This window comes from Intestinimonas sp. HCP28S3_D6 (genome assembly GCF_052065695.1).
GTDB lineage: Bacteria > Bacillota > Clostridia > Oscillospirales > Oscillospiraceae > Intestinimonas.
Genome location: NZ_JBQHTM010000017.1, coordinates 1 through 54,527, shown reverse-complemented (window position 1 = coordinate 54,527; position 54,527 = coordinate 1). Strand labels below are relative to the sequence as shown.

Annotated in this window: 58 protein-coding genes, 2 tRNA genes, 1 rRNA gene and 1 other annotated feature (1 of these 62 running past the window's edge); of the genes, 32 read left to right on the top strand and 29 right to left on the bottom strand. The window is 62.4% G+C overall.

Annotated elements, in window-relative coordinates; translation table 11 throughout:
* On the top strand, positions 1-535 hold the 3' portion of the coding sequence (locus ACTNBK_RS07655; protein ID WP_441145040.1) for an HAD family hydrolase. It extends 89 nt beyond the left edge of the window; the window shows 535 of its 624 coding nt (coding positions 90-624); its start codon lies off the left edge, out of view; the stop codon is at positions 533-535.
* A 114-nt stretch (positions 536-649) separates the two neighbouring features.
* Here the strand turns inward: ACTNBK_RS07655 and ACTNBK_RS07650 are convergent, their stop codons facing one another.
* The 6 genes from ACTNBK_RS07650 to ACTNBK_RS07625 all read right to left on the bottom strand — a co-directional run bounded on the left by ACTNBK_RS07650 (position 650) and on the right by ACTNBK_RS07625 (position 7,793).
* Positions 650-3,127 (bottom strand): ATP-dependent helicase, encoded by a 2,478-nt coding sequence (locus ACTNBK_RS07650; RefSeq protein ID WP_441145038.1) that lies wholly within the window; start codon positions 3,125-3,127, stop codon positions 650-652.
* Between the two features lie 143 nt (positions 3,128-3,270).
* Entirely contained in the window at positions 3,271-4,131 is an 861-nt protein-coding gene (ispE, locus tag ACTNBK_RS07645; protein WP_441145036.1) for a 4-(cytidine 5'-diphospho)-2-C-methyl-D-erythritol kinase, read from the bottom strand.
* 37 nt (positions 4,132-4,168) lie between these two features.
* On the bottom strand, positions 4,169-5,446 hold the full coding sequence (locus tag ACTNBK_RS07640) for a DUF1015 domain-containing protein (protein WP_441145034.1): 1,278 nt from the start codon (positions 5,444-5,446) through the stop codon (positions 4,169-4,171).
* Between the two features lie 41 nt (positions 5,447-5,487).
* Positions 5,488-6,087, bottom strand: coding sequence for a bifunctional phosphoserine phosphatase/homoserine phosphotransferase ThrH (gene thrH, locus ACTNBK_RS07635; protein WP_441145032.1), 600 nt, complete (start codon positions 6,085-6,087; stop codon positions 5,488-5,490).
* A gap of 30 nt (positions 6,088-6,117) precedes the next feature.
* On the bottom strand, positions 6,118-7,308 hold the full coding sequence (locus ACTNBK_RS07630; RefSeq protein ID WP_441145030.1) for an aminotransferase class I/II-fold pyridoxal phosphate-dependent enzyme: 1,191 nt from the start codon (positions 7,306-7,308) through the stop codon (positions 6,118-6,120).
* The gene (locus tag ACTNBK_RS07625; protein WP_130850454.1) at positions 7,305-7,793 is read right to left on the bottom strand and encodes an Lrp/AsnC family transcriptional regulator; all 489 of its coding nucleotides are present in this window, start codon (positions 7,791-7,793) and stop codon (positions 7,305-7,307) included. Before ACTNBK_RS07625 ends, ACTNBK_RS07630 begins: the two co-directional genes overlap by 4 nt.
* 152 nt (positions 7,794-7,945) lie before the next feature.
* Between ACTNBK_RS07625 and ACTNBK_RS07620 the strand changes: the two genes are divergently transcribed.
* The 5 genes from ACTNBK_RS07620 to asnA all read left to right on the top strand — a co-directional run bounded on the left by ACTNBK_RS07620 (position 7,946) and on the right by asnA (position 10,555).
* The gene (locus ACTNBK_RS07620) at positions 7,946-8,257 is read left to right on the top strand and encodes a DUF2089 family protein (RefSeq protein ID WP_227605572.1); all 312 of its coding nucleotides are present in this window, start codon (positions 7,946-7,948) and stop codon (positions 8,255-8,257) included.
* Positions 8,245-8,589, top strand: coding sequence for a hypothetical protein (locus ACTNBK_RS07615; RefSeq protein WP_441145028.1), 345 nt, complete (start codon positions 8,245-8,247; stop codon positions 8,587-8,589). The genes ACTNBK_RS07620 and ACTNBK_RS07615 overlap by 13 nt, the downstream gene beginning before the upstream one ends.
* Before the next feature lie 78 nt (positions 8,590-8,667).
* On the top strand, positions 8,668-9,039 hold the full coding sequence (locus ACTNBK_RS07610) for a hypothetical protein (RefSeq protein ID WP_441145027.1): 372 nt from the start codon (positions 8,668-8,670) through the stop codon (positions 9,037-9,039).
* An 80-nt stretch (positions 9,040-9,119) separates the two neighbouring features.
* Positions 9,120-9,461: a hypothetical protein gene (locus ACTNBK_RS07605; protein WP_441145025.1), complete on the top strand. Its 342-nt coding sequence runs from the start codon at positions 9,120-9,122 to the stop codon at positions 9,459-9,461.
* 80 nt (positions 9,462-9,541) lie between these two features.
* Complete coding sequence (asnA, locus tag ACTNBK_RS07600) at positions 9,542-10,555, top strand: aspartate--ammonia ligase (RefSeq protein ID WP_441145023.1); 1,014 nt, start codon at positions 9,542-9,544, stop codon at positions 10,553-10,555.
* A gap of 75 nt (positions 10,556-10,630) precedes the next feature.
* Here the strand turns inward: asnA and ACTNBK_RS07595 are convergent, their stop codons facing one another.
* Positions 10,631-10,942: a YbjQ family protein gene (locus ACTNBK_RS07595; protein WP_441145021.1), complete on the bottom strand. Its 312-nt coding sequence runs from the start codon at positions 10,940-10,942 to the stop codon at positions 10,631-10,633.
* Entirely contained in the window at positions 10,923-11,147 is a 225-nt protein-coding gene (locus ACTNBK_RS07590) for a hypothetical protein (RefSeq protein ID WP_441145019.1), read from the bottom strand. The genes ACTNBK_RS07595 and ACTNBK_RS07590 overlap by 20 nt, the downstream gene beginning before the upstream one ends.
* A gap of 300 nt (positions 11,148-11,447) precedes the next feature.
* Here ACTNBK_RS07590 and infC point away from each other — a divergent pair, with 300 nt between their 5' ends.
* From infC to ACTNBK_RS07570, 4 genes are all read left to right on the top strand, one after another.
* Entirely contained in the window at positions 11,448-11,978 is a 531-nt protein-coding gene (infC, locus tag ACTNBK_RS07585; protein WP_294511717.1) for a translation initiation factor IF-3, read from the top strand.
* Between the two features lie 19 nt (positions 11,979-11,997).
* Entirely contained in the window at positions 11,998-12,207 is a 210-nt protein-coding gene (gene rpmI, locus ACTNBK_RS07580) for a 50S ribosomal protein L35 (RefSeq protein WP_130850464.1), read from the top strand.
* Between the two features lie 36 nt (positions 12,208-12,243).
* Complete coding sequence (rplT, locus tag ACTNBK_RS07575) at positions 12,244-12,600, top strand: 50S ribosomal protein L20 (protein WP_441145017.1); 357 nt, start codon at positions 12,244-12,246, stop codon at positions 12,598-12,600.
* Between the two features lie 136 nt (positions 12,601-12,736).
* A complete protein-coding gene (locus ACTNBK_RS07570) occupies positions 12,737-14,020 on the top strand; it encodes an L-cysteine desulfidase family protein (protein WP_441145016.1) in 1,284 nt (427 codons plus the stop codon).
* A 71-nt stretch (positions 14,021-14,091) separates the two neighbouring features.
* Here the strand turns inward: ACTNBK_RS07570 and rnfB are convergent, their stop codons facing one another.
* The 6 genes from rnfB to rsxC are packed head-to-tail and all read right to left on the bottom strand — an operon-like array spanning position 14,092 to position 19,188.
* Positions 14,092-14,982 carry an RnfABCDGE type electron transport complex subunit B gene (gene rnfB / locus ACTNBK_RS07565; RefSeq protein ID WP_441145015.1) on the bottom strand — a complete coding sequence of 297 codons (891 nt, stop codon included), beginning with the start codon at positions 14,980-14,982 and terminating at the stop codon, positions 14,092-14,094.
* Between the two features lie 12 nt (positions 14,983-14,994).
* Complete coding sequence (rsxA, locus tag ACTNBK_RS07560) at positions 14,995-15,606, bottom strand: electron transport complex subunit RsxA (RefSeq protein ID WP_130850467.1); 612 nt, start codon at positions 15,604-15,606, stop codon at positions 14,995-14,997.
* Positions 15,606-16,253 carry an electron transport complex subunit RsxE gene (rsxE, locus tag ACTNBK_RS07555; RefSeq protein WP_130850468.1) on the bottom strand — a complete coding sequence of 216 codons (648 nt, stop codon included), beginning with the start codon at positions 16,251-16,253 and terminating at the stop codon, positions 15,606-15,608. Before rsxE ends, rsxA begins: the two co-directional genes overlap by 1 nt.
* A gap of 12 nt (positions 16,254-16,265) precedes the next feature.
* On the bottom strand, positions 16,266-16,814 hold the full coding sequence (locus ACTNBK_RS07550) for an RnfABCDGE type electron transport complex subunit G (protein WP_441145012.1): 549 nt from the start codon (positions 16,812-16,814) through the stop codon (positions 16,266-16,268).
* Entirely contained in the window at positions 16,811-17,848 is a 1,038-nt protein-coding gene (locus ACTNBK_RS07545; RefSeq protein ID WP_441145010.1) for an RnfABCDGE type electron transport complex subunit D, read from the bottom strand. Before ACTNBK_RS07545 ends, ACTNBK_RS07550 begins: the two co-directional genes overlap by 4 nt.
* Positions 17,845-19,188: an electron transport complex subunit RsxC gene (gene rsxC, locus ACTNBK_RS07540; RefSeq protein ID WP_441145008.1), complete on the bottom strand. Its 1,344-nt coding sequence runs from the start codon at positions 19,186-19,188 to the stop codon at positions 17,845-17,847. The genes ACTNBK_RS07545 and rsxC overlap by 4 nt, the downstream gene beginning before the upstream one ends.
* A gap of 412 nt (positions 19,189-19,600) precedes the next feature.
* Positions 19,601-19,817, top strand: a binding site (T-box leader).
* Positions 19,818-19,916: 99 nt separating this feature from the next.
* Here rsxC and ilvB (ACTNBK_RS07535) point away from each other — a divergent pair.
* The 6 genes from ilvB (ACTNBK_RS07535) (at position 19,917) to ACTNBK_RS07510 (ending at position 27,247) form a co-directional block, all read left to right on the top strand.
* Entirely contained in the window at positions 19,917-21,539 is a 1,623-nt protein-coding gene (ilvB, locus tag ACTNBK_RS07535) for a biosynthetic-type acetolactate synthase large subunit (RefSeq protein WP_441145006.1), read from the top strand.
* A gap of 17 nt (positions 21,540-21,556) precedes the next feature.
* Positions 21,557-22,042: an acetolactate synthase small subunit gene (gene ilvN / locus ACTNBK_RS07530; protein WP_130850473.1), complete on the top strand. Its 486-nt coding sequence runs from the start codon at positions 21,557-21,559 to the stop codon at positions 22,040-22,042.
* A gap of 38 nt (positions 22,043-22,080) precedes the next feature.
* The gene (ilvB, locus tag ACTNBK_RS07525; RefSeq protein WP_441145004.1) at positions 22,081-23,787 is read left to right on the top strand and encodes a biosynthetic-type acetolactate synthase large subunit; all 1,707 of its coding nucleotides are present in this window, start codon (positions 22,081-22,083) and stop codon (positions 23,785-23,787) included.
* Between the two features lie 25 nt (positions 23,788-23,812).
* Positions 23,813-24,361: an acetolactate synthase small subunit gene (ilvN, locus tag ACTNBK_RS07520; protein WP_294511754.1), complete on the top strand. Its 549-nt coding sequence runs from the start codon at positions 23,813-23,815 to the stop codon at positions 24,359-24,361.
* 108 nt (positions 24,362-24,469) lie between these two features.
* Positions 24,470-25,489 (top strand): ketol-acid reductoisomerase, encoded by a 1,020-nt coding sequence (gene ilvC, locus ACTNBK_RS07515; RefSeq protein ID WP_441145003.1) that lies wholly within the window; start codon positions 24,470-24,472, stop codon positions 25,487-25,489.
* Positions 25,490-25,573: 84 nt separating this feature from the next.
* Complete coding sequence (locus ACTNBK_RS07510) at positions 25,574-27,247, top strand: leucine-rich repeat protein (protein WP_441145001.1); 1,674 nt, start codon at positions 25,574-25,576, stop codon at positions 27,245-27,247.
* A gap of 48 nt (positions 27,248-27,295) precedes the next feature.
* On the opposite strand, the gene ftsH is transcribed toward ACTNBK_RS07510, so the two are convergent.
* From ftsH to ACTNBK_RS07485, 5 genes are all read right to left on the bottom strand, one after another.
* The gene (gene ftsH / locus ACTNBK_RS07505) at positions 27,296-29,134 is read right to left on the bottom strand and encodes an ATP-dependent zinc metalloprotease FtsH (protein WP_441144999.1); all 1,839 of its coding nucleotides are present in this window, start codon (positions 29,132-29,134) and stop codon (positions 27,296-27,298) included.
* 154 nt (positions 29,135-29,288) lie between these two features.
* A complete protein-coding gene (locus ACTNBK_RS07500) occupies positions 29,289-29,837 on the bottom strand; it encodes a TetR/AcrR family transcriptional regulator C-terminal domain-containing protein (protein ID WP_441144997.1) in 549 nt (182 codons plus the stop codon).
* Between the two features lie 43 nt (positions 29,838-29,880).
* On the bottom strand, positions 29,881-30,189 hold the full coding sequence (locus tag ACTNBK_RS07495) for a hypothetical protein (protein ID WP_441144995.1): 309 nt from the start codon (positions 30,187-30,189) through the stop codon (positions 29,881-29,883).
* Positions 30,190-30,275: 86 nt separating this feature from the next.
* Positions 30,276-30,536, bottom strand: a complete 261-nt coding sequence (locus tag ACTNBK_RS07490; protein ID WP_441144993.1) for a hypothetical protein — start codon at positions 30,534-30,536, stop codon at positions 30,276-30,278.
* A gap of 63 nt (positions 30,537-30,599) precedes the next feature.
* Positions 30,600-31,289: a FadR/GntR family transcriptional regulator gene (locus tag ACTNBK_RS07485; RefSeq protein ID WP_441144992.1), complete on the bottom strand. Its 690-nt coding sequence runs from the start codon at positions 31,287-31,289 to the stop codon at positions 30,600-30,602.
* Between the two features lie 99 nt (positions 31,290-31,388).
* Between ACTNBK_RS07485 and ilvD the strand changes: the two genes are divergently transcribed.
* The 10 genes from ilvD (at position 31,389) to ACTNBK_RS07435 (ending at position 40,531) form a co-directional block, all read left to right on the top strand.
* Entirely contained in the window at positions 31,389-33,050 is a 1,662-nt protein-coding gene (ilvD, locus tag ACTNBK_RS07480; RefSeq protein ID WP_441144990.1) for a dihydroxy-acid dehydratase, read from the top strand.
* 264 nt (positions 33,051-33,314) lie between these two features.
* The gene (locus tag ACTNBK_RS07475; RefSeq protein ID WP_441144988.1) at positions 33,315-34,244 is read left to right on the top strand and encodes a helix-turn-helix domain-containing protein; all 930 of its coding nucleotides are present in this window, start codon (positions 33,315-33,317) and stop codon (positions 34,242-34,244) included.
* Positions 34,245-34,368: 124 nt separating this feature from the next.
* Complete coding sequence (locus ACTNBK_RS07470; RefSeq protein ID WP_441144986.1) at positions 34,369-34,701, top strand: PadR family transcriptional regulator; 333 nt, start codon at positions 34,369-34,371, stop codon at positions 34,699-34,701.
* Positions 34,688-35,983: a DUF2812 domain-containing protein gene (locus tag ACTNBK_RS07465; RefSeq protein ID WP_441144984.1), complete on the top strand. Its 1,296-nt coding sequence runs from the start codon at positions 34,688-34,690 to the stop codon at positions 35,981-35,983. Before ACTNBK_RS07470 ends, ACTNBK_RS07465 begins: the two co-directional genes overlap by 14 nt.
* Before the next feature lie 4 nt (positions 35,984-35,987).
* On the top strand, positions 35,988-37,133 hold the full coding sequence (locus ACTNBK_RS07460; protein ID WP_441144983.1) for a DUF2812 domain-containing protein: 1,146 nt from the start codon (positions 35,988-35,990) through the stop codon (positions 37,131-37,133).
* Positions 37,134-37,135: 2 nt separating this feature from the next.
* Positions 37,136-38,239 (top strand): hypothetical protein, encoded by a 1,104-nt coding sequence (locus ACTNBK_RS07455; protein ID WP_441144981.1) that lies wholly within the window; start codon positions 37,136-37,138, stop codon positions 38,237-38,239.
* 15 nt (positions 38,240-38,254) lie between these two features.
* Positions 38,255-38,881 carry a DUF2812 domain-containing protein gene (locus tag ACTNBK_RS07450; protein ID WP_441144979.1) on the top strand — a complete coding sequence of 209 codons (627 nt, stop codon included), beginning with the start codon at positions 38,255-38,257 and terminating at the stop codon, positions 38,879-38,881.
* Between the two features lie 19 nt (positions 38,882-38,900).
* Entirely contained in the window at positions 38,901-39,029 is a 129-nt protein-coding gene (locus ACTNBK_RS07445) for a hypothetical protein (protein ID WP_441144977.1), read from the top strand.
* Positions 39,029-39,505 (top strand): NAD(P)H-dependent oxidoreductase, encoded by a 477-nt coding sequence (locus ACTNBK_RS07440; protein WP_441144975.1) that lies wholly within the window; start codon positions 39,029-39,031, stop codon positions 39,503-39,505. The genes ACTNBK_RS07445 and ACTNBK_RS07440 overlap by 1 nt, the downstream gene beginning before the upstream one ends.
* A gap of 24 nt (positions 39,506-39,529) precedes the next feature.
* Positions 39,530-40,531 (top strand): asparaginase, encoded by a 1,002-nt coding sequence (locus ACTNBK_RS07435; RefSeq protein WP_441144973.1) that lies wholly within the window; start codon positions 39,530-39,532, stop codon positions 40,529-40,531.
* Between the two features lie 241 nt (positions 40,532-40,772).
* Here ACTNBK_RS07435 and recR read toward each other — a convergent pair whose 3' ends face one another.
* From recR to ilvA, 3 genes are all read right to left on the bottom strand, one after another.
* The gene (recR, locus tag ACTNBK_RS07430) at positions 40,773-41,384 is read right to left on the bottom strand and encodes a recombination mediator RecR (protein WP_441144971.1); all 612 of its coding nucleotides are present in this window, start codon (positions 41,382-41,384) and stop codon (positions 40,773-40,775) included.
* A 41-nt stretch (positions 41,385-41,425) separates the two neighbouring features.
* Positions 41,426-42,073, bottom strand: coding sequence for a ribulose-phosphate 3-epimerase (gene rpe, locus ACTNBK_RS07425; protein WP_441144969.1), 648 nt, complete (start codon positions 42,071-42,073; stop codon positions 41,426-41,428).
* Between the two features lie 261 nt (positions 42,074-42,334).
* The gene (ilvA, locus tag ACTNBK_RS07420; RefSeq protein WP_441144968.1) at positions 42,335-43,549 is read right to left on the bottom strand and encodes a threonine ammonia-lyase; all 1,215 of its coding nucleotides are present in this window, start codon (positions 43,547-43,549) and stop codon (positions 42,335-42,337) included.
* Between the two features lie 138 nt (positions 43,550-43,687).
* On the opposite strand from ilvA, the gene ACTNBK_RS07415 reads away from it, so the two are divergent.
* The 5 genes from ACTNBK_RS07415 to ACTNBK_RS07395 all read left to right on the top strand — a co-directional run bounded on the left by ACTNBK_RS07415 (position 43,688) and on the right by ACTNBK_RS07395 (position 49,143).
* Positions 43,688-44,368 carry a 5-bromo-4-chloroindolyl phosphate hydrolysis family protein gene (locus ACTNBK_RS07415; protein WP_441144966.1) on the top strand — a complete coding sequence of 227 codons (681 nt, stop codon included), beginning with the start codon at positions 43,688-43,690 and terminating at the stop codon, positions 44,366-44,368.
* 83 nt (positions 44,369-44,451) lie between these two features.
* On the top strand, positions 44,452-45,648 hold the full coding sequence (locus tag ACTNBK_RS07410) for a toxic anion resistance protein (RefSeq protein WP_441144964.1): 1,197 nt from the start codon (positions 44,452-44,454) through the stop codon (positions 45,646-45,648).
* 12 nt (positions 45,649-45,660) lie between these two features.
* Positions 45,661-46,692 carry a TPM domain-containing protein gene (locus tag ACTNBK_RS07405; RefSeq protein ID WP_441144962.1) on the top strand — a complete coding sequence of 344 codons (1,032 nt, stop codon included), beginning with the start codon at positions 45,661-45,663 and terminating at the stop codon, positions 46,690-46,692.
* Between the two features lie 102 nt (positions 46,693-46,794).
* On the top strand, positions 46,795-47,463 hold the full coding sequence (locus tag ACTNBK_RS07400) for a response regulator transcription factor (RefSeq protein ID WP_441144960.1): 669 nt from the start codon (positions 46,795-46,797) through the stop codon (positions 47,461-47,463).
* Positions 47,464-47,487: 24 nt separating this feature from the next.
* Positions 47,488-49,143 (top strand): sensor histidine kinase, encoded by a 1,656-nt coding sequence (locus tag ACTNBK_RS07395; RefSeq protein ID WP_441144958.1) that lies wholly within the window; start codon positions 47,488-47,490, stop codon positions 49,141-49,143.
* A gap of 63 nt (positions 49,144-49,206) precedes the next feature.
* Here the strand turns inward: ACTNBK_RS07395 and ACTNBK_RS07390 are convergent, their stop codons facing one another.
* The 4 genes from ACTNBK_RS07390 to sfsA form a co-directional block, all read right to left on the bottom strand.
* Positions 49,207-49,806, bottom strand: a complete 600-nt coding sequence (locus ACTNBK_RS07390) for an SGNH/GDSL hydrolase family protein (RefSeq protein WP_441144956.1) — start codon at positions 49,804-49,806, stop codon at positions 49,207-49,209.
* Positions 49,803-50,531 (bottom strand): GNAT family N-acetyltransferase, encoded by a 729-nt coding sequence (locus ACTNBK_RS07385; protein ID WP_441144954.1) that lies wholly within the window; start codon positions 50,529-50,531, stop codon positions 49,803-49,805. Before ACTNBK_RS07385 ends, ACTNBK_RS07390 begins: the two co-directional genes overlap by 4 nt.
* A 162-nt stretch (positions 50,532-50,693) precedes the next feature.
* Positions 50,694-52,394: an ammonium transporter gene (locus ACTNBK_RS07380; protein WP_441144952.1), complete on the bottom strand. Its 1,701-nt coding sequence runs from the start codon at positions 52,392-52,394 to the stop codon at positions 50,694-50,696.
* Positions 52,395-52,606: 212 nt separating this feature from the next.
* Positions 52,607-53,293: a DNA/RNA nuclease SfsA gene (sfsA, locus tag ACTNBK_RS07375; RefSeq protein ID WP_441144950.1), complete on the bottom strand. Its 687-nt coding sequence runs from the start codon at positions 53,291-53,293 to the stop codon at positions 52,607-52,609.
* A gap of 71 nt (positions 53,294-53,364) precedes the next feature.
* Here sfsA and ACTNBK_RS07370 point away from each other — a divergent pair, with 71 nt between their 5' ends.
* Complete coding sequence (locus tag ACTNBK_RS07370) at positions 53,365-53,997, top strand: DUF1643 domain-containing protein (RefSeq protein ID WP_441144948.1); 633 nt, start codon at positions 53,365-53,367, stop codon at positions 53,995-53,997.
* Positions 53,998-54,064: 67 nt separating this feature from the next.
* On the opposite strand, the gene rrf is transcribed toward ACTNBK_RS07370, so the two are convergent.
* The 3 genes from rrf to ACTNBK_RS07355 all read right to left on the bottom strand — a co-directional run bounded on the left by rrf (position 54,065) and on the right by ACTNBK_RS07355 (position 54,470).
* A 5S ribosomal RNA gene (gene rrf / locus ACTNBK_RS07365) occupies positions 54,065-54,180 on the bottom strand.
* Between the two features lie 136 nt (positions 54,181-54,316).
* A tRNA-Glu gene (locus ACTNBK_RS07360) sits at positions 54,317-54,391 on the bottom strand.
* Positions 54,392-54,394: 3 nt separating this feature from the next.
* A tRNA-Lys gene (locus ACTNBK_RS07355) sits at positions 54,395-54,470 on the bottom strand.
* Between the last annotated feature and the right edge of the window lie 57 nt (positions 54,471-54,527).

The window sequence follows — 54,527 nt, the reverse complement described above, 5'->3', positions numbered from 1 at the left end:
GGAGATCACGCAGGAATACCTTTATGCCGTAAGTCCCTCTACCGTCCCTCTAGCGGCGGTATTCACCCGGGACTACTTCCACCTGGACATGACCCCTGAGGAGATCGTGGCTGAGTGGATGGATGGTGCCCTAGACGCCTACCGGAACGTAGCACTGAAACCCGGGGTCATGGCCTTTCTAGAGCGCTGCCGGGACCGTGGGGAGCACATGGCCCTGGTCACCGCCTGTGTGCCCGAGCTCTGCCTCACCGCCCTCCAGTGCCACGGTCTGGAATCCTTCTTCCCCGACATCATCTTTGCCCAGGAACTGGGTCTAGAAAAGCGCGATCCGGAGGTCTACCGGCTGACGGCGGAGCGGTTAGGTGTGGCCCCCAAGGACTGCATTTTATACGAGGACGCCCCCCACAACTGCACCGCCGCCCAGAGCGTGGGCATGAAGGCCATTGGGGTCTACGACCAGTTCTATGCCAAATTCCAGGACCAGATGCGCCGCAGCTGCGACGGCTATATCACCAGTTTTCTGGAACTGCTTTGACCCGTGCTCCGGCGCGTCGTCAGGGCAAAGTCCGATTCACTCCGTTTCCGCACTTGCGGCCTGAGCCGTGTTTTTCCACAGTCTGTGCCCCGGCACTTAGCCGGGGCCTTTTTCTTATCCCTTGGTCATGTGCTGGGCCGCCGAGCGGAGCATGAGCCGCTTGGTGCCCACCGAGTCGAAGGCAATCTCGATGAGGGCGTCGCCCCCCATGGGCTGGACCGACAGGACCATGCCCTTGCCGAAGGCCTTGTGGACCACGGCATCCCCCTTCTGGAAGGACGGGAGACTTGCTGCGGGCCGGGCGCCGGGGGCAGGGCGGGCAGCACCGGCCGTCCGGCGGGGCTGAGGCACGGAAGCAGTCCGGCCGGTCCGGGGCTCCGTAGCCCAGGCGGTGCCGTAGCCGCCCCGGTTGAAGGTGCGGGGGGCGGGGGCGCTCTGCCACCGGCCGGCGGCGTCGTCATCGCTCCGACTCAGGGGGCTCCGGCCGCTCTTCTCCACGAACTCCTCCGGAATCTCCCCGGTGAACCGGGAGGGCCGGTTGGCGCTGGTGCGCCCGAAGAGCATCCGCTGGGCGGCGCAGGTCATGTAGAGCCGTTCCTTGGCCCGGGTCATGGCCACGTAGCACAGCCGCCGCTCCTCCTCCATCTCCTCGTCGTCGCCGATGGCGCGGACGCCGGGGAAGATGCCCTCTTCCACGCCCACCACAAAGACCACCGGGAATTCCAGGCCCTTGGCCGAGTGCATGGTCATCATGACCACACAGTCCTCGTTGGGGTCGTGGTTGTCCAGGTCAGTGTAGAGGGCGATCTCATCCAGGAAACCGGAGAGGGAGGGCTCCCCCTCGGCGTTTTCCAGATAGTTGTTGATGGAGGTGAGGAGCTCCCGCACGTTCTCCAGCCGGGTGCGGTCCTCCACCGTGTTCTTGGCCTCCAGAGCCACGGCGTAGCCCGTCCGGGCCAGGACCTCCTCGTAGAAGTCGGGGAGGGACAGCTCCCCGGAGAGCTTCCGCAGTCCGTCCATCAGGTCGGTGAACTGGGCCAGCTTGGCCGCCGCCTTGCCGAGGTCGGGGTAGGCTTTGGCGTGCTTCACCACCTCCCACAGGCTCTTCCCCTCCCGGGCGGCGATGGCCTGGGCGGTGTCCACCGTCTTCTGGCCAATGCCCCGGGCGGGGACGTTGATGATACGGGCCAGGCGCAGGTCGTCGGCGGGGTTGTTGAGGGCGCAGAGGTAGGCCAGCATGTCCTTGACCTCCGCCCGGTCGAAGAAGCGGATGCCCCCGATGATGCGGTAGGGCACGCCGTTGCGCTTGAAGGCCTGCTCGATCTGGTTGGACTGGGCGTTCATCCGGTAGAGGACGGCGTTGTCCCGCCAGGGGCGGCCCTGGCTGTACCCAGCCAGGATCTGGGCGGCCACATACTGGGCCTCGTCGCTCTCGTTCATGGCGGTGTAGACCTGGAGCTTGTCCCCTTTCTCATGGCGGGTCCACAGCTCCTTGCCCTTCCGGCCCTGATTGTGGCGGATGACAGCGTTGGAGGCCTCCAGAATATTGCCGGTGGAGCGGTAGTTCTCCTCCAGGCGGATGACCCTGGCCCCCTTGTACTGGTTCTCAAAGGACAGGATGTTCTCTATGGTGGCCCCCCGGAACCGGTAGATGGACTGGTCGTCGTCGCCCACCACGCAGATATTCTCCCACCGGCCCGCCAGCAGGGCGGAGAGCCGGTACTGGAGCTGGTTGGTGTCCTGGTACTCATCAATGAGTACATAACGGAATTTCCGCTGATAATAATCCCGAACGTCATCATATTCCTGGAGCAGGCGGACGGTATCCAGGATGAGGTCGTCGAAATCCAGGGCGTTGGCCTCCCGGAGACGGCGCTCATATTCCACATAGACCTTGGCCATGCGGGTGAGGCGGTAGTCCCCTTGCTTCTCGCACCGGGCCAGGTAGTCGGGGCCGGAGAGCATCTCGTCCTTGGCCTTGGAGATTTCGGAAAGGATGGACCGGGGCGGGAAGGTCTTGTCGTCCATGTTGAAGTCCTTCAGGATGTTCTTGACCACCCGCTCGGTGTCGGCGGAGTCGTAGATGGTAAAGGACTTGTCAAAGCCCAGCCGGTCGATATCCCGGCGGAGGATGCGCACGCAGGCGGAGTGGAAGGTGGAAGCCCAGATGTCGTTGGCGTCGGGTCCCAGCATCTTCTCCAACCGGGCCTTCAGCTCCCCGGCGGCCTTGTTGGTGAAGGTAATGGCGATGATGGACCAGGGCACGGCGGGGTCCAGGCGGCACAGCCGCTCCGCCTCTTCTCGGCCCTCAGCCACTGGATGGGCGGCGTAGGCCTCCAGGAAGAAGAGATCATCCTCAGTGACCCACTCGGGCACCTGGTCGGAGTCGGACCCCCGACCGTACTTCATCAGATTGGCCACCCGGTTGATGAGCACGGTGGTCTTGCCGCTGCCCGCGCCGGCCAGCACCAGCAGGGGCCCCTCGGTGCTCAGCACCGCCTGGCGCTGCTGGGGGTTCAGGTTCTGGTACTCCCCAGCGATGGCGGCCCGGCGGGCCTTGCAGAATCTCAGTTGTTGCTCATTGTCCAGCATATGTTCACCCATTTTCTCTTTTCGCTGATATTGTATCTGATTTCCGTCCACAGGTCACACGTGGAACTCGCATGGCTGCCCTTCCAAAATGGAATGCCCTCCGGCACAAATACGCCGCGCCTTTTGGCGCGGCGTATTTGATATTATACCGTTTCCGTGAGAAATGCGTCCCGGTAGGTCTGCTTCAACTCCTCCCACGCGCTCCGGGCCTGGTCCAGGTCGTCAAAGAGCCCGAAGACAGTGGGGCCGGTGCCGCTCATGTTGGCGCCTAGAGCGCCGTGCTCCACCAGCACCGACCGGATGCCCCGGACCTCGGCCTGCTGCCGTGGGGGCAGCACGTCCTCAAAGACGTTATACATCCGCCGGGCCACACCCCCCAGGTCCCCCGCCGCCAGGGCGGAGAGGACACCGTCGGTGTCGGGCCGGCACTTGAGCCGCACCCCATCCACCGCCCGGAAGAGCTCCGGGGTAGAGATGGAAAAGGCCGGCTTGCAGATGACCACATGGCACCGGGGCAGGGCGGGCAGCGGGGTGAGGACCTCCCCCCTGCCCTCGGCCAGGGCGGTGCCGCCCAGGACACAGTAGGGCACGTCGGAGCCCACCACCTCCCCGATTCTGGCCAGATCCAGGGGGGCATATTTCGTCCCCAGCATCCCATTCAAGGCCCGCAGCACGGCGGCAGCGTCGGATGAGCCGCCCCCCATACCGGCGCAGACGGGGATGTGCTTTTCGATGGCGATGGCCACGCCCCCCAGGTCCCGGCCCGTCTGGTTCTGAAAAGCCAGGGCGGCGGCGGCGGCCAGATTTTTCTCGTTGTTGGGCAGAAAGCTCAGGTCGGTGCGGACCTTCAGGTCCTCCCCCGTCCCCGTCTCCACCGTGAGAGTGTCGGACAGGTCCACCGACTGCATGACCATCTTCAGGTCGTGGTAGCCGTCGGGCCGTTTGCCCAGCACGTCCAGGGTCAGATTCAGCTTGGCCCGGGCCAGTACCGTCTCCTTGGGCATGTCCGGTCACATCCTTTCTCCGGCCCGCGCCGGGCCGTTATCGGATCTTCCGCCCCTCCAGGTAAAAGCGCTTGTCCTGGGCCTCCCCCATAGAGAAGGTCTTGCGGGGCAGGGCGCCATCGTGGAGGACGGTGGGGAAGAGCTCCTCCTTGCCCATGGCGGGCAGCAGGAAGGCCAGGTTCCCCGGCTGATCGGCCAGGGAACGGGCCACGTCGGCGCCGTGTATGTAGTCGATGCGCCCCTTGTGGATAGAGAGCCACCGGTCCAGGAAGGTCTGAAGGGTGGCCACCGGCAGGGCGGCATCCGGGTGGGGCACGGTGATGGCCCCCGCCCCCTGTTCCCACACGTAGCGCAGCACATGGCCTTCCTCCCCCACGCCCTCATAGGCGCCGGGGTGGGCGTTCTTCAGGTCCTCCAGTAGCTCGGCGGCGTTCACGCCGAAGAGGACCCGGTGGATGGGCTCGAACTCCAGGGTGGGGTCGTGGAGGTTGACCAGCTCCACCAGGGCGTACCGGGCGGGCAGATCCGCCCACTGCTCTGGGAAGAGCCGGGCTTTCTGCCGCTCATAGCAGGCCTTGGCGGTGGCCAGAGAGTGGTTGCCGTCCCCCACGGCGAAGAGGAGGACCTCCCTGGCGCCATACCGGGCGTGGAAGGTATCGGGGTCGGCCAGAGCATGAAGGGCTTGGGCCACCCGGCCGATCTCCTCCTCGTCCAGCAGCCAGCCCCGCAGGTGGCCAGAGTTCTCCATGAGCTCAAAGTCATAGCACTTCTCCAGCCGGTCCTTGGAGGCGGTGAGGGGTTCGATGACGGTGGCCTTTGGGTCATCGGCGAGGAGCATCACGTGGGGCAGCTCCACCGAGGCGTTCTTCCGCACCGCCACCCGGGGCGGGATGCGGCTAAGGATGGTGCCCTCGGTGCAGCGGATGGAGGTGGTGGCTCCCACCTCGTAGTCGTATTCCTCCAAATCCACCATGCCCACCAGGCCCTTGCGGACCTTCCCCGACTCCAGGGTGCGCTCCACATAGATGAGGGCGTTGGGGCAGGTGCGGAAGATCCCCTCCCGGAGGTAGCGGCTCATGGTGTTGGTCACATCCATGATGTCGGTCTCCACGTTGGGGCCGTCCAGAGAGCTCTCCGGCAGGATGAGGTGGAGTGCGGAGGGTTCGCTGCCCACAAACCGCTCCACCCGCTGCCAGTACTCCGGCTGGGAGGTATATTGATCGCAGGCCACCACCGCCCAGCGGGTGAGGTCACAGTTCTGTGGCAGCAGGATGTCAGCCGGCCCGAAGGGCAGGCCTTGGAATCGCTCGTCCATGGCGGATCGCCTCTCTTTTTTGATTTACGAGTCTCCGCCCGTCAAAGGGCGGCCTTGATGGCACGCAGCAGGTCGCCGAACTCCTCATAGGCGGGCAGCTCGGGGTGGTCGGCCTTGATCTGCTCCGTACTCTTGAAGAGGAAGCCGGCCTTACTGGCCTGGATCATCCCCAGGTCGTTGAAGCTATCCCCAGCGGCGATGGTCTCGAAGCCGATGGACTGGAGGGCCTTCACCGTGGTGAGCTTGGACTGCTCGCAGCGCATGCGGAAGCCGGTGATGGTGCCGTCGGGCGCCACCTCCAGGCTGTTGCAGAAGAGGGTGGGCCAGCCCAGCTTCTTCATCAGGGGCTGGGCGAACTGCTCAAAGGTGTCGCTGAGGATGATGACCTGGGTAACGGAGCGCAGCTCGTCCAAAAACTCCTTTGCCCCAGGCAGGGGGTCGATCTTGGCGATGACCGCCTGGATCTCCTTCAGACCCAGGCCGTGCTCCTTCAGGATGTTCAGGCGGAAGTCCATCAGCTTGTTGTAGTCGGGCTCATCCCGGGTGGTGCGCTTGAGCTCCGGGATGCCGCTTGCTTCGGCGAAGGCGATCCAGATCTCCGGGACCAGGACCCCCTCCATGTCCAGACAGACGATGTTCATAAGACGCCTCCTCTTCATGTAACGGGCAGGTCAGCCCTGCTCTCGGGCCTGCTTCTTTTTCAGGTTGGTGAGGAAATTGTCCATACGGGTGAGAGCTTCGGCGATGTCCTTCATGCTGGTGGCGTAGCAGCAGCGGACGAAGCCTTCGCCACCGGGGCCGAAGGCGTTGCCGGCGATGACGGCCACCTTCTCCTCCATGAGGAACCGCTCGCAAAACTCCTCGGAGGAGAGGCCGGTGCCCCGGATGTCGGGGAAAACATAGAAGGCGCCCTTGGGCTCGAAGCAGGGCAGGCCGATGCGGCGCAGGCCCTCCACCAGGTACCGGCGGCGTCCGTCATACTCGTCCCGCATCTTCTCGATATCGGCGTCGCCGTTGCGCATGGCCTCGATGGCGGCGTACTGGCTGGTGGTGGGGGCGGACATGATGCCGAACTGGTGGAGCTTGAGCATCTGCTGGATGAGGGGAGCGGGCCCGCACAGGTAGCCCATGCGCCAGCCGGTCATGGCGTGGCTCTTGGAGAAGCCGTTGACCACGATGGTCCGCTCGTACATGTCGGGGATGTTGGCCAGGGACACGTGGTGCTGGCCGTAGGTGAGCTCGGCGTAGATCTCGTCGGAGATCACCATGATGTCGGTGCCCCGCAGGACCTCGGCGATGGCCTCCAGGTCCTCCCGGCCCATGACACCGCCGGTGGGGTTGTTGGGGAAGGGCAGCACCAGCACTTTGGTCTTGGGGGTGATGGCCGCCCGGAGCTCCTCGGGGGTGAGGCGGAACTCATTCTCCGCCTTGGTCTCCACATACACCGGCACGCCGCCGGCCATGTTGGCCAGGGGGCCGTAGCAGACGAAGGAGGGCACAGGCACGATGACCTCGTCCCCGGGGTTCACCATGCACCGGAGGGCCAGGTCGATGGCCTCGCTGCCGCCCACGGTGACGATGATCTGATTGGCAAAGTCGTACTTGAGCTGGAAGCGGCGCTCCAGGTAGGAGGCGATCTCCCGGCGCAGCCCGGCCATGCCGGCGTTGGAGGTGTACTTGGTAAAGCCCTTCTCCAGGGAGTAGATACCCGCGTCCCGGATGTGCCAGGGGGTGACGAAGTCGGGCTCACCGATGCCGAGAGAGATGGCGTCCTTCATCTCCTCCAGGATATCAAAGAACTTCCGGATGCCGGAGGGCTGCACGTTCTTGATCCGGTCGGACAGGATGGCATCGTAATTCATGTGAAGATCAGCTCCCTCTCCTGCTCTTCACGCTTTTCGAAGATCAGGTGTTTTTCCTTGTACTTCTTGAGGATGAAATGGGTGGCGGTACCGGTGACATCCTCCAGGGTGGCCAGGCGCTGTCCCACGAACTCGGCCACCTCCCGCAGGGTGCGGCCGGAGATGATGACGGTGAGGTCGAAGGCGCCCGACATCAGGTAGACGCTCTCCACCTCGTCGTACTGGTAAATCCGCTCGGCCACCCGGTCGAAGCCCTCCCCCCGCTGGGGGGTCACCTTGACCTCGATGAGGGCGGTGACGCTCTCCCGATCGGTGCGGTCCCAGTCCACGATGGCCTTGTAGCCCAGGACGATCTTCTTCTCCTCGTACTCCTTGATGGCGGCGTTGACTTCTTCCACGGTCATATCGGCCATGGAGGCCAGCTGCTCCCGGGTCAAGGTGCAGTCGTTCTCCAGAAGGCGCAGCAGTTTTGTATCCACGCTCATTCCTCCTCTGAGATTCTTTTTGGATAATTAAATGTATTATAGCACGCTTCAAAACCAAAGGGCAACCCTGGTTTTCTTTCCACTCTTGACTTTCATAAAATTAAAGTTTATAATCAATATTATTAAAAATAAAATTTTAAAAGGAGTGAATGATATTGATCTCCGTGGTGCCTGAGTGGATGGCAGAGCTGGAGGAGGAGGACATGGCCTTCATCCGGCGGTTCCTCCTGGCCTCCGGCTCCCTCAAGGAGGTGGCCGGAGAGTACGGGGTGAGCTACCCCACCGTCCGGCTGCGGCTGGACCGGCTCATCCAGAAGATCCGTCTGGCCGACGACCGGGCCGCCGACCCCTACGTGGCCCTCATCAAGCGTTTGGCCGTCAACGAGAAGATCGACTTTGACGCCGCCAAGCTCCTCATCAGCGAATATCGGAAGGCAAAGGAGGATTCCTCATGCAATACATGACCTCGCTTACCATATTTTTTATGCTTTTCTTTTACTACGCCGTCCCCACCGCCCTGCTGGCCATTCTGGAGTACTTTCTGGCCAAGCTGGAGAGCCCCTGGCCCGGACGGGTACTGCCCATCCTGTCGGTGGTCCATGCCCTGGGCTGGGCGCTGATGTGGCTGATCAACCTGTCCTCCTCCGCCGCAACGGGCCTTCTGCTCCTGGTGCCCCTGGTCCCGCTGGTGGTGTTCAACATCCCCACCCTCATCTTCCTGCTGATTTACAAGAACACCCGCAAAAAGTTTACCGAGCTCCGGGCCATGGACCGAAAGGACATCCAGGACCTGTAGGCCTCCCCCCTTTTCGCCTTGCAATTCTGCTGCCGAGTACCTCATCCGCGCCTAGAAAAAGACAAAGGAGAATGCTCTATGGTCCCAATGAGTACGATGAACGCCGCAAACATGCTGAACACCCTGCTCACGTTCCTTCCCATACTCTGTCTCTCCTATGCCATCCCAACCGCCTTTCTGTGCGTTTTGGAGTACTTCCTGGCACGGATGGAAAGCCCCTGGCCAGGGCGGGTACTGCCCATCCTGTCGGTGGTCCATGCCCTGGGCTGGACGCTGGTCCTGCTGTTCAACATGAGCACCATGCTCCACCCCTCCCTCTATTTTCTCCCCTTGGCCGTGCTGGTGATCTTCAACATCCCCACCGCCCTCTTTCTTCTGATTAACAAGATCACCCGAAAAAGATTCACCGAGCGCCGGGCCATGGACCGAAAGGATCTCCAGGACCTGTGAGCCTCCGCATTTTTCCCGCGCCTTCTCCGCCCCACGCCCTATCCTTCCATCCATAATAAAACAACAAAGGAGACTCCCCCATGAGCACTGTACGCATTTTTATGCTCGTCCCCATCCTCTGCCTCTATCTGGCCCTCCCCACCGCTCTGCTGGCCATCCTGGAATACTTTCTGGCCAGGCTGGAGAGCCCCTGGCCCGGACGGGTGCTGCCCATTCTGTCGGTGGTCAACTCCCTGGGCTGGACGTTGGTCCTGCTGCTCAACATGAGCACCATGCTCCACCCCTCCCTCTACTTCCTCCCCCTAGCCGTGCTGGTGATTTTCAACATGCCCACCCTCATTTTCCTGCTGGTCTATAAGACCACCCGTCGGAGGTTCACCGAGCGCCGGACCATGGACCGGAAGGACATTGAGGACCTGTAAACCTCGCCTTTTGCCTTGCAATTCCGGCGCCGCCATATTATAATGGCTTCACTACTTTACCGTAAAGGAGCCACCATCCTATGGACCAGTCCTACATCCCCGAGGGCTACGCCCCCCGGCTCAACCTCTATGATACCCAGAAAGCCATCGGCCTTCTGAAGCGCCTCTTCGAGGACACCCTGGGCGGCGCTCTCAACCTGCGCCGGGTCTCCGCCCCCCTCTTCGTGGAGGCCAGCACCGGCCTCAACGACGACCTCAATGGCGTGGAGCGCCCTGTCACCTTCGACATCCCCGCCGCCGGCCGGGATGCCCAGGTGGTCCACTCCCTGGCCAAGTGGAAGCGCATGGCCCTCCACCGCTACCAGTTCTCCGTGGGCGAGGGGCTCTACACCGACATGAACGCCATCCGCCGGGACGAGCAGCCCGACAACCTCCACTCCATCTACGTGGACCAGTGGGACTGGGAGAAGGTCATCGCCCCCCGGGACCGCAACGTGGACTACCTCAAGCACACCGTGACCACCATCGTGGAGGCGGTCTGCCAGACCCAGACCACCATCCGCTCCATGTTCCCCCAGCTCATGTCCCTCCCCGAGGTGAGCCGGGACGTGAGCTTCGTCACCACCCAGGAACTGGAGGACCGCTGGCCTGAGTTCTCCCCCAAGGAGCGGGAAAACGCCTGGGTGAAGGACCACCCCACCACCTTCCTCATGCAGATCGGCGGCGCCCTCAAGTCCGGCAAGCCCCACGACGGCCGGGCTCCCGACTACGACGACTGGACCCTCAACGGCGACATTTTGGTGTGGAATGCCGTCCTGGGCAAGGCCCTGGAGCTCTCCTCCATGGGCATCCGGGTGGACCCCGCCGCCATGGACCGCCAGCTCACCATCGCCGGCTGTGACGACCGCCGGAACCTCCCCTTCCACAAGGCTCTGCTGGCCGGGGAGCTCCCCCTCACCATCGGCGGCGGCATCGGCCAGTCCCGGCTGTGCGTCCAGCTGCTGGGCAAGGCCCACATCGGCGAGGTCCAAGCCAGCGTGTGGGACGACGAGACCCTCCGGGTCTGCCAGGAGGCCGGCGTCATTCTGCTGTAAGTTTCCGGTTCATACACAAAAACGGCCCCGGCGTCCATCGGACACCGGGGCCGTTTTCCTGTTTCCTGTTCTGTCTTACTTGAATTTCACAGCGGTGCCATAGGCGATGACCTCCGCCGCCCCCTGCATCACGGCCGCCGAGGCATAGCGCACGCACACCACAGCGTCGGCGCCCAGCTGCTGAGCGTCCTCCACCATGCGCTTGGTGGCCAGAGCCCGGGCCTCGTTCATCATCTCGGTGTAGGCCTTCAGCTCGCCGCCCACCAAGGTCTTGAAGCTCTGGGTGATATCCTTGCCGATGTTTTTGGACTGGATGGTGCTGCCCCGGACCAGGCCCAGGGTCTCCAGCTCCCTGCCGGAAATGGTCTCAGTAGTTGTCAAGATCATCTTCGTCACCGCTCCTTATTTCTTTGATCCGTTGGGCCAATACGTACAGTGATACGCCAATGAGCGCCAGGGGAACCACCGCGCCCAGCAGTTTTGCCCACAGGGACAGGCCGGGCGCAGTCCAGGACAGGACCAGCCAGCTGCCAAACCACAGGCACAACAGCACCGTTACCACGATGGGCGCCACAAGCTTACCTTTTTTCACACCGGTCCCCTCCTTTTCTATGCTCGCCCCCATTATGCCCGATGAGTTCTAGAATGTCAATGTCAGGAGATGGATGAGAGCGCAAAAAAGGGCTTGACAAGTCGGTTAGATGCTGATAGAATACTACCGCAAAACAAAGCAGGAGCGGTACCCCCGTCCTCACCTCCAGCCACCGGCGAAGAGGTCAACATGGAAAAAATTCCGCCGCCTTCGCGGCGTGGTTTTGACTTGTCGATTGCGGGTACCCTTCTAGGGTGTCCGCGTTTTATTTTGATTAGGAGGTGCTTTCGTATCAGCAACATGAGTCATCAGATCAACGACGAGATCCGGGACCGTGAGGTCCGCCTGATCTCCGATACCGGAGAGCAGCTGGGCATCATGTCGGCCCGTGAGGCCCTGGCCAAGGCCGAGGAGGCCAACCTGGACCTGGTGAAGATCTCTCCTACCGCCAATCCTCCCGTGTGCAAGCTTATGGACTACGGCAAGTTCAAGTTCGAGCAGGCCAAGCGGGAGAAGGAGGCCAGGAAGAACCAGCGCGTCGTGGAGATCAAAGAGGTGCGCATGTCTCCCGGCATCGACGTCAACGACTTCAACGTCAAGCTCCGCAATGCTCAGAAGTTCCTGTCCGAGGGCAACCGGGTGAAGGCCACCGTCCGCTTCCGCGGCCGTGAGATGGCCCACACCGACATCGGCAAAAAGCTGCTTCTGAAGTTTGCGGAGGACTGCAGCGAGGTCGCCGTCATGGACAAGGAGCCCAAGCTGGAAGGCCGCCACATGAACATGTTCCTGTCTCCGAAGGTCTCCAAGGACGCCAAGGAAGCCACAAAGTAAAAAAAAGGAGTCAACTGATATGGCTAAGATCAAGCTGAAAACCCACAGCGGCGCGAAGAAGAGATTCAGCCTCACCAAGACCGGCAAGGTCAAGCGCGCCCACGCCTTCAAGTCCCACCTCCTCAACGGCCACGGCAAGGATACCAAGCGCAAGAGAGGCCTCCGCGCCGGCGCTTATGCGGACAAGACCAACGAGCCCGCCATCAAGCGCATGATCCCCTATAAATAAGAACTTTTTTACCATAACATAGGAGGCTAATCGACAATGGCTAGAGTCAAAGGCGCAATGATGACGCGCAAGAGAAGAAATAAGATCCTGAAGCTGGCGAAGGGTTACTGGGGCGCTAAGAGCAAGCACTTCAAGATGGCCAACGAGCAGGTCATGAAGTCCCTGAAGTACGCCTACATCGGCCGCCGACTGAAGAAGCGTGACATCCGCTCTCTGTGGATCACCCGCATCTCCGCCGCCTGCAAGATGAACGGCATGAACTACTCCACCTTCATGAACGGCCTGAAGAAGGCCGGCGTGGCCATCAACCGCAAGATGCTGGCTGAGATGGCTGTCAACGACAAGGCCGCCTTCACCCAGCTCACCGAGCTGGCCAAGGCCAAGCTGGCCTGAGTCCTTTGAGGCATGAAATTCCCCAGTCCAACGGGCTGGGGGATTTTTTTGCCCATTTTTCCCTCTCTCTTGCCAGATTCCAACAAAAGGATTAAAATAGTTTTTATTGAAGACATTGAGTGGGAGGAACCTTTCCGTGAATCAGAACGATCCCCGTTATGCGGCCTATCTCCGCATCCTGGCCGAGGAGCTGGTGCCCGCCATGGGCTGCACCGAGCCCATCTCCATCTCCTTCTGCGCCGCCAAGGCCCGGGAGCTGCTGGGCGCACTCCCCGAGGCCATCACCGTGGCCGCCAGCGGCAATATCATCAAGAACGTCAAGAGTGTGGTGGTGCCCAACACCGGGGGCCGGAAGGGCATTGAGACCGCAGCCGCCGTGGGCGTGGTGGCCGGTGACCCCAACCGTGAGCTGGAGGTCATCGCCTCTGTCACTCCCGAGCAGCGGGAGGCCTTGGGCCGCTACCTGGAGACCACCTCCATCCAGGTCCTCCCCGCCGACACTGACCTGGTACTGGACGTCACCGTCACCGTCCGCTCCGGCGGCCACAGTGCCAGTGTCCGGGTGGCCAATCAGCACACCAACATCGTGTCCATGGTGAAGGACGGCGAGACTCTTTTTGAGGCTCCCGCCGTGGGCTGCGGCACCGCCACCGCCGCCTCCCCTGACCGGGCCCTCATGGACTTCGATGACATCTTTGACTTCGCCGACACGGTGGACATCGAGGATGTAAAGCCCCTGCTGGACCGCCAGATCGCCTATAACACCGCTATTTCCCGGGAAGGGCTCCAGGGGGACTGGGGCGCCAACATCGGCTCCACCCTGCTGAAGATCTACGGCGACGACGTGAAGGTCCGGGCCCGTGCTGCCGCCGCCGCCGGCTCCGACGCCCGCATGAGCGGCTGTGAACTGCCCGTGGTCATCAACTCCGGCAGCGGTAACCAGGGCATGACGGTCTCCCTGCCCGTCATTGAGTACGCCAAGGAGCTGAACAGCCCCCCGGAGCGCCTCTACCGTGCCCTCACCCTGTCCAACCTCACCGCCATCTACCAAAAGGAAGGCATCGGCCGCCTGTCGGCCTACTGCGGCGCCGTCAGTGCCGGGGCCAGCGCCGGGGCGGGCATTGCCTACCTGCTGGGCGGCGGCCGGACGGAGGCCGCCCATACCATCGTCAACGCCCTGGCCATCACCTCCGGCATCATCTGCGACGGCGCCAAGGCCTCCTGCGCCGGCAAGATCGCCGCCGCCGTGGACGCCGGCATCCTGGGCTACTACATGTTCCTCAACGGCCAGGAGTTCCATGGCGGAGACGGTATCATCTCCAAGGGCATCGAGTCCACCCTCCGCAACGTAACCCGCCTGGGCAAGGAGGGCATGAAGGAGACCGATGAGGAGATCATCCGCATTATGACCGGCTGCTGAACTTTATAGACAGAAAAAGGCCTCCCGCCGATGGCGGGAGGTCTTTTTTACGTTGGATGGAAATAGGAGCCTTACTCCTTGGTCTCCGCCTTGGGAGCCTCGGCGGCGGCCTTGGGGGCGGCCGGAGCGGCAGCCTTGGGAGCCGCAGGCTTGACCTCGGGCACCTTGCCGTCCACAGTGATCAGCTTGCGGGGGCACTTCTGGGCGCAGATACCGCAGCCGACGCACTTGTCGTAATCGATGACGGCCAGGTTGTTGACCATAGTGATGGCTTCCTTGGGGCAGGACTTGGCGCACAGAGAGCAGCCAATGCAGCCGTTAGAGCAGACCTTGGTGACGGCAGGACCCTTGTCCTTGGAGGAGCAGGGGATGGTGACGTGCTTCTTGGTCTTGTAGGGCTCCAGGGCAATGATGTGGCGGGGGCAGATGTCCACGCACTGGTTGCAGGCCTTACACTTATCCTCGTCCACCTTGGCCACGCCGTTGACGACATGGATGGCGTCGAAGGGACACACCTTCTCACAGGAGCCCATGCCCAGGCAGCCGTAGTCACAGCTCAGGGGGCCACCGCCGGGGAGGCGGGCAGCCGCCACGCAGTCGTGGACACCGATGTACTCGTACTTCTGGTGGTCCACACCGCAGCCGGTGCAGTGGACGGTGGCCACCATCTTGACGCTGTCACCGGCGGCCACGCCCATGATCTCACCGATCTGGGCAGCCACGGCGGCGCCGCCAGCGGCGCACTTGTTGACGGGCGCCTCGCCCTTCACCACGGCGGCAGCGTAGCCGCCGCAGCCAGCGTAGCCGCAGCCGCCGCAGTTGGCGCCGGGCAGGCAGCCGATGATGGCCTCCTCACGGGGGTCCACCTCAACGGCAAACACCCGGGAAGCGAAGGCCAGCACGGCGCCGAAGATCAGACCCAGTCCACCCAGGACCAGGAACGCAAATAAAACCAGATTCATTTCAGCCCCTCCTTAAAACACGCTCAGGCCGCTGAAGCCCATGAAGGCCAGAGCGATGAGGCCGGCGGTGACCAGAGCGATGGGGAAGCCCTCAAAAGCCTTGGGGCAGTCCATGGTGGCGTCCAGGCGCTCACGGACACTGGCGAAGAGGAAGATGGCCAGCAGGAAGCCCAGGCCGCCGGTGATGCCGTAGACAACGCTCTCGATGAAGTTGTAGTTGTTCTGCACGTTCAGCAGCACCACGCCCAGCACGGCGCAGTTGGTGGTGATGAGGGGCAGATAGATACCGAGAGCCTGATACAGGGAGGGGACGTTCTTCTTCAGGAACATCTCCACGAACTGCACCAGAGAGGCGATGACCAGGATGAAGGCGATGGTCTGCATGAAGGCCAGGTTGGGGCCGTCGCCGAAGATGGCGGGGTTCACCAGCAGGTACTCGTTGATGATCCAGCACACGGCGGAGGCCAGACCCATGACGAAGGTCACGGCCAGGCCCATGCCCAGAGCGGTGTCCACCTTTTTGGAAACGCCCATGAAGGGGCAGATGCCCAGGAACTGGGAGAAGATAAAGTTATTGACCAGGATAGCGCCCAGGGCGATGGAAAAGAGTTGTGTCACGTCCATTACTGAGCCACCTCCTCAGTTTTTTTCTTCTCGGAGCGAGCCAGGGCCCACTGCATGAAGGCGATAAGGCAGGCCAGCACCAGGAAGCCGCCCACGGGGAGGGAGATGCCCAGAGCGCCCACGCCCTCGGGCAGGATACGGATGCCGTTGCTGTCGTTGATGAAGCTCAGGCCACCCAGGATGGTGCCGTTGCCCAGCAGCTCACGGACCAGGCACATGACCACCAGCACCCAGGTGTAGCCGATGCCCTGGAAGATGCCGTCCACAGCGGAGGCGGCCACACCGTTCTTGTAGCAGAAGCCCTCGGCACGGCCCAGGATAATGCAGTTCACCACGATCAGTGGGATAAACACGCCCAAGCTATCCGACAATGCCGGTACGAAGGCTTTGAGCAGCAGATCCACGATGGTCACGAAGGTGGCGATGACCACGATGAAGCAGGCGATACGGATGGAGTTGGGGATAACCTTCCGCAGGGCGGAAATAACGATGTTGGAACAGGTCAGGATGATGAGCACGGACAGGCCCATGCCCACGCCGTTGAAGAACACAGTGGTGATGGCCATGGTGGAGCACATGCCCAGCAGCTGCACCAGCACGGGGTTCTGGGTGACCAGACCTTCCTTGAATTGTTTCTTAATGTCCATGGTCTAACCTCCTTAACCCAGAGTGCCCACGGCGGTGATGGCAGCATTGACGCCGCTGCAGACCGCGCGGGAGGTGATGGTGGCGCCGGTGAGAGCGGCGATCTCGCCGCCGTCCTTGGTGACGGCCACATTGGACTTGCCCACGAACTGGCTCCGGAAGTCCTCCTTGGTGGCGTTGGCGCCCAGACCAGAGGTCTCGGAGTGGCTGATGATGGACACGCCGGAGCAGGTGCCGTCGGTGTTCACGCCCACCATGATGTCCAGTACGCCGCCGAAGCCGGAGGGCGCGACCTGGACCACATAGCCGGCGTCGCCGGCCTGGTAGACCTTTGTAACGAGAGGATCACCGCCGGTGTATGCCACCTCGGTATAGCTGTCAGCGGGAAGCACAGCCTCCATGGCGGCCTGGGTCTTGGCCTGAGTGGCCACCTCGATGGGACCCATGGTGATGTTGTTCACCAGGCCCAGCAGCACGGCGCAGATGGCGCTGATGGCGAACAGGGTGACGATCAGCTGGACCGGACCCGCCTCTTTTTTCTTCATAACAACGGAATCGCTCATTTGGCGGCGCCCTCCTTTGCAGCTTTCTTGGCAGCCTTAGCCTTCTCCTTCATCTCTTTGGTGAAGCCGAAGCGGGCGGGCTTGGTCGCCTGATCGATGAACCACACGCACACGTTCATGATGAGGATGGCGTAGCTGACGCCCTCGGGATAGCCGCCGAAGTAGCGGATAAACACGGTGAGCAGGCCACAGCCGATGCCGAAGACGATCTCACCCTTGGGGCTGGTGGGGCTGGTCACATAGTCGGTGGCCATGAAGAAGGCACCCAGGAACAGGCCGCCGCCCAGCAGCTCATAGAGCATCCAGGTGACGCGGTCGTTGCCGCCCTGGGGGAAGATGAAGGTGAGCACCGCCACGGTGGCAATGAAGGCCACGGGGATGTTGGGACGGATGACGCCCCGGGCGATGAGGTAGATACCGCCGGCCAGAAGCATCACAGCGGAGACCTCGCCGATGCAGCCGCCCACATTGCCCACGAACATGTCCATGATGCTGGCCTCAGGCAGAACACCGGAGTGCATGAAATCCACGGACAGGGGGGTGGCGCCAGTGACGGCGTCGGCAGCGGAGATGAGGCCGGACCACTTGCCAGGCACAGCCCAGGTGGTCATGGCCACCGGGTAGCTGAGCATCAGGAAGGCACGGCCGCCCAGGGCGGGGTTGATGAAGTTCTTGCCCAGGCCGCCGAAGAGCTGCTTGACCACCACGATGGCGAAAAAGTCGCCGATGATCAGCATCCAGTAGGGCAGGGTCACGGGGCAGACAAAGGCCAGCAGCACACCGGTGACGGCGGCAGACAGGTCGCCGCTGGTCTGGGTCTTGTGGAGGAGCTTGCGGTAACCGATCTCGAAGATCTCACAGGCCACCACAGAGATGATGGTGGCGATGAGGGCCCGGGGGCCGAAGAAGTACACAGCCGCGCACAGAGCGGGCACCAGGGCGATCAGCACATCCAGCATCAGGGAGCGGGTGCCGATGGGAGAGGAGACGTGGGGGGAGGAAGCTACCCCCAGCAGCTTATTCTCGTTGCTCATGCTTTGGCCGCCTCCTTCGCTTTCGCTTTCTGCTGGAGACCGCGGATCTCAAACTTGGCCATCCGGAAGGTCTGGACCAGGTGGATCCGGGCGGGGCAGATGTAGTTGCAGGAACCGCACTCCATGCAGTCCATCACGTTGTACTCCTGGACCTTGTCCCAGTCGCGCTTCATGCTGTACATACGCATGTAGAGGGGCATGAGGTGCATGGGGCAGGCGTTGACACACTTGCCGCAGCGGATGCAGGTCTGCTCGGTGTCCTGCACGGCAGCCTCGGCGTCGGTGAGGGCCAGGATACAGTTGGTGCCCTTCATCATGGGGGCGGTGAGATCGTACTGGGGGTTGCCCATCATGGGGCCGCCCATCAGGAGGCGCTGGGGCTGGGTCTGGAACCCGCCGGCCATCTTGATGAGGTGCTCGATGGGGGTGCCGATGGGGGCGTTGACGTTCATGGGCCGGGCCATGGCGCCGCCGGTCAGGGTGACGTTGCGGTGGGTGAGGGGCTTGCCCTCGGTGACCGCGTCGTAAATAGCGGAGGCGGTGGCCACGTTAAACACGGTGCAGCCCACGTCGGCGGGCAGGCCTCCGGGGGGCACCTCACGGCCGGTGATCCGCTGGATGAGCTGCTTCTCAGCGCCCTGGGGGTAGCGGGTCTTCAGGGTCTCGATATGGATGCCGCTGTCGGCGGGGAGCAGGCTCTTCAGGTGCTCCACGGCGTCGAGCTTGTTGCCCTCGATGCCGATGGTGGCCTCCTTCAGGCCAAGGGCCTTCATGATAAAGCCCACGCCGCCCAGAACGGCCTCGCCGCGCTCCAGCATGAGCCGGTGGTCGGCGGTGATGTAGGGCTCACACTCAGCGCCATTGATGAGGATGGCGTCGACTTTGCCCACCGCGCCGGAGAGCTTGACGTGGGTGGGGAAGCCCGCGCCGCCCATACCGGTGATACCGGCTTCCTTGACGATGTCGATGATCTCCTGGGGAGTGAGGACATCCACATTGTCACGGTGCTTGATGGTCTCACAGGGAGTGTCCTGGAAATCGTTCTCGATGACCACGGACATCATTTTGCCTCCGCCGGGATGGGGCCGGGCCTCCACGGCCACGACCTTGCCGGAGACGCTGGCGTGAATGGGAGCGCCCAGACCGGCGATCTCGCCGATCTTCTGGCCAACCTTCACCTCATCCCCCACAGCCACGATGGGCTTGCAGGGAGCGCCCACATGCATGGACATGGGGATCACCACCTGAGCCGGAGCTTCCTCCAGCGGGACAACAGGCTTGCGCTCCGTTGCCTCCTTGTGCTCGGCGGGGTGGACGCCGCCATAAAACTTATGACTCATAGCATCACCTCTGTCATTACTTCAAACCTCTGCTTCCGAATTTAGGCCGCTGAACAAGTGGCTGTCAGAATGCTCAGTCATTTGTTCAGCGGTCCTTCCCGATGGGCAGTCCGTTCTCACCGGCCTGCCTTCTCCCCAATGATCCGACCCCCTGCATAGGGCATGCTCGAATCTTTATTATAATAGTACTACCAATCAAAAATGTCCAGCATTTCCAGCGAAAAAAGCGCCGAAATTAGGGAAAATAAATTTGCCTTTTCCCTCCGTCCGCCTGCGGTTTAAGGCAAGCGCCTGCAATTCTCCGCTTCACTTGTTCGGAATGCGAATTTTTTTGTTTTTTCTAAAAATCCACCGTTGACAAATGGACCTAGCAGTTGTATCATGATGACTAATGTCACATTTTTATATTGCGAAAACAGCAATGACCGGGTAAGTAAATCGGTCTCGCAAGCCCAGAGAGGGAGCGGCAGGTGTGAGCTCCCGTGAGGGGCCGGGAGAAAGTCGCTCGTGAGCTGCGCCCTTGAACTTCCAGTAGGGGGCGACGGTTCCCCCCGTTACCGGGGATGAAAGCGCGCGGGCGTTTGCCTGCGAATTTAGGTGGTACCACGGAGTAAGACTTCGTCCTAGAGAGGACGAAGTCTTTTTGCATATTTGTCCCTTTTCTAGCACAACCCCGCTTCCGGTCACCGGGAGCTTTTCCTATTTTGAAACTCGAGGAGGAATGCTGCATGATCAACGGAGCCCAGGCCCTGATGGAGAGCCTTAAGCGCGAGGGGGTGGAGCGGGTATTCGGCTATGCCGGCGCCACTATCTGCCCCGCTGTGGATGCCCTGGCCGCCACCGACATCGCCTACACCCTGGTCCGCACGGAACAGAACGCCGGTCACATGGCCTCCGGTTACGCCCGCATGATTGGCAAGCCCGGTGTGTGCATGGTGACCTCCGGTCCCGGCGCCACCAACCTCATCACCGGCATCGCCACCGCCTACATGGACTCCATCCCCATGGTGGCCATCACCGGCCAGGTCCAGAGCTACCTGCTGGGCCGGGACATCTTTCAGGAGGTGGACATCACCGGCGCCTGTGCCCCCTTCATCAAGCACAGCTACCTAGTGAAGGACGCCAACGATATTCCCCGCGTCGTCAAGGAGGCCTTCCACATCGCCTCCACCGGTCGGCAGGGCCCCGTGCTCATCGACATCCCCATCGACATCCAGCAGCAGATGATCGACCCCGTCTACCCCGACAGCGTGGACATCCGGGGCTACAAGCCCAGCGTCAAGGGCAACGACAACCAGATCAAGCGGGTGGCCGCCTCCATCTCCGCCGCCCAGAAACCCCTGCTGTGCGTGGGCGGCGGTCTCTTCAGCGCCAAGGCCCAGGAAGAGCTGATCACCCTGTGCGAGAGCGCCCGCATCCCGGTAGTCACCACCATGATGGGCCTGGGGCTGCTGCCCAGGAACCACCCCCTGAACCTGGGCATGATCGGTGCCTTCGGTACCCCCACCGCCAACCGGGCCCTCAACACCACCGACCTGCTCATCATTGCCGGCGCCCGGGCCGCCGACCGGGCGGTGACCTCCCCCAAGGAGATTGCCAGCCGTACCAAGACCGTCCACCTGGATGTGGACCCCGCCGAGATCGGCAAGAACTTCTCCACCACGGTGCCCGTGGTGGGCGACGTGAAGGTCATCCTGGAACAGCTCATCTCCCACCACCCCAAGGCCCAGAGCGAGGCCTGGATTGCCGACCTCCAGGCCCGGCGGCAGGCCGAGCCTCATCCCGCTGCCGCTCCCGGCACCGGCAGCGTCACCCCCTCCTACCTCATGCGCACTCTGGGTGAGCAGCTGGAGGACGACGCCTGCGTCTGCGTGGATGTGGGCCAGAACCAGATCTGGGCGGCCAAACACCTGCCCATGAAGCACGGCCGCTTCCTCACTACTGGCGGCCTGGGCACCATGGGCTACTCCCTCCCCGCCTCTCTCGGCGTCAAGACCGCCGTCCCCGACCGGCAGACCGTGGTGGTCTGTGGCGACGGCAGCTTCCAGATGTTTGAAAACGAGCTGGCCACCCTGAAGGCCATGGGGACCGACGTGAAGATCGTCATGGTCCACAATGGGGTGCTGGGCCTGGTCCACCAGATCCAGTATTCCAGCTACAGCGGCCCCTTCGGCGTGGATCTCACCGGCTCCCCCGACTTTGAAAAGCTGGCCGAAGCCTACGGCATCCCCAGTAAGCGCATCTCCGACGACGGTCAGGTTGACAGCGCCATCCGCGATATGCTCACCGCGTCCGGACCCTATCTACTTATCTGCGACGTGGACCCCATGACCACCACATCCATGACTTAAGAAAGGAGGAAGGCCATATGACCCAGACCATTTCCGTACTGGTGGAAAACCGGGCCGGCGTGCTCAACCGCATCACCGGTCTCTTCGCCCGCCGGGCCTTCAACATCGAGAGCCTGGCCGTGGGCGTCACCGACGACAAGAACATCTCCCGCATCACCATCATTGTGGACTCCGGCAACAATGTGGTGGAGCAGGTGGAAAAGCAGCTCAACAAGCTGGTAGACGTCATCAAAGTCCGCACCCTGGACGAGAAGAAGCTCATCGGCCGAGAGCTCATCATCGTGAAGGTGTCCACCTCCACCAAGACCCGCCAGGATGTGGCGAACCTCTGCCAAATCATGGGCGCCAAGATCGCCGACATCAGCAGCACCAGTATGACCCTAGAACTTTCCGACACCCCCGACCGGGTGGACCTCTTCGAGAGCCTCCTGCGGCCCTTCTCCATCCTGGAGGTGGCCCGGACTGGTGTCATCGCCGTCCAGAAGGGCAGCGGAAAAATCTAAGCCGGCGGTTCGTTCCGCACGGCGTCAGGAGGGACAACGTGAAAATCCGAGCCACTCAAGCCATCATGGAATGCCTGCTGGAGCAGGGCGTGGACACCGTCTTCGGCTACCCCGGCGGCACTATATTAAATGTATATGACGAGCTCTACCGCTATCAGGACAAGATCCGCCACATCCTGACGGCCCATGAGCAGGGCGCCTCCCACGCCGCCGACGGCTATGCCCGTTCCACCGGCAAGGTGGGGGTGTGCTTCGCTACCTCCGGCCCCGGCGCCACCAATTTGACCACCGGTATCGCCACCGCCTACATGGACTCCTCTCCTGTAGTCTTCCTCACCTGCAACGTGGGGGAGAGTACCTTGGGCAAGGACGCCTTCCAGGAGGTGGACATCACCGGCATCGCCATGCCCATCACCAAGGCCACCTACCTGGTCCGGAACCCCAACGACATCCCCGACATCATCCGGGAGGCCTTCGCCGTGGCCGCCATGGGACGGCCCGGCCCGGTGCTCATCGACCTTTTAAAGAATGTCACCGCCCTGGACGTGATGATCGACTATGAGCCTCTCCCCAAGGAGGAGCACCAGTACTACGGCCGTCTGGCCGACCTGCGGAAGCGGGCGGGCTGGGACCTGACGCCCCCCGCCCCCAACAGCGACGACGTGGACAAGCTGGTGGAGCTCATCGCCCAGTCGGAAAAGCCCATGCTCATCTGCGGCGGCGGCGTGGTCCGCAGCCGGGCCCATGAGGAGTTCCGCACCCTGGCCGAGAAGCTGGACGCCCCGGTGGCCATCACCGTCATGGGCGGCGGCGGCTTCCCCGGTGCCCACCCCCTCACCACCGGCATGCTGGGTATGCATGGCTCCCGGAGCTCCAACATCGCCTGCGACAACTGCGACCTGCTCATCGCCGTGGGCTGCCGCTTCTCCGACCGGGTGGCCACCGAGCCCTCCACCTTCGCCAAGCAGGCCAAGATCGTACATATCGACATCGACCGGGCAGAGATCGACAAGAACGTCAAGACCTACCACCACATCATCGGAGACGCCAAGCAGGTCCTCCAGATGGTCAATGACCGCATCCCCGCCTACCAGCACCCGGCGTGGAAGGAGTTCGTCTTCTCCCACCGGCCCGCAGCGCCGGAGGAGAGCGCCGCTCTCACCCCCTACCAGATCATCCGTACGCTCCGGGAGCTGTGCCCCCAGGATTCCATCGTGGCCACCGACGTGGGCCAGCACCAGATGTGGAGCATCCAGCACTTCCACTTCGACTACCCCGGACAGCTCATCACCTCCGGCGGCTTCGGCACCATGGGCTTCGGCCTGGGCGCCGCTATGGGCGCCAAGCTGGGCAACCCGGACAAGACGGTGCTCCACATGACCGGCGACGGCTGTTTCCGCATGAACGGCCAGGAGCTGGCCACCGTCTCCCACTACGACATCCCCATCATCACTGTCATCTTCAACAACCACACCCTGGGCATGGTCCACCAGTGGCAGAACCTCCTCTACGGCGGCCGCTTCTCCGAGACCGACCTCAACTTCGCCCCCGACTTCGTGAAGCTGGCCGAGGCCTACGGCGTCCGGGGCAAGAGAGTCACCACCCGGGCCGAGCTGGCCGACACCGTCCGGGAGGCCCTGGACCTGGGCCACGCCTACGTCATCGAGTGCATCATTGACACCGATGAGACCGTGCGCCCAATGGTCTCCGCCGGCAAGCCCATCACCGAATTCCTGTTGGAGTGAGGATGGAGAAAGGAGCGTGATCGTTATGGAAAGCAAAGAGCATACCCTCTCCATCCTGGTGGAGAACACCCCAGGCGTGCTGAGCCAGGTCTCCCGCCTGTTTTCCAGGAAGGGCTACAACATCGAGTCCATCGCCTCCGGCACCACGGAGGACCCCAAGGTCACCCGCATCACCATCGTCATGAACGGGGACGACGCCACCATCGCCCAGCTGGCCGCCCAGCTGCGGAAGCTGCTGTGCGTCATCTCGGTCAAGGTCCTCTCCACCGAGGACGCCGTCCAGCGTGAGCTGGTGCTGGTGAAGGTGAAGGCCGACACCAAGGACAAGCGGGACGAGGTCCTCCAGATCGTCAGTGTCTTCCGGGCCAGCGTGGTGGACATCAGCCGCGAGACCCTCACCGTCTCCATCCTGGGCGACGAGAACAAGGCCTGCGCCCTCATGGACCTGCTGGCCGACTTCGGCGTCCTGGAGGTGGTCCGCACCGGTATCATCGCCATTGAGCGGGGCATCCGCACCATCTACGAGGACACCAAGGAGTCCGGCGAATTCAACTACGGCAAGAACGTTTTGTAAGCGCGTTTTTTTGCAAAGATTGTATCATAGTTATCATTCTTTTCCACATTGCTGTGGTATTCTATTCATCACTTAGAACCGTCACCACGAAAAAAGGAGTGTATTGTCATGGCAAAGATGTACTACGAGAAGGACTGCGAGCTCAGCTACCTCAACGGGAAGAAGATCGCCATCATCGGCTACGGCTCCCAGGGCCACGCCCACGCCCTCAACCTGAAGGACTCCGGCTGCGACGTCTGCGTCGGTCTCCGTCAGGGCTCCAAGAACTGGGCCGTCGCCGAGAAGGCCGGCCTCACCGTGAAGACCATCCCTGAGGCCGCCAAGTGGGCCGACATCGTCATGATCCTCATCAACGACGAGGGCCAGGCCGACGTCTATAAGAAGGACATCGCCCCCTACCTGGAGGAGGGCAACGCCCTGGCCTTCGCCCACGGCTTCAACATCCGCTACAAGCAGATCATCCCTCCCGCCGGCGTGGACGTCTTCATGGCCGCCCCCAAGGGCCCCGGCCACACCGTCCGTTCCCAGTACCTGGCCGGCAAGGGTGTGCCCTGCCTGGTGGCCGTGGAACAGGATGCCACCGGCAACGCCTATAAGATCGCCCTGGCCTACATCGCCGGCATCGGCGGCGCCCGCGCCGGCGTCATGGAGACCACCTTCCACGACGAGACCGAGACCGACCTCTTCGGTGAGCAGACCGTTCTGTGCGGCGGCGTGGTGGACCTGATGCGCTGCGGCTTCGAGGTGCTGGTGGAGGCCGGTTATGAGCCCGAGAACGCCTACTTCGAGTGCATCCACGAGATGAAGCTCATCATCGACCTCATCAACAAGGGCGGCGTGGCTGCCATGAACTACTCCATCTCCGACACCGCCGAGTACGGCGAGTACGTCTCCGGCCCCCGTGTCATCCCCCACGAGGAGACCAAGGCCCGGATGCGCGCCGTCCTCTCCGACATCCAGGATGGCACCTTCGCCGGCAAGTGGATCGCCGAAAACAAGAACGGCCGCTGCTTCTTCAATTCCAAGCGTGACAACCTCAAGAAGCACCAGATGGAGATCGTGGGCGAGGAGCTCCGCAAGAACATGATCTGGGGCGGCGACAAGGATCTGGACTCCGCTTCCAACTAACCAACCAAATTTCATATTACCATCAGACGGTATCAAGTGGGGACATGAGCGCATCATGTCCCCACTTTTTTGGAGGAATGGAAGATGAAACGAAGACTGACCACCCTTCTCCTGGTACTGGCACTGCTCACCGCTCTGTGTGTCCCCGCTGGTGCCTCCCTGGTGGAGAGCGGTACCTACTGGATCGAGACCCACGGCGCCTCCGACGTCAATGCCCTCATTAAGCGGGGGCAGACTGAGCCCATCCTCATCCTCTACTACTCCCGTCACTGTGGGTACAGCCAGAACTGGATCCCCCAGTTCAAGGACTACGCCGAGCAGGCCGGGATCACCGTCTACGGCATGGATGAGTACGTGGACGGCTCCGACCTGGGCGTCATGAATTTCGGCATCGATGTCTACGGCGAATACCCCATCGCCATCCGCTTCTGGGGCAACGGCGCGCCCCCCGTGGTCACCGACTCCATCCGCTCCCTGGAGGCCTTTGAGGAGCAGCTTTACGCCGAGCCGCCTCAGACGGACGACAGCGGCTTCCAGATCAGTGCCAACGGCACCCTTCTGCGCTATACCGGCTCCGCCGCCGACGTGGTGGTCCCCGCCGGGGTCACCGCCATCGCAGCCAAGGCCTTTGTGGAAAACGATAACCTGCGCAGCGTCACCGTTCCCGAGGGGGTGACCTCCATCGAGGAGTGGGCCTTTCAATTCTGCGAAAACCTGGTCAGCGTCACCCTCCCTGACAGCGTCACCCAGATGGGATACGGCTGCTTTGACCTGTGCACCTCCCTCCGCGAGGTACGTCTGCCGGGCAGGCTCACCGTTCTTCCCTATAGCACCTTCGCCAGCTGCTGGTCTCTCACCCACATCCAGCTGCCCGACTCTCTCACCGAGATTGGGATGCTGGCCTTCCACAACTGCTACGCCCTGCGGGAGATCACCATTCCCGCCGGCGTCACAGTCATAGGAGAAGATGCCTTCGGCTCCTGCTTTGCACTGCACACGGTCCGTTTCCTTGGGTCCAAGCCCCAGATGCCCACCGGAGAGCAGAGTCCCTTCTCCGGCTCCAATGGCGCTGGGATCTGGCCCGCCGGCGATACCTCCTGGGGCACCGCAGTGCAGCTGCTCCAGGAACACCCCGACCTCAACTGGGGCGGCCGGCCGGGGGAAGTCCTGCAAGAGCCCTCCGACTTCTTCCCCTGGAACGACGGCTCCATCTCCGACTGGGCCTTTGATGAGGTGTGGGATACCCACTGCTACAAGCTTTTCCCCCTCCAGACCGGCCGGGACTACGACCAGCCTGTCTCCAGAAAGACCTTCTGCGGCTTTATCATCCAGGTCATCAGCAAGCACACTGGTCTGGACAGCTCCGACATCCTCCAGGGCGACAAGACCAGCCCCTTTACCGATACCGATTCCCTTTGGGTCATCGCCGCCAATCGGTTGGAGCTGGTGAGCGGCCGAGGGGACGGCACCTTCGATCCGGAGGGCAACATCACCCGCCAGGAGGCCGCCGCCATGCTGGCGCGCACCGCCCGGTATCTGGGTATGGAAGGGACCGGCACATCCAGGACCTTCTCCGATCAGGCTGACATCGCCCCCTGGGCCGCCGACAGCGTGTCCTTCGTCACCACCCTCTCCACCCCAGACGGCCGGACCGTCATGGGGAGCACCGGCACCGGCTTCTCCCCCTTGGCCACTTACACCCTTCAGGAGGCCTGCTGTTCCTTCCTGCGGCTCTACCAGTCCCTGGTGGGGATTTGATAAAATGAAAAACAGGCGCTGTGTGCCTTCGCACACAGCGCCTGCTTTTTAATTTTCGTTCTCCCCGTCCTTGTTCAGGATGGCCATGAACTCCTCGCCGGTGATGGTCTCCTTCTGGTAGAGGTAGTCAGACAGCTCGTCCAGCTTCTTACGGTCCTTCTCCAGGATCTCCACAGCCTTCCGGTGCTGGCGCTTGACCAGCTCCACCACCTGCCGATCCACCTCGGTCTGGGTCTCAGCCGAGCAGGCCAGAGAGGCGTCCCCGCCCAGGTACTGGTTCTGTACTGTCTCCAGGGCCACCATATCGAAGTCGGGGCTCATGCCGTAGCGGGTAATCATGGCCCGGGCCAGCTTGGTGGCCTGTTCGATGTCGTTGGAGGCTCCCGTGGTCACCGAACCGAATACCACTTCCTCCGCCGCCCGGCCGCCGGTAAAGGTGGCGATCTTGTTCTCCAGTTCCTCCCGGCTCATGAGGTAGTGGTTGCCCTCCTCTACCTGCATGGTGTAGCCCAGAGCGCCGGAGGTGCGGGGAATGATGGTGATCTTCTGCACCGGCGCCGAATTGGTCTGCCGGGCGGCCACCAGGGCGTGTCCGATCTCGTGGCAGGCCACGATCCGCTTCTCCTTGTCCGTGAGGATGGCGTTCTTCTTCTGGTATCCGGCGATGACCACCTCAATGCTCTCCTCCAGGTCGGCCTGGGTGGCAAAGCGCCGCCCATCCCGGACGGCCCGCAGGGCAGCCTCATTGACGATGTTGGCCAGCTCCGCGCCGGAGGCGCCGGAGGCCATCCGGGCCACCTTCTCCCAGTCCACGTCCTCGGCCACCTTGATCTTCTTGGCGTGGACCTTCAGGATATCCTCCCGGCCCTTCAGGTCGGGGAGCTCCACCGGCACCCGCCGGTCAAACCGGCCGGGCCGGGTGAGGGCGGGGTCCAGGGACTCCGGCCGGTTGGTGGCGGCCAGGATGATGACGCCGTTGTTGCCCTCAAAGCCGTCCATCTCGGTGAGGAGCTGGTTGAGGGTCTGCTCCCGCTCGTCGTTGCCGCCGTAGGCGCCGGAGTTGCGCTTCTGGCCAATGGCATCGATTTCGTCGATGAAGACGATACAGGGGGCCTTCTCCTTGGCCTGCTTGAAGAGGTCCCGGACCTTGGAGGCGCCCATGCCCACGAACATCTCCACAAATTCCGAGCCGGACATGGAGAAGAAGGGGACGTTGGACTCGCCGGCCACGGCCTTGGCCAGCATGGTCTTGCCGGTGCCCGGAGGGCCCACCAGCAGGATGCCCTTGGGCATGGAGGCGCCGATCTCCTTGTACTTTCCGGGGTCGTGGAGGTAGTCCACCACCTCCTGGAGGTTCTCTTTGGCCTCGTCCTCACCGGCTACGTCGGAGAACTTGATGCCCTCAGAGGACTTGACGTAGACCTTGGCGTTGGACTTTCCCATGCCGAACATCATGGAGTTGGGGCCGCCCATTTTGTTCATCATCCGCTTGGAGAGGTACTGCCCCAGAGCCACAAAGATCACGATGGGCAGAATCCAGTTGAGCAGGATGCTCAGCAGCGGGTCGGTCTGCTGGATGATCTCGCCGGAGAATTTGGCGCCGGAGTCAAAGAGGCGCTGTGTGAGGTCGGGGTCGGGCATCATGCCGGTTTTGTAGACGGTGGTCTTATCCTTGTCCGTAAATACGATTAGGTTCTCTGTCTCCTGGACTTCCACCCGGCCGATCTCCTTGTCCTTTGCCATCTGCATGAAGGTGCCGTAGTCCACCTCCTGGATCTGCCGCTGGGCGATCCAGGGCATGGCCAGGAAGTTGAAGAGCAGCAGGATCAGCAGCATGATGACATAGTAGTAGATCAGCGGTTTTTTCGGGGTCTTTACTTCATTCATATCATGTTCCTTCCGTTCTGCGGCTTATTTTTACAAAACTCCACTTTCAGGTTATAACAGGTCTCTCCCCGCTACGCCACTGACACTTTTCGACTTTTGTACAGACAAAAAGACCGGACTGTCCAAAAAAGGGACAGTCCGGTTGCTTTGTTTCCTAAAGCCTTTCTGGAAAGGGGGTAAAGAACCTGCCGGTCAGCATGCGGTAGAGCTGATCTGTGAGCAGCTTTTCGTCCACCTGCTCCTGCTGGCCCACCTGGAACAGGATCCCGGCCAGGCCGTAGGCGCAGAAATCCAGCAGCAGCCCCAGGTCGGTGTGGTCGATGGTATGCCGGGGCGACCGCAGCTGGTAGGCCTTTTGCAGATAGGTCCGAAGGCCCTCCACGATGATCCGCTCAATTTGCTCCCGGTGCTGGGAGTTGAGCAGCCGACGGAGAAACCCTCGGTTTTCCACCATCATGGATACGAAAATCCCCATGGCCTCCCGATCCGAAGACGCCTCCAGGCCCCGTGCCAGGGTTCGTTCCGCCGTTTCCCCCATGCCCCACTCCAGCACGTCCATGATGTCCTTAAAGTGGTAGTAAAAGGTCTGTCGGGAGATCTTGCAGCGCTCCACCAGATCGGTCACCGTGATCTTATCGATGCTCTTCCCTCTGGCCATATTGAAAAAGGTCTCAGCAATCATGGTTTTTGTGTTTGCCGGCATAGTTTGCTCCCCTGTCCTCTGATTTTTTGGCCCGCCGCTACTCTTACCGCTTCCCGGCCACCATGGCGGCGACCAGTACACCCAGGACGGAGATCAGGGGCAGGGTCAGCTCTACGTCCTCCGGAGGCACACCCCAAATTCGGTGGACAGCCCACCATAGGGAGGGAAAGACCGCCATGACGCCCAGCAGCCATCCCCGCATGGCGCTGAGGATATGGGGCCAGTTGCTGTTGTTGACACGCACTCCCGGCAGATTTATACGGAAGGGTCCGTCGCTGTACGCGCTGATCCTGTTCTGGTCATAATAGGCGGGCAGCCGCTCCTTCCTAGCCGGAGGGCGGCCTCCCGTCAACCGACCAGCGGTAGAGTCCCTGGGGCCCAATGCTTTGCGGCGCTTTAAAAAAGCGCGGGTCCGCGCCCCCCCCCCCCCCCGCTCCGTCACCGGATGGGGCTGAGCCCCGTGGCCGCCTGAGCGGCCGGGAGGTCCCGGCGCAGGACATAGATGGTGTACATCCAACGGTGCTCCTGGAACAGAGTGTCGCTCCGCTCCCGGCTCCCCATGCTCAGGCCTGGCGAGGTCCGGTCCCTCGCCTTGACGTGGCAGTCGATCCCCGCCTGCTCCAGGGCGTCGGTGATGGCATTGCACTGCTCCATGTTGAACACGATGGCCAGCTCACTGCGGTTCCACGGTAGGATCATAGGCGTCCCTCCTATCTCACGTCGGATGCTTTCCCTTTATCATGCCAGCTCCCCCACGTTTTGTCAACCGTCCTCCGGCTGCTCCAGCCCCATCTCGTCCATGGCGTGGCGCATGTGGATGGCCATGGCGTGCCCGGCGCCCGCCCCGTCCCGCCGTTGGAAGAACTCCAGCAGCAGGGCGTGGTCCCGGAGGGTGTCCGCGGCCAGCCGCTCTCCGTGCTCCCCCGTCCCCACCGCCGTGTAGACCGCCCGGTGGATGAGGGGCAGTAGCCGCACCATAAACTCGTTGTGAGTGGCCCGGACGATAGCGGCGTGGAAGGCCCCGTCGGCCTCCACCCGGTCCTGCCCCGCCCGGATGCAGTCCTCCACCGCCGCCCCCTTCTCCAGGATATCGGAGAGTTCCTCTTCGGTGGCCCGGAGGCAGGCCAGCCTGGCCGCCTGGGGCTCGAAGATGCTCCGCAGCTCGAAGAGATCCCGGAGCTGTCCCTTCACCCGCTCCAGTCCGCCGAAGCCGAAGTCCTCGATCTCCCCCACCTGCTCCGACACGAAGGTGCCCTTCCCCCGGCGGACCTCCAGCACCCCCTGGGTCACCAGGGACCGGATGGCCTCCCGCAGGGTGGTCCGGCTCACCCCCAGCTCCTGGGAGAGCTCCAGCTCGTTGGGTAGCTTCTCCCCCGGCCCGGGCCGGCCCTCTGCCACGATCCGGGCATACAGCCCCTCCGCCGTCTGCTGGGCCAGGCTCTTTTTCTCCATGCCCCCGCCTCCTTTTTTCCTTGACATTCGCACCTCTATCTTATAATATATTGTCAGATAATGCAAGTGTGATAATACAACGCTGAGGAGGAATGTTTCATGCGCAGTGATAACGTGACCAAAGGGGTGGAACGTGCCCCCAACCGCTCCCTCTTTTACGCTCTGGGCTACACCAAGGAGGAGCTGGAGCGGCCCCTCATCGGCGTGGTCTGCTCCCAGAACGAGATCGTCCCCGGCCACATGAATCTGGACAAGATTGCCGAGGCGGTGAAGGCCGGCATCCGCATGGCCGGCGGCACTCCCATTGAGTTCCCCGCCATCGCCGTGTGCGACGGCATCGCCATGGGCCACATCGGCATGAAGTACTCCCTGGTGACCCGTGAGCTCATCGCCGACTCCACCGAGGCCATGGCCCTGGCCCACCAGTTTGACGGCCTGGTGATGATCCCCAACTGTGACAAGAACGTGCCCGGCCTTCTCATGGCCGCCGCCCGGCTGAACATCCCCACCATCTTCTGCTCCGGCGGGCCCATGCTGGCCGGCCGCCTGAACGACGGCCGCCGCTCCTGTCTCTCCCACATGTTCGAGGCGGTGGGCGCCTACAAGGCCGGCAAGCTGGACGAGGCCGGCGTGGAGGATTATGAGAACAACGCCTGTCCCACCTGCGGCTCCTGCTCCGGCATGTACACCGCCAACTCCATGAACTGCCTCACCGAGGGCATCGGCATGGCCCTCCGGGGCAACGGCACCATCCCCGCCGTCATGTCCGCCCGGCTGCGGCTGGCCAAGCACACCGGCATGCAGATTATGGAGCTGGTGAAGCGTGACATCAAGCCCCGGGATATCATGACCGAGGCCGCTTTCCACAACGCCGAGACCCTGGACATGGCCCTGGGCTGCTCCACCAACTCCATGCTTCACCTGCCCGCCATCGCCCACGAGTGTGGCATCGAGCTCTCCTTCGACATGGCCAACGAGATCAGCCGCAAGACCCCCAACCTCTGCCACCTGGCCCCCGCCGGCAACACCTACATCGAGGATCTGGATCGGGCCGGCGGCGTCTACGCCGTCATGAAGGAGCTCACCAAGAAGGGCCTGCTGGACACCTCCGGCATCACCGTCACCGGCAAGACGGTGGCCGAGAACCTGGAGGGGGTGGAGAACACCGACCCCGAGATCATCCGGCCCATCGAGAATCCCTACTCCCCCTATGGCGGCATTGCCGTCCTCAAGGGCTCCCTGGCCCCCGAGGGCTGCGTGGTCAAGCAGTCCGCCGTGGCCGAGGAGATGATGGTCCACACCGGCCCCGCCCGGGTCTTTGACTCCGAGGACGACGCCATCCAGGCCATCTATGAGGGGAAGATCCAGGCCGGCGACGTGGTGGTCATCCGTTACGAGGGCCCCAAGGGCGGACCCGGCATGCGTGAGATGCTCAACCCCACCTCCGCCATCGCCGGCATGGGTCTGGACAAGTCGGTGGCCCTCATCACCGACGGCCGCTTCTCCGGCGCCACCCGCGGCGCCTCCATCGGCCACGTCTCCCCCGAGGCCGCCCTGGGCGGACCCATCGCCTTCGTGGAGGAGGGCGACACCATCGCCATCGACATCCCCAACTGCAAGATCGACGTGCTGGTGGACGAGGCCACCTTGGCTGAGCGGAAAGCTAAGTGGGTCTGCCCTGAGCCCCGGGTCCAGACCGGCTACCTCCGCCGCTACGCCAAGCTGGTCACCTCCGCCGCCCATGGCGCTGTCCTTGAATGATTTTTCTTGTTCTTTTTCTTGAAAGAAAAAGAACCAAAAAGAACTTTGGGCTTTCATTTTGGACGGCACTGAAACGTCGGTGCACAGCCACCAGAGCAGTGCAGCATGCAGACGCACAACGCGATTTTTCACGGCCGGGCCGGGTCCTATGACCCGGTCCGGCCCTTTTTTTGCCCCGCAACGGATCGTTGCCCCCTGTTTTTGCAGGAATTGCTTTTCAAAATGTGTCGGAAGGCGCTATACTGGCACCAAGGAGGTGCTCCCATGATGAATCAAACTGAATCCTTCGGCGTCCGTCTGGCCCAGCTGCGCCGGGACGCCGGTCTTTCCCAGCAGGGGCTGGCCCAGGCCCTCTCCGTCACCCGCCAGGCCGTCTCCAACTGGGAGCGGGACCAGACCGCTCCCGACCTGGATATGCTCCTCTCCATCGCCGCCGCCTTGGGCACCGACCCCAACACCCTGTGCGGCGTGTCGGCGGTGCCCCGGCAGCGGCCTCGACGGTCCCTTCTGCGCCCCGCCCTGGCCCTCTCCCTCTGCGCCGCCTTCTGTCTGGGCACGGGCCTGGGGCTGTGGTCCGGCCGCGTCACACCGGACCCTGTCCCGGAGGACACTGTCTCTACCGCTCTCTCCAACCACCGGATCAGCTACACCACCCCCAGCGGCATCAAGGTGACCACCGCCGCCGACGGTGCCCTGGAGGTCTCCGACGAGCTGTCCGCCCTGCTGGAGCAAGCCCCCGGCCCGGTGGAGCTCACAGCGCAGCTCAGGGATGATTTCTCCTATTTCGCCCGGCAGTACGTCCTCCGCTTCCTCCCCGACTACCAGGACGGCGCCTTCCTCTCTGACTGGGACGACGTACTGCTGTGGTGCTACCGCTCCGGATGCAGCGGCGGCGACATCATGGAACCCCAGACGGTGGCCGACTACCTGGCCCGTTTCTTCGGCTATGAGGGAGAACTTCCCGCCCAGGGGACGGCACAATTCCCGCTGAAAAACGGGGGCTACTACCCGGAGTGCGGTGCCTTCACCACCTCTGAGGACGTCTACACCCTCAGCAGCCTGGAGCTGCTGGAGGATGGGACCTACCGGGCGCTGCTCCAGGCAAAGCCCTACGGCATGACCCTGGACCTGACCCTCTCACCCGGAGAGGACGGGCTGCACATTCTCTCCGCCCTCAAGACCTACGACTCTTGATTCCCGCTACGCCGCCCGGGCCCTTTTAAAAGGGCTCGGGTTTTTTTCGTTTCTCTATTGACTTATATCGAATATCGTTATACCATGATTATAACGATATTCGATATAGTGGGGAGATGAGGACATGGCCCGGAAAAAGCTGGATACCCTGACGGAGCAGATGTACTATGTCCTCCTCTCCCTGACTAAGGAGCGCCACGGCTACGGCATCATGCAGTATGTATCAGAGCTCACCGGCGGGCGAGTGGCCATCGGGGCGGGGACGCTATACGCTCTGCTGGCCCGGTTTGAAAAGGAGGGGCTTATCCAACTGGCCACCGAGGAGGAGAACCGGAAACGCTACCGCCTCACCGACGAGGGGCGAAGGGTGCTGGAGGAGGAGTTCGACCGGCTCCGCCGGCAGGTGGCCGACGGAGAGCGGGTGCTGAGAGAGGAGGACGACCATGAAAACGGATAGCTGGTCCCTGTTCACCTATCCCGTCATGGACATCAAGGCCGCCGAGGCCCTTCTGAACCGCCGGGCGGCGGAGGGCTGGACCCTGGACCGGGTCTATCTGGGTACCTTTGCCCGGTTCGTCCCCTTTGACACACGGTCGGCCTGGTGCGTGGACTGGAGCCGTCCCGGATACAGTGAGCGGCCCGACTATCTGACCCTCTGCACCGATGCCGGGTGGACACTGGTCCAGAAGGTGGGGGCCTTCAACCTCTACAAAGCGTCTGTCGGCACACCACCTATCCAGACCGACGGCGTGGAGGAGGCCCGCCGTTTCCGGCAGGAGGTACTGAGAGCCACCTTCAAAGGCTGGGGCGTCCTGCTGGGACTGCTCCTGTTCCTGGCCGCTTTGGTGCTGCTGGTGTCGGGCGGCGCCTGGCGGAAAGGCCTTCTCGACCTTCTGCTCACCCAGACCGGTCTTTTCCTGCTTCTCTTTCTCCCCGCCATTCTGGCATGCTGGCTGTTCTGGGCGAGTCGTCTCCTGCTGCGGCTGCAGCAGTGGGACCGGACGTCTGGTGGCCCTCTGCCCGTTCCTGGCCGGACAAGCGCTGGGGTGGCGGCCTGGCTGTGCCTTCTCTGCCGCCTGTGGGGCGTGGCCGTCGTCATCTGTTTCCTGATGGATACCGGACAGCGTATGCGTCTGAGCACCGCCCTGGGCTTGCTGGTGGGTGGCTGTATTGGCCTGTACCTCAACAGGGATCGCAAAGATAAAGAGGGGCGGAAATTGCTCAGTCGCAGAGGAACCGTAGCCATCTACGGTCTCATTCTCCTTTCAGTTACCGTTCTGTCCCCCATCTTCTCCCCTTTGTCCGATGTTCTAATGCCCCCTCCCGTACTGGTGAAGGAGACCGTTCTCCCCGGCGCCGTCCGGGTAGACCGCTCCTTTTCCCGCTCTGTCTCCTACGCCGACACCGATACCTCCTCCATCGGCTCCTTCGGCCTGCGCCATCAGAGCTGGTGGGAGGACCCCAGCGGAGAGCAGCACGATGTGGACTGCTACACCGCCCGCTGGGAATGGCTTTCCCGGCTGGTACAGGCGCTGCTGTGGGAGCCCTGGTATCCGCCTCTGGATGGATACACCGACGTCTGGCTCCAGGAGGCCAGTCTGGGCGGCGGCAAAACCGAATCGCTGCTCCTGCTCCGCTCCGGAAAGACCGTGGTGATGGTGGAAACCCGCTCCGGCCCCATCCCTCGGTCCCAGATCGACCGGCTTCTCTCCCTTTTATCGTCCGACCAGGAGGTGTGACCCCATGCTGCCCTTTGTCTATCTCAACTACTTGGCCCCAGACGCCAAGGCCCTGGAAGCCGTCCTGAACCGCCGGGCGGCGGCGGGCTGGGCCCTCCAGTGGCTCTTCGGCGGACTGGCCTTCTTCCGGCGGACGGAGCGGACCGACCTGCGCTACTGCGTAGAGCTGCGCCCGCCCAAGCGGGACCCCGATGAGCTGGGAGAGTCCGACCAGGACTACCTGGACCTGTGCGAGGACGCCGGGTGGGAGCTGGTGGACCAGACCGCCACCTTCCGTATCTTTGCCTCGAAGGCCGGAGCCGACCCCCTCCCTCTCCAGACCGACTCCGCCCTGGACTATGAGGAGCACTGGAAGGCGGCCCTCCGGGAGGCCCGGGGAAATGCCCTCGGCTTCCCCCTTCTCCTGGCCATCCAGCTCCTGCTGCGGCAGCTCTTCCCCAGAGAGGTGTTCCACTGGTGGGAGATCTTTCTCTCCACCGGCTCCATGGTCCTTCTGTTTCTCCTGGCCGCCGCTTTGGTCTGGGAGCTGGGTTACTTCGCCTTCCTGGGGCGGTTCCGCCGCCTGTGCCGGAGGGCGGCGGAGGCCGGGGAGGACCTGCCCGTCCCACGGCCATGGGCGGCAAGGCTCCGGGGACTGGCGGAAGGGCTGTGGCTGCCCCTGCTGGTGCTGGCCCTGGTCCTCTCCATCCTGCCCGACCTGGGAAATGACCGCATCAACGCCGTCACCTACCCGGGGGATGAATACCCCCTGGTGCGGGCGGAGGACCTGGGCTTTCTCCGCTCCGATAGCGGCTACCTCCTGTGGGAGGGTACCGACCCCCTCCGCCATGGGGAATCCCTCACCTACATGAGAGACGGGATGGTTCGCTCGGTCTACTACGCCTGCCGCTGGGAGTGGCTGGCCGAAGCCGTGGCTGACTCCCTGGTGAAGGAGGAGCAGAACGACAAGGCCATGCACTTCCACGACCCCATCACCCTCTCCCCCACCACGGAGCTGGGCCTAACCCACTGCTGGCTCTACGACGGCGGAGACTGGCAGTCCCTCCTCTTCCGTCTGGGCAACGTGGTGGTCTCGGTGGAAGGGCCCGTTGACTTCACCGATCCCGACATATTGTCCGCCGTCCTGGAGCGCGTCGATCAGGAGGTGTGATCATGAAAAAGGTCAAGTACGCCTTCTTCACCTTTCCCCCCTCTGACTGTGAGGCCGCCCAGCTCTGGCTCACCCGGCTCTATGACCAGGGCTGGGAGCTGGCGCATCTGCCTCATTTTATCCTCCCCGCCAAATTCATTCCCAGAACCCGGGACGACATCAAGTACTGTGTGGACCTGTCCCACGGGGTCCGGGACCCCAACTTCGCCCCCGACGGCTTCGACCAGCTGGTCAAAGAGTCCGGGTGGGCACTGGTGGGAACATCACGGTCTGGCCTGGATGTCTATAAATCCCTCCCCGACCGGGACCCCATCCCCATCCAGACCGACCCGGCCTTGTTCAAAAAGGCGTTTTTCCGCAGAGAACTGCTCCCCACCCTCCTCGTCTTCCTCATCGTGGTGCTGTTCCTGATCCTGCTTGGGTCCACGCTTGGGCTGCGCACCACCCTGCCCACCGAGCTGCTCACCTCCAACTTGGGACTGCTGAATGTGGTCATTGTGCTTTATATGATCGTCTTTGCCTTCGTCACCGTAGGATGGGAACTCCGCTTCTGGCTGCGCTCCTCACCCCCTACCCCCAATCTCCGGCTGGCACGGCTCAAGTCCTTCTGCGGTACGCTCTTCTACCTCTGCTGGCTCTTTTGCCTGATTCTCATCCCCCTGACCCGGGTGATAACCGCTGAACAACCCACGCCGGCACAGGACCCGCAAGCTGTGGCCACCCTCCCACTCCTGCGTCTGGAGGACCTGGACTTGCCTGACAATCCTCTTCCCTGGTTCCGGCGACAGAGCTCCATTCTGGCTTCAGCATTGGAACTTGAGGAGACCACAGACGGCATCTCCCTGACCCAGAATCGCTGGGACTGCCGCTTTGGCTGGGTGGCCGACCAGATCGTGGCGGACACCCTGGCCTCCTATGAGCGGTCCATGCCCTATACCCCCGCCGCCCTGGGCTTCGACCAGGTCTGGACCTATACCGATGACAGCGGCTTCCACTCCCTGCTGCTGCGGCAGGGGAACACCGTGGTCCAGCTCTACGGTAATCTGGACCTCACCACCCCCGACCGGCTGGAAAGGCTCCGGGACGCCCTGGAGCTGGCTTCTTAGACAGGAGGTGTTATCATGACTGAAGAAACCTGGACCCTGTTTCCCTTTCTCACCATGGACTACAAGGCGGCGGAGGGGTGGCTCAACCAGAAGTCCGCCCAGGGCTGGCAGTATACCAGCAAAACCACCCTATGGGGCTATCTGTTCCGCCTCCGTCGGACGGAGCGCACCGATCTCAGATACTGCGTGGACATCTCCGGCGGCAAGAAGGACCAGGATTACCGGAATTTCCTGAATCAGGCGGGCTGGGGCTGGGAGGGCACCGTCCGGGGCGAGGAGGTGGGGCTCGACTACGCCCGCTACGCCATGGACAGCGTCCACACCGGTACTCCTCTGGTAAACCGGTGGGAGTACCTGGAACTGGTGGATTGTGACTCCACCTGGTCCCTCTTCCTGTACACCAGACGTTACCACTGCCTCTGGGAGGGTCTAGCCGTCCGGACCGCCCGGGCCCTCATGGAGGACGAACCCTTCACTCCGGTGGAGCTGGGCTTTGACGAGAGCTGGATCTTCCTGCCTGATCCGCCCGACGACTATTCCGTCCTGGTCCTCCGGGAGGGGAACACCGCCGTCCGGCTGGAAGGACCTCTGGACTGGACAGATGAGGCCGTCCGGGGTATACTGAAGGAGAAATTTGGGTAAACAACGGGAGGTCATTACCATGTCTGAACTGCTGTTTGTCAATGCCTGCGTCCGGGGAGAGCGGTCCCGCACCCTGTCCCTGGCCCGGCATTTTCTCTCCGAATACGTAAAAACCACCCGGAGGTCACCGTCACGGAGCGCAATCTGATGACAGAACGGCTGGAGCCCCAGTACCCGGAAGTGCTGGAGCTCCGGGACGAGCTGTGGGGCGCCGGAAAGCTGGACGACCCCAGCTTTGACGCCGCCTGGCAGTTTGCCAGGGCGGACAAAATCGTCATCGCTGCCCCCTTCTGGGACCTCTCCTACCCCGCCATTCTGAAGATCTACCTGGAGCGCATCTCGGTGTGTGATATCACCTTCGGCTACGACGCTGACGGCAACAGCGTCGGCCTGAGCCGGGCGGAAAAGCTGCTCCTCATCACCACCCGGGGCGGCAACTTCTCCCTTCCGGAGACGGCGTGGATGGAGTCGGGCGCCCATCACCTCAAGGCACTGTGCGCCATGTATGGCATCTCTGACTTCCAGCTGCTGTGTGCCGAAGGGCTGGATGACGTCCGCAACAACAAGGAGGCCATCCTGGCCCAGGCCATGGGGGAGGCCCAGGTCCTGGCCACCCAATTCTGAGCATATAAAGGAGACCAAGCACCATTGAAACACATTCTTCTGCTCACCACGGGAGGGACCATCGCCTCCCGCCCCACCGACGAGGGCCTGGCCCCCGAGATGGACGGTGAGGACCTGGCCCGGCGCATCCCCTTCCTCACCGACAGCTACACCGTCACTGTCCGGGACATTCTTCACCTGGACTCCTCCAACATCCAGCCGGAGGAGTGGCAGCTCATCGCCCGGGCGGTGTACGCTGAGCGGGCGGGCTACGACGGCATCGTGGTCACCCACGGCACCGACACCATGGCCTATACCGCCTCGGTGCTCAGCTTCATGCTCAGGGGCATCCCCATCCCGGTGGTGCTCACCGGCAGCCAGCTGCCCATCGAGCACCCTCTCACCGACGCCCTGGAAAACCTGCGCATCGCCTTCGCCATGGCCTGCTCCGGCGCGGCGGGGGTCTTTGTGGCCTTTGACCGGAAGGTCATTCTGGGCTGTCGGGCAGTCAAGACCCGCACAAAGGACTTTGACGCCTTTGAGAGCGTCAACTGGCCTCTGGTGGGCGACGTGGACGCCGGCGGCCTCCACATCAACGCCGCCGCCCTGCCGCCACGTACCGACGGGGACTGCGTGCTCAGAAGTGAGTTGTGCCGGGACGTCTTTCTCATCAAGCTCACCCCCGGCCTGGACCCGGAGATCTTCGACATGCTCCACCAGATGCACTACCGGGGCGTGGTCATCGAGGCCTTCGGCGCCGGCGGCCTCCACTTCATCCGCCGGGACCTCATCTCCAAGCTCCACGGCGCCGCCCAGGCGGGGATGACGGTGGTGGTGTGCTCCCAGTGCCTCTATGAGAGCAGCGACTTCACCCTCTACCAGGCCGGCCAGAAGGCCCTGGCCCAAGGGGTGCTCCAGGGCTGGGACATGACCACCGAAGCCGCCGTTACCAAGCTCATGTGGGTACTGGGCCAGACCGACGACCCGGCGGAGATCAGGGACTGCTTCAGCCGCAGCCTCTGCGGCGAGGTATCCACTCCGAACTAAAGAAAAAGCGGACGCCCGCTCGGGCGTCCGCTTCTTTTATCCTAATATGTTGGACCACGCCGGTGGCCGTGTGATTGCCTTTCACTCTCAAACCAGTGCAAGAGCGATAATAAAGCTCTCTTTGGTTCTTTTTCTCACCAAAAAGCCCTTCCGCACACGCACCGGGCCGGTGGCCGTGTGATTGCCTTTCACTCTCAAACCAGTGCGAGAGCGATAATAAAGCTCTTTTTGGTTCTTTTTCTCACGAGAAAAAGAACTCCCGGCGGCCCTCCAGAGCGCGCATGAGGGTGGCGTCGTCGGCGTACTCCAGGTGTCCGCCCACAGGGATGCCGTAGGCCAGGCGGGTGATCTTGACGCCGAAGGGGCGTAGGAGCCGAGCCAGATACATGGCGGTGGCTTCCCCCTCGGTGTCTGGGTTGGTGGCCATGATGACCTCCCGCACCTCGCCGGAGGCCACCCGCTGGGTGAGCTCCTTGATGTGCAGGTCGTCGGGCCCCACGTGGTTCATGGGCGAGATGACGCCGTGGAGGACGTGGTAACGGCCGTTGTACTCCCGGGACCGCTCCAGGGCGATGACATCCCGTGGATCGGCCACCACACAGACCAAGCCGGGGTCCCGCTTGTCGCTGCTGCAGATGGCGCAGGGGCCGTCTCCCTGGGTGAAGTTCCCGCAGATGGGACACAGGGAGATGGACTCCTTGGCGGCTACGATGGCGTCTGCAAACTCCTTGGCGTCCTCCTCCGGCAGGCCCAGGATGAAAAAGGCCAGCCGCTGGGCGCTCTTGGCGCCGATGCCCGGCAGACGGGCAAACTGCTCCGTGAGCCGCTCCAGGGCGGGGGGAAAGTATTCCATGGATCGGGTTACCTCCAAACGGAATCGGGATAGTGGACCGCTCAGCCCCGGAGGGCGGCGATCATGGCAGCGGGGTCCTTTGCCCCATACACCGCTGAGCCGGCCACCAGCACGTTGGCGCCGGCCTCGGTCACCAGTCTGGCCGTCTCCAGGTTGACGCCGCCGTCCACCTCCAAGTCGCAACCCGGGCAGTACCGGTCGATATAGCCCCGGATGGCCCGGATCTTGCTGAGCTGATCGGTCATGAACTTCTGGCCGCCGAAGCCAGGCTCTACCGTCATCACCAGCACCATATCCAGCCCCTGCTCCAGGTGGGGGAGCACCGCCTCAGCGGCAGTGATGGGCCGGAGGGCGATGGCCTTTTTCACGCCATTGTCCTCCATGGCATGGAGGGCGTCGTGGATAGCCGGAGGTAGGTCGGCCTCCAGGTGGACGGAAAGCAAGTCGGCCCCCGCCTTGGCGAAGGCCTCAACGTACCGTCCCGGCTTCTCCACCATGAGATGGACGTCCAGAAACATGTCCGTATGTTTCCGAATGGAGGCCACCACCGGCACCCCGATGGTGATGTTGGGCACGAACATACCGTCCATCACATCCACATGGAGCCAGTCGGCGGTGGAGACACGCTTGATCTCCCGGTCCAGGGCGCAAAAGTCAGCGGAAAGAATGGATGGCGCGATCTTTACCATAATTCTTCACTCCTTGTGGAAAAATATCATCGGGACAAGGGCAGGACGTGGTTTTGAAAGATATGCGGACAGGTCCCTTCCGGGCACCCTCAGCCGCCGGGCGGCATAGGATACGGCAAGCGGAACGTGGCCCCGGAACAGCCGCCGGCCTCCCCAGCGCGGCCCCACGCCGCCGCCCGGCACGGCGGCGACGGTCCGGCGCGGCCTGCCGCATGACATATAGCCGCCCGCCGGCCCCGCCGGCGGGCGGCACAGCATTTGTCAGACGCTGGTGGTCATGACCTCTTTGGCGTCGTAGCCCGCCTGGCGCAGGGCAGCCATGATCTCCCCCTTGTGGACAAGCCCGAAGGCCTCCAGGGTGACCCGCAGCTCCACACCGCTCTGGCGGTTGATGTTGACAAACTGGTTGTGGTCGAGCCGGATGATGTTGCCGTTGAGTTCGGCCACCAGCTCGGCCACCCGGACCAGCTCGCCTGGCCGGTCGGGGAGCTGCACCGAGAAAGTGAACACCCGGCCCCGGCTCACCAGGCCGTGCTGGACCAGAGAGGAGACGGTGATGACGTCCATGTTGCCTCCGGAGAGAACACTCACCACGTTCTTCCCCTTGCAGTCCAGGTGATTGAGGGCGGCGATGGAGAGCAGCCCGGCGTTCTCCACAATCATCTTGTGCTTTTCCATCATATCCAGGAAGGCATCCACCAGCTCATGGTCGTCGATGGTGATGATACCGTCCAGGTTCTGTTGGATGTAGGGGAAGATCTTGTCGCCCGGGGTCTTGACCGCCACGCCGTCGGCGATGGTGTCCACCTTGTCCAGGGTGACGATGTGGCCGGCCTCCAGGCTGGCCTTCATGGAGGCGGCACCGGTGGGCTCCACACCGATAACCTTTACGTTGGGGTTGAGCAGCTTGGAGAGGGTAGCCACACCGGAGGCCAGTCCGCCGCCGCCCACGGGCACCAGAATGATGTCCACGTCGGGCAGGTCGGAGAAGATCTCATAGGCGATGGTGCCCTGACCGGTGGCCAGGACGGGGTCGTTGAAGGGGTGGATGTAGGTGTAGCCCTCCGACTCGGAGAGCCGGCTGGCCAGCTCGGCGGCATCGTCAAAGACGGCGCCGTGGAGGATAACCTGTGCACCGTAGTCCTTGGTGTTGTTCACCTTCACCAGGGGGGTGGTGGTGGGCATGACCACGGTGGCCTTTACTCCGGCGGCCTGGGCGGCGTAGGCCACGCCCTGGGCGTGGTTGCCGGCGGAGGCAGTGATAAGTCCCCGCTCCTTCTCCTCCTGGGAGAGGGTGCTAATCTTATAATAGGCGCCCCGAATCTTATAGGCGCCGGTGACCTGCATATTCTCCGGTTTAATGTAGACCTGGTTCCCCGTGGCTTTGGAAAGGGCGGTGGAATGGACCAGATGGGTGTCGGCCAGCACCCCGGCAAGCACGCTCCGTGCGGCCTTGAAATCCTCTAATGTCATCATGGCGCTTCACTTCCTCTTGTTTTACAGCTGTATTCTTTTATCATAATGAGTTTTGCCCTCTCTGTCAATGCCCGGCCATTGACACCCACCCGGCGGGAGGGTACAATAGCCATGTATCCCCTGTTTAAGGAGGCAGTTATGGCGAAAGTAGTGAAACGATCCGTACTCCCCATCTATGCAGTGGCCGTGGTGTGGCTGATCTTCGGCCTGTTCCTGCCCTTCTACCGCCCCCTCCATTATGTGGCCGCCATTCTGGTCTCCCTGGTGGTCTTTCTCATCGCCAAGGCTCTGTGCCCTGACCGGACCTTTGAGACACCGGAGCCGGAAAAGAAGGCCAAGTCTGAGTCCGCTGAGAAGAAGCCCGCCTCCACCGGCGATCCGGAGCTGGACGCCCTCATTCAGGAGCGGGACCGGGCCGTGTCTGAGATGCACCGCCTCAACGACGCCATCGCCGACCCCACCATCTCCGCCCAGATCGATCACCTGGAATCCACCACCAAAAAGATCATCTCCTACGTGGTGGAGCACCCCAAGAAGCTCCCCCAGATCCGAAAATTTCTCAACTACTACCTCCCCACCACCCTCAAGCTCCTCAACGCCTATGACCGCATGGGTGCCACCGGGGTATCCGGGGAGAACATCGACGGCACCATGGGCAAGATCGAGTCTATGATGGACACCGTGGTCCGTGCCTTCGACAAGCAGCTGGACGCTCTCTTCGGAGACGAGGCCCTGGACATCTCCACCGACATCACCGTGCTGGAAAATCTGCTGGCCCAGGAGGGTCTGGCCGGCGAACAGCTGGGCGGTCAGAATTGAATCCCCAGCAAAAGGAATACGGAGGATCGATACCCTCCGCCTCAAAATTTTTTGACTCATGATGAAAGCGAGGGAACCATATTATGCCTGAGAACAATGATTTCACCCCCGAGCTCACCCTGACTCCCGACCTGTCGGCTGGCACCGCCGCCGCCCAGGCGCCTCAGGCTCCGGAGCTCACCCTGACCCCCGACCAGAGCGCTGAGGATGCCGCCGCGGCCCAGAAGGCCCGGGATGAGCACGCCGTGCAGCTGGACGAGAGCCAGCTCACCGAGGCCGAGCGGAAGATGGTGGACGATTTTGCCCAGAAAATCGACATCACCGACTCCAACGTGGTCCTTCAGTACGGCGCCGCCGCTCAGAAGAACATCGCCTCCTTCTCTGAGAACACCCTCAACTCCGTCCGCACCAAGGACCTGGGGGAGATCGGCCAGTCCCTGGCCGGCCTGGTGGGAGAGCTCCAGCACTTCGGACAGGAGGAGAAGAGCGGCATTTTCGGCTTCTTCCAGAAGAAGAAAAACGACCTGGAGGCCATGAAGGCCCAGTACGCCAAGGCCGAGACCAACGTGAACAAGATCGTGGCGGTGCTGGAGGGCCATCAGGTAACCCTGATGAAGGACATCGCCATGCTGGACCAGATGTACGACCTCAACACCAAATACTATAAAGAACTCACCATGTATATCCTGGCCGGCAAGAAGCGGCTCCAGCAGGTCAGGGAGAACGACCTGGAGGCCCTGCGCAAAAAGGCGGCGGAGACCGGCACCCAGGAGGACGCCCAGGCCTACAACGACCTGGCCAATATGTGCTCCCGTTTTGAGAAAAAGATCCACGACCTGGAGCTCACCCGCATGATCTCAATCCAGATGGGTCCCCAGACCCGGCTCATCCAGAACAACGACGCCCTCATGCTGGAGAAGATCCAGTCCTCCCTGGTGAACACCATCCCCCTGTGGAAGAGCCAGATGGTCCTCTCCCTGGGCCTGGAGCACTCCCGGCAGGCCACCGCAGCCCAGAACGCCGTCACCAACATGACCAACGAGCTTCTGAAGAAGAATGCCGACATGCTGAAGATGGGCACCATCGAGACGGCCAAGGAGGCCGAGCGCAGCGTGGTGGACATCCAGACCCTCCAGCACACCAACCAGCAGCTCATCTCCACCCTGGACGAGGTCATGAAGATCCAGCAGGACGGCGCCCAGAAGCGCAAGGAGGCCGAGCTGGAGCTGGGCCGCATCGAGGGCGAGCTCAAGCAGAAGCTGCTGGAGCTGCGGGGCTGAGGAGTTTAGACCATGGAAATGCTGAAAAAACGCTGGGTGGCAGTGGTCATCCTGCTGCTGGTCATCGGTCTGTCCATCTGCATCGGCCTCATGCGGGCCCCCACGGGCAGCGACCAGCCTGCCGTGGACCAGGCCCAGAGCCTGGACACCGGACTGGACATCGCGCCCTACCGGACCTGGCTGTGGGATGAGGCCGGCGTCCTCTCCTCCGACGTAGAGGATACCATCTGCCTCTATAATGCCAACTGGGACGCCCAGTACCGCAGCCTGGTAGCGGTGGCGGCAGTGCTGGACACCGACGGCCAGACCATCGACGACTACGCCTACTCCCTGGCCAACGAGATCGGCCTCTCCTCCATGGACGCCCTTCTGGTTGTGGACACGGGTACCACCGACGCCTATCTGGCCTTGGGGAACGACTTCCTTCCCGGCCTCACCTCCTCCGACGTCACCACCCTGCTGGACCAGAACCTGCGCTCCCCCCTCCAGGCGGGAAACTGCGGTGAGGGCGTTCTCTCCCTCTTTTCCGCCCTGGACCAGGTCTATGTGAACACCTACGGTGCCTCCGGCGGCGGAGATTATCACTACTATTACAGCGGCTCGCTTGACACCGTCATGACGGTGGTCACCGTGGTCATCTTCCTGGTGGTGCTGCTGGCGGTCCTCACCGCCATCGATACCGCCCGGTATAATGCCTACCGTCAGGCCTACTATGGCGTGGCCACACCCCCCTTTGTCTTCCGGCCCATCCTCTTCTGGCATGGGCCGAGCTACGGCTGGTACCGCCGCCGCTGGCACCAGCCCCCTCCCCCGCCGCCCAGAGGGCCCCGGGGACCCACGCCCCCCAGAGGGGGCGGCTTCGGTGGCGGCTTCAGCAACCACCGGGGCGGCGGCTTCAGCAGCAGTCGCGGCGGCGGTTTCGGCGGCTCCTTTGGTGGCAGCCGGGGTGGCGGCTTCGGCGGCTCCCGTGGCGGCGGCTTTGGCGGCAGCCGCGGCGGTGGCTTCGGCGGTGGCCGGGGCGGCGGTTTTGGAGGCCGCAGATAACAGACAGGACACCCGGAGGGGAGCATACCCTCCGGGTGTTTTTTCAAACACAACTTGGACACATCTATCGGATAGGATAACAACAGAGAGGGGGAGACGGCCGTGCCGGACACCATCCTGATCGTAGAGGACGAACCCCGGATGGGGACCATCCTTCAGGACTATTTTACCGCCCACGGGGTGGACAGCGATCTGGCCCCGGACGGCGATGCTGCTCTGGAGTATTTCGCCCGGCGGGACTACGACGCGGTGCTGTTGGACGTGATGATGCCGGGGCTGGACGGCTACGGCGTCTGCCGTGCCATCCGTCGGGAGAGCAATCTACCCATCCTCTTCCTCACCGCCCTGGGCGGAGAGGAGCAGGCCCTCCACGGTTACGCCCTGGGTGCGGACGACTATGTGACGAAACCCTTCTCCCTGGCCCTTCTCTACGCCAAGACTACCGCTCTCATCCGCCGGAGCCGGGGTACCGAGGACGGCGCCCTGGTCTGTGGGGAAATTCGGCTCCAACCAGGGGCAATGTTGTGTACAGTAAGTAATACGCAAGTCAAATTGTCCCCTCGGGAGTATAATCTTCTTCTCTGCCTCCTCCGAAACCAGGGCAAGGTCCTCTCCCGGGAACAGCTCCTCACCCGGGTGTGGGGCTGGGATTTTGAGGGCGAGGACCGGGCGGTGGACGTGCAGATCAAGAACCTCCGCGCCGCCCTGGGGAGTGCCGGAAAACAGATCAAGACCGTGTTCAAGGCGGGCTACAAGCTTGAGTCGGAGTAGCCGCCCGCCGGAAGGGAGCCTCCTATGAAACGTAAGCTGTTCTTGCCGCTCTTTCTCCGCACCGCCGCCCGCTTCCTCCTGCTGTGGGCCCTGATGGTCCTCCTCCTCTCCCTCCGGGAGCTGGACGCCCAGACCACCCGGCTCAAGAGCGGCGTCAGTGAAGCCCGGGACTGGAACCTGATGAACGCCCAGCTGGTGGTGGATGGAGACTACGATCCCGCCATCAAGCCCGCCCAGTACGACGACCGCATGGACGCCTATTACTCCACCTACGGCGCCGTGGGGGTCTTCCGGCTCTACGACACCGAGGGAACAGAGATGGGCCGCAGCCTACTTACCTCCGGCTCTTTCGCCCTTCCCGGCACAGGGGTCTACGACCACTATCTGAACTTTGACGCCGTTCTCACCGATGACGAGCAGCTCACGCTGGGACAGTTTCTCCGGGAAAACCGGCAGTTCAACCGCTTCTACGGCACCGAGGGCGGGCTCTACGATGACTATCTGGGTTCGGACCAGGGGAAGAGCTACACCGTGGGGCTCCGCAGCGAGATCACCGGCGTGGTGGAGCACAACGTAGTCTACCCGCAAAAGCTGGTCTACTGGTATGAGGATGGGCCGGTGACCCTGCTGGACACGGACAGTTCCTTCTTTGACGGCAAGACCCTCACCACCTTTACCTCTGACTCCATCCAGCTCAGCTCCATCCTGGCCTGGGCGGAGACCGGCCCGGAGCTCACACTAAAGCTTTTCCGTGAGGCCGAGACGCGTCTGGAAAATCTGGTGGGGGACCGCGCTCCCTCCAACTACTGGGTGGGTTCTACCGTGGGCGGCAGCGGCTATGCCCAGGTGGGCTCGGTGGCCCCCTATGACGGACTGGTCTCCGCCACGGGCGTCTCCTACCGCCCCGCCCTGATGGCCACCCACGACCTGCTTTTCCTCTACGCAGCCACCCTGCTCTTCACCCTGCTCCTGGCCTTTTTCACCGCCCGGGCCCAGGCCAGGAGCCTCCAGCGGGAGCGGGACCTCACCAATGCCGTGGCCCATGAGCTCAAGACCCCTCTGGCCCTCCTGCGTTCCTATGCCGAGGGCTTACAGGAGGATATCGCGCCTGAAAAGCGTGCAGAGTATTTAAACGTCATCATGGACCAATCCGACCAGATGGCCGCCCTGGTGAGCTCCCTTCTGGACTTGAGCCGCATGAAGGCGGGCAAGACCCATTTCGAGCCCACTCCTGTGTCCCTGGACCGAGTGGTTGACACCGTTTTCCACACCATGGAGCGGCCCATGGAGACCGCCGGCGTCACCCTGGACCTGGACCTTCTCCCCTGCACCGTCTCCGGCGAGGAGGGGCGCCTCTCCCTGGTGGTATCCAATTTGGCTTCCAATGCCCTCCGCCACACTCCGCCTGGAGGCGAGATTCGGGTGACCCTTCGGGAAAAGGGCAGCACCGCCCTCCTCCAGGTGGAAAACGACGGGGAGACCATCCCGCCGGAGGCCCTCCCCCGGATTTTCGAGCCTTTCTACCGCTCCGACACCGCCCGGGACCGTCAAAGCGGCGGCACCGGCCTGGGGCTGGCCCTGGTCAAGGAAACCGTGACCCTCCACGGTGGCACCTGCGGTGTGGAAAACCTCCCCCACGGCGTCCGCTTCTGGGTGGAGCTTCCACTTTTAAACACATGAAAAAACGCCTGTGTCCTCCTTTTTGTGGGGGACACAGGCATTTGCTTTCCACAGGCTGTGGATTTATTTTCTCTTCTCCATCTCCTGGAGTACCAATGGGAGCAACAGCTCTGCCACCCTGGTCTGGGCCGCAGCAGAGAGGTGGCGCTTGGGGGTGGTCCGTTCGTTGAACCACTGCTCCGGGTCGTCCTTGAAGGGCGTATACAGGTCCACGAAGGGGATGTTCAGCTGATCACACAGGCTCGACAGGGACTCGTTCCAGATGGGCAGCCGATTCTGAAGCTGAGGACCTGCCAGCAACTCGGAAAACCAGGGAATACCCAGCATGATGAGCGGCATTCCGGCCTCGGCAGCCTGGTCCAACACGTCGGAGATCTCGGAGAGGAATTCCCCCAAGGGGACCTCCAGCTTTTTGGCGTCGTTGGTGCCGAAGCCCAGGACACACAGGTCTGCACCGGCGGTGGCATCGGGGAAATGTTCCATCGCATAGTCGGCCTGAACGCCGGGGTGACCCTCATTTTTAACGGTCGCGTCCACGCCTCTGGCCCGGAGCATGACCTCCAGTTTGGCAGGCCAGGCCTCCTCCAGCGGTCCAGGCGTGCCAGTGTCACCCAGATAATATCTGGTGTTGGAGTCTCCAAAGGCCACGATCTGATAACTCATTTCCCATCCTCCTCCGCGTCACGGTCCTTCTGCCCTGTTGTTTCCGCCCTGAACCACCGGGAACGTATCTGCCGAGTAGAAAAGCCTGTCTCCTGGTAAAGCCGGTATGCCGCCGGGTTGGCGGTGGAGACCAACAGCCAGCAGCCGTCATGTCCACGTTCCGCCAGTAGGTCCATCGTCAGCAGCAGGAGCTCTCGGCCCAGGCCTCTGCCCCGGGCCGTTTTTTTCAGGCCGATGCCCTCGATCTCCCCGGACTGGAGGTCCAGCTCATAAATGCCGATAGGCTCCTCGCCCTCCAGCACAAAGCCGCAGCTGCCCGGCTTGGCCAGCTGCTCCGCCAGTTCCTCCTGGCCGTAGGTAGCGGCATTTGGGACGGAGGCAAACGCCTCGTTGTAGAGGGCCAGCCACTGCTCTCCCAGCGCCTCCGTCAGCGGTACGGCCCGAAGCCGGCCTCCGTGCCGGGTACGGGCCTCGCCCAGCGCCCGCTCCATCTCCAACATGTCGTGGACATGGGTGAGGCGGACCTGTCCGCTCTCTCCCTCCCCAAAAGGCACCTCCGGGTCGGTGGAGGCCACGTAGATCTCCCGGGCGCCCTGGTCCTTCAGTGCCCTGATCTCCCGCAACAGCAGTTCATTTTGTTCCTCCGCCGGACAGCGTTGGAAAATTAGATAGGCAATGCCCCGATGGGGGATCTCACGAGTGACGCGCTGAATCTGTGTCTCCATGGGACTGCCCTCCTCTCGCTGCACAGCAGTTGTGTTCAGTCTTTATTATCATATCACAGCCTGCCCTCCGGCGCAATGGCTCCCACTTCACCCAATATGAAAAACCTATAAACAACAGGGGACATGGACCGCAGTCCACATCCCCTGTTGTTTTTTCTTTCGTTAATCGCCCTGGAGGGCATCGAAGCCCTCCTCGCCGGTACGGACCTTGATCACGTTTTCCACATCGTAGATGAAGATCTTGCCGTCGCCGATGTGGCCGGTGAACAGCGCCCGCTTGGCGGCGGCCACCACAGCAGATACCGGCACCTTGGAGACCACCACGTCCACCTGCACCTTGGGCAGCAGGTTCATGGTCATCTCCACGCCGCGGTAGTACTCAGTGCGGCCCTTCTGCACGCCACAGCCCAGCACCTGGGTCACCGTCATGCCTGTGACGCCGATGGCGTTCATAGCGCTCTTTAGCGTTTCAAACCGCGCCTGGTTACAAACAATGGTCACCTTGGAGAGCTTCACATCGGAAGCAGAGATTCCGGACTTCTCCCGGGCCACCACCTGGACGGGCACCGCCTCGTCCTCGCTGGCGCCGCTGCTGATGGCCACAGACTCCACAGGACCGGTGAGACCACCCGCCGGCATGAAGTCGGCATAAGCGGAGGCCAGGCCGTGCTCGTGGATGTCCAGGCCGTCGATCTCCTCCTGAGCGGAGCAGCGCAGGCCGATGGTGTGCTTGAGCACCAGGAAGACGATGGTGATGGTCACCAACACCCACACCGCCACGGAGATCACGCCAATGCACTGGGTAACGAAGAAAGAGGGGCCGCCGCCGTAGAAGAGGCCGCCGTCCACCGCCAGCAGGCCGGTGAGCAGGGTACCCATGGCGCCGCAGACACCGTGGACTGAGATGGCGCCCACAGGATCATCGATCTTGGCCACCTTGTCGAAGAACTCCACCGCCAGGGGAAGCACGATACCGGCGCAGGCACCGATGACGGCGGCCCCAAAGATAGAGACCATGTCGCAGCCGGCGGTAATGGCCACCAGACCGCCCAGGGCCGCGTTGAAGGTCATGGACACGTCGGGCTTGCCGTACCGCAGCCAGGTGAAGATCATAGTGACCACACAGGCCACAGCGGCCGACATGTTGGTGGTGCAAAAGATAGCGCCGGCCAACTCCATAACACTGTCACTGTCCATGGCCACGGTGGAGCAGCCGTTGAAACCGAACCAGCAGAACCAGAGGATGAAGACTCCCAGCGCGCCGATGGAGAGATTGTGGCCCAGGATAGCCTGGGGCTTGCCGTTCTTGTCGTACTTACCGATCCGGGGCCCAAGGATCTTGGCGCCCACGCCGGCGGCAATGCCACCTACCATGTGGACGGCGGTGGAGCCGGCGAAATCATGGAAACCCAGCTGGGCCAGCCAACCACCGCCCCAGATCCAGTGTCCGGACACGGGGTAGATCACCAGAGATATCATCAAGGAGTAGATGCAGTAGGAGATGAACTTGGTCCGCTCCGCCATGGCGCCGGAGACGATGGTAGCGGCCGTGGCGCAGAAAACCGTCTGGAAGATGAAGAACGCAAACAGGGGTACACCGGCCGGCAGGACGGCGGAGTAGTCACCCCGCACCATGGGATCAAAGCCGCCGATGATGGCGCCCGCCCCACCGAACATCAGACCGAAGCCCACCAGCCAGTAGACCGGGGTGCCAATGCAGAAGTCCATCAGGTTTTTCATCAGGATATTGCCTGTGTTCTTGCTTCTGGTAAAGCCCGCTTCGCACATGGCGAATCCAGCCTGCATGAAGAAGACCAGTGCCGCGCCCAGAAGCACCCAGATGGTGTTGACCGACGAATACATATTCCATTCCTCCTCCTGTAAAAAAACAAGGGCGCTCGCTCCGCCATCGTCAGCGGATCGAGCGCCCTTGCCTTGTTGGGGGCAGTTTACACGCTTCCCTGAACTTTGTCAAGGCAGTCCAATGAAGTTTGTGAGACCTCCCACCTTTTTTCTGCCTTTTGCAGCTATGTTTATGAAATATGGTCAGTCCAAATCCTGCAAAATTTTACGACTCAGAGACGGATCTCCACCGGTTCTCCCATGCTGATCGCATCCGTCGACACCCGGCAGTCCCGGCATAGAATTTCCACACCAGCCGCCGCGGCCCGCCGCACCGCCTCGCCGAAGGCGGGGTGAGTCCGGTCGTTGGGAGACCAGAAGGCCACCCCTTCCATCTGGACCACCAGGAACAGCGCCGCCTCGTAGCCCGCCGCCCGGCAGGCCATGAGCTCCTCCACATGCTTGACGCCCCGCTCCGTGGGGGCGTCGGGAAAGTAGACGGCACCCCCCTCTTCCAGGGTGACACCCTTCACCTCCACGAAACCTTTCCTGTCATTTTCTAATGACTCCCAGTAGAAATCGAACCTGGAATTCCCCCATGTAGTCTCCGGGCGCAGCAATGAAAGATCAGACCGAAAACCGCCGGCAGCGGCCCACTCCCCAAAGACCTGGTTGGGCGCCTGGGCATCCATGTTAATGAGGCGCTTCCCCTTCTCCACTGCGATGAGATCATACCGGGTCTTCCGGCTGGGATTTGTCCCCTCCGCCAGGTAGATCGTGGCTCCCGGCACCAGCAGCTCCCGACACCGGCCGGTGTTCTTGACATGGACGGTCTCCTCGGCTCCCTCCAACTCCACCTGGGCAATGAAGCGGTTGGGACGGCGCAAAAAAACCGCCTTTTTCACAGTTTGGTATTGCATCTTTTCTCCTCTGTCTGTATCCTTGTCTTAGACTGCGTAGCGGCCCCATCCCACCGTCAGGAGGTATCACCATGCACATTCCCGCCTGTGACACCACATCTCAGCTCACAGTTCTCTCCTTTGCCGATGCCCTGGAGCAGGCCCTCAGGCCCTCTTCGGACTACGATGTCAATCAGTGGCTCTATGTCCCCAATTTTTATTCGGAGTACCGGTACATCCTGGGAACCCGCGGAGAGAAGCCCCTCGTCTGCGTGGGGGTGAATCCCTCCACCGCCGCTCCCAACGCCCTGGACAACACCCTCAAATCGGTGGAGCGGATCGCCCTGGGCAACGGCTATGACAGCTTCATTATGTTCAACGTATATGCCCAGCGGGCCACCCGCCCCGACGATATGGAGCGCACCCTCAATCCCCAACTCCACGCCGAAAATATGGCGGCCTTCCGCTACGCCCTGGAGCAGACCAGGAGCGGCCGCCCCGCCATCTGGGCCGCCTGGGGTAATATCATCGAAAAGCGGCCTTATCTGCCCGTCTGCGTGCGGGACATGATCGCCGTGGGACAAGACTTTAACGCCCAGTGGTTCTCTTCCGGAAAACGCTCCGCCAAAGGTCACCCCCACCATCCCCTCTATCTACGCAAGGACAGCCCTTTGGACCCCTTTGATGTGAAGGACTATGTTTCCCACGTACTGGATCATGCGTGAGGCAGCGGAGCTGCCCACATTTTATCAGGCATGCAAAAAACGGACTTCCTAAGAAGTCCGTTTTTTGTGTCGGCGCTACCTATCTTCCCGGCCCGTCTCCAGGCAAGTATTTTCGGCGCAGGTGAGCTTAACTGCCGTGTTCGGAATGGGAACGGGTGGACCCTCACCGCAATCAGCACCGACTTACTTTCTTTTGAAAAAGAAAGTAAGCAAAGAAAACTTCAGAGAACTTTTCTCTCCTTACCGTCTTTCTCAACAGTAAGTGCTTTATTCAGTTGATTCTCACTTTCAATTACTTTCTCTTTCAGGAGAAAGTAATTGGTGACCCGTGCGGGAATCGAACCCACGTTTGCGGCGTGAGAGGCCGCCGTCTTAGCCGCTTGACCAACGGGCCGTGTGGTGCGCCTTCACGGATTCGAACCGGGGACCCACTGATTAAGAGTCAGTTGCTCTACCAACTGAGCTAAAGGCGCATACTTCCTTTTGAGAAAGAAAGCATGCAAAGAAAGCTTTGTCAAACTTCCCTTTCC

Coding starts and splice junctions, on each gene's coding strand:
- ACTNBK_RS07650 (WP_441145038.1), bottom strand. CDS start 3,127: ATGCTGGACAATGAGCAACAACTGAGATTCTGCAAGGCCCGCCGGGCC.
- ispE (WP_441145036.1), bottom strand. CDS start 4,131: ATGCCCAAGGAGACGGTACTGGCCCGGGCCAAGCTGAATCTGACCCTG.
- ACTNBK_RS07640 (WP_441145034.1), bottom strand. CDS start 5,446: ATGGACGAGCGATTCCAAGGCCTGCCCTTCGGGCCGGCTGACATCCTG.
- thrH (WP_441145032.1), bottom strand. CDS start 6,087: ATGAACATCGTCTGTCTGGACATGGAGGGGGTCCTGGTCCCGGAGATC.
- ACTNBK_RS07630 (WP_441145030.1), bottom strand. CDS start 7,308: ATGAATTACGATGCCATCCTGTCCGACCGGATCAAGAACGTGCAGCCC.
- ACTNBK_RS07625 (WP_130850454.1), bottom strand. CDS start 7,793: ATGAGCGTGGATACAAAACTGCTGCGCCTTCTGGAGAACGACTGCACC.
- ACTNBK_RS07615 (WP_441145028.1), top strand. CDS start 8,245: ATGCAATACATGACCTCGCTTACCATATTTTTTATGCTTTTCTTTTAC.
- ACTNBK_RS07610 (WP_441145027.1), top strand. CDS start 8,668: ATGGTCCCAATGAGTACGATGAACGCCGCAAACATGCTGAACACCCTG.
- ACTNBK_RS07605 (WP_441145025.1), top strand. CDS start 9,120: ATGAGCACTGTACGCATTTTTATGCTCGTCCCCATCCTCTGCCTCTAT.
- asnA (WP_441145023.1), top strand. CDS start 9,542: ATGGACCAGTCCTACATCCCCGAGGGCTACGCCCCCCGGCTCAACCTC.
- ACTNBK_RS07595 (WP_441145021.1), bottom strand. CDS start 10,942: ATGATCTTGACAACTACTGAGACCATTTCCGGCAGGGAGCTGGAGACC.
- infC (WP_294511717.1), top strand. CDS start 11,448: ATGAGTCATCAGATCAACGACGAGATCCGGGACCGTGAGGTCCGCCTG.
- rpmI (WP_130850464.1), top strand. CDS start 11,998: ATGGCTAAGATCAAGCTGAAAACCCACAGCGGCGCGAAGAAGAGATTC.
- rplT (WP_441145017.1), top strand. CDS start 12,244: ATGGCTAGAGTCAAAGGCGCAATGATGACGCGCAAGAGAAGAAATAAG.
- rnfB (WP_441145015.1), bottom strand. CDS start 14,982: ATGAATCTGGTTTTATTTGCGTTCCTGGTCCTGGGTGGACTGGGTCTG.
- rsxA (WP_130850467.1), bottom strand. CDS start 15,606: ATGGACGTGACACAACTCTTTTCCATCGCCCTGGGCGCTATCCTGGTC.
- rsxE (WP_130850468.1), bottom strand. CDS start 16,253: ATGGACATTAAGAAACAATTCAAGGAAGGTCTGGTCACCCAGAACCCC.
- ACTNBK_RS07550 (WP_441145012.1), bottom strand. CDS start 16,814: ATGAGCGATTCCGTTGTTATGAAGAAAAAAGAGGCGGGTCCGGTCCAG.
- ACTNBK_RS07545 (WP_441145010.1), bottom strand. CDS start 17,848: ATGAGCAACGAGAATAAGCTGCTGGGGGTAGCTTCCTCCCCCCACGTC.
- rsxC (WP_441145008.1), bottom strand. CDS start 19,188: ATGAGTCATAAGTTTTATGGCGGCGTCCACCCCGCCGAGCACAAGGAG.
- ilvB (WP_441145006.1), top strand. CDS start 19,917: ATGATCAACGGAGCCCAGGCCCTGATGGAGAGCCTTAAGCGCGAGGGG.
- ilvN (WP_130850473.1), top strand. CDS start 21,557: ATGACCCAGACCATTTCCGTACTGGTGGAAAACCGGGCCGGCGTGCTC.
- ilvN (WP_294511754.1), top strand. CDS start 23,813: ATGGAAAGCAAAGAGCATACCCTCTCCATCCTGGTGGAGAACACCCCA.
- ilvC (WP_441145003.1), top strand. CDS start 24,470: ATGGCAAAGATGTACTACGAGAAGGACTGCGAGCTCAGCTACCTCAAC.
- ACTNBK_RS07510 (WP_441145001.1), top strand. CDS start 25,574: ATGAAACGAAGACTGACCACCCTTCTCCTGGTACTGGCACTGCTCACC.
- ftsH (WP_441144999.1), bottom strand. CDS start 29,134: ATGAATGAAGTAAAGACCCCGAAAAAACCGCTGATCTACTACTATGTC.
- ACTNBK_RS07500 (WP_441144997.1), bottom strand. CDS start 29,837: ATGCCGGCAAACACAAAAACCATGATTGCTGAGACCTTTTTCAATATG.
- ACTNBK_RS07490 (WP_441144993.1), bottom strand. CDS start 30,536: ATGATCCTACCGTGGAACCGCAGTGAGCTGGCCATCGTGTTCAACATG.
- ACTNBK_RS07485 (WP_441144992.1), bottom strand. CDS start 31,289: ATGGAGAAAAAGAGCCTGGCCCAGCAGACGGCGGAGGGGCTGTATGCC.
- ilvD (WP_441144990.1), top strand. CDS start 31,389: ATGCGCAGTGATAACGTGACCAAAGGGGTGGAACGTGCCCCCAACCGC.
- ACTNBK_RS07475 (WP_441144988.1), top strand. CDS start 33,315: ATGATGAATCAAACTGAATCCTTCGGCGTCCGTCTGGCCCAGCTGCGC.
- ACTNBK_RS07470 (WP_441144986.1), top strand. CDS start 34,369: ATGGCCCGGAAAAAGCTGGATACCCTGACGGAGCAGATGTACTATGTC.
- ACTNBK_RS07465 (WP_441144984.1), top strand. CDS start 34,688: ATGAAAACGGATAGCTGGTCCCTGTTCACCTATCCCGTCATGGACATC.
- ACTNBK_RS07460 (WP_441144983.1), top strand. CDS start 35,988: ATGCTGCCCTTTGTCTATCTCAACTACTTGGCCCCAGACGCCAAGGCC.
- ACTNBK_RS07455 (WP_441144981.1), top strand. CDS start 37,136: ATGAAAAAGGTCAAGTACGCCTTCTTCACCTTTCCCCCCTCTGACTGT.
- ACTNBK_RS07450 (WP_441144979.1), top strand. CDS start 38,255: ATGACTGAAGAAACCTGGACCCTGTTTCCCTTTCTCACCATGGACTAC.
- ACTNBK_RS07445 (WP_441144977.1), top strand. CDS start 38,901: ATGTCTGAACTGCTGTTTGTCAATGCCTGCGTCCGGGGAGAGCGGTCC.
- ACTNBK_RS07440 (WP_441144975.1), top strand. CDS start 39,029: ATGACAGAACGGCTGGAGCCCCAGTACCCGGAAGTGCTGGAGCTCCGG.
- recR (WP_441144971.1), bottom strand. CDS start 41,384: ATGGAATACTTTCCCCCCGCCCTGGAGCGGCTCACGGAGCAGTTTGCC.
- rpe (WP_441144969.1), bottom strand. CDS start 42,073: ATGGTAAAGATCGCGCCATCCATTCTTTCCGCTGACTTTTGCGCCCTG.
- ilvA (WP_441144968.1), bottom strand. CDS start 43,549: ATGATGACATTAGAGGATTTCAAGGCCGCACGGAGCGTGCTTGCCGGG.
- ACTNBK_RS07415 (WP_441144966.1), top strand. CDS start 43,688: ATGGCGAAAGTAGTGAAACGATCCGTACTCCCCATCTATGCAGTGGCC.
- ACTNBK_RS07410 (WP_441144964.1), top strand. CDS start 44,452: ATGCCTGAGAACAATGATTTCACCCCCGAGCTCACCCTGACTCCCGAC.
- ACTNBK_RS07405 (WP_441144962.1), top strand. CDS start 45,661: ATGGAAATGCTGAAAAAACGCTGGGTGGCAGTGGTCATCCTGCTGCTG.
- ACTNBK_RS07395 (WP_441144958.1), top strand. CDS start 47,488: ATGAAACGTAAGCTGTTCTTGCCGCTCTTTCTCCGCACCGCCGCCCGC.
- ACTNBK_RS07390 (WP_441144956.1), bottom strand. CDS start 49,806: ATGAGTTATCAGATCGTGGCCTTTGGAGACTCCAACACCAGATATTAT.
- ACTNBK_RS07385 (WP_441144954.1), bottom strand. CDS start 50,531: ATGGAGACACAGATTCAGCGCGTCACTCGTGAGATCCCCCATCGGGGC.
- ACTNBK_RS07380 (WP_441144952.1), bottom strand. CDS start 52,394: ATGTATTCGTCGGTCAACACCATCTGGGTGCTTCTGGGCGCGGCACTG.
- sfsA (WP_441144950.1), bottom strand. CDS start 53,293: ATGCAATACCAAACTGTGAAAAAGGCGGTTTTTTTGCGCCGTCCCAAC.
- ACTNBK_RS07370 (WP_441144948.1), top strand. CDS start 53,365: ATGCACATTCCCGCCTGTGACACCACATCTCAGCTCACAGTTCTCTCC.